Origin of the sequence: Pseudonocardia broussonetiae (genome assembly GCF_013155125.1) — a bacterium.
Classification (GTDB): Bacteria; Actinomycetota; Actinomycetes; order Mycobacteriales; family Pseudonocardiaceae; genus Pseudonocardia; species Pseudonocardia broussonetiae.
The window spans coordinates 1,919,921-1,974,713 of sequence record NZ_CP053564.1 but is presented as its reverse complement, the minus strand read 5'-3'; the positions used below and the strand labels follow the sequence as shown (position 1 = coordinate 1,974,713).

The window sequence follows — 54,793 nt, the reverse complement described above, 5'->3', positions numbered from 1 at the left end:
ATGGCCGCGCGGTCGTCGACGCCGACGCGGTCGACGCCCTCGACGTTGATCGGCTGGTCGCACACCACGGTCGGCACCGGGCGCTCCAGCACCGCCATGAAGTGCGGGTCGTCCTCGCGGACGGAGTAGACGACGAAACCGTCGACGCCGGCCTGGTGCACCGCGGTGACGTCGGCGAGCTCGGGGCTGACCGGCACCAGCAGCAGCCCGGACCCGGCCCGCTCGCAGGCCAGCGCGAGGCCCTCGAGGAAGCCGGTGGCGGCGGGGTCGCGGAACGCGTAGGACAGGGCCTCGGTCAGCAGCAGGCCGACGGCGCCCGCGCGGCGCGTGCGCAGCGAGCGCGCGACGGGGTCGGGCCCCGGGTAGCCGAGCCGCCGCGCCGCCTCCAGGACCCGCGCCCGCAGCGGGGCGGAGAGCTGGTCGGGGCGGTTGTAGGCGTTGGAGACGGTGGTGCGGGACACGCCGAGCTCGGCGGCCAGGGACGCGAGCGTCGCCGGGCGCCGGGCCTCACGTGATCCGCGCATCAGACCAACCGTAACGGTTCAGAACCAGGGTCGAAAGCCCGGCGGTCCGTGCCCCCGTCCACACGTGAGAGCCACACGCTAGAGTGAATCGACAACGGTTATCGCTACAGCACAGGAGATCGTCGATGCGTCTGCGCCCGCTGGTCGGGGCCACCACCGCCCTCGCCGCCCTCGCCCTGGCCGGCTGCGGCTCCGGCGCAGCCGGTCCGGGCGGCGCGAGCCCCGCCGCCGACGACGGCACGCTCACCGTCGTGGCCTCGACGAACGTCTACGGCAGCATCGCGCAGGCCGTCGGCGGCGACACGGTCACCGTGGAGTCCCTGATCGACGACCCGGCCGCCGACCCGCACTCCTACGAGAGCACGCCGGCCGACGCCGCGACGGTCGCGGGCGGCGACGTCGTCGTCTTCAACGGCGGCGGCTACGACGAGTTCATGCCGCAGCTGCTGGAGAACGCCGGCGGCGAGCCCGCCGTGATCGACGTCGCCGCGCTGTCCGGCCTCGTGCCGGCCGACGCCGGGGAGCCCCACGACGAGGGCGAGGCCCACTCCGAGGAGGAGCACGGCGCGTTCAACGAGCACTTCTGGTACAGCCTGCCGACGATGCAGGCGCTGGCCCAGCGGCTGGCCCAGGACCTCGGGGCGGCCGACGCGGCGAACGCCGCCACCTACACGGCCAACGCCGAGGCGTTCAGCGCGTCGATCGACGGCCTGATCGAGCGGACCGAGGCCGTCGGCGCGTCCGTGCCGGGCGGGCGCGTCGCCGTCACCGAGCCGGTGCCGGGCTACCTCGTGGAGACCGCCGGCCTGATCGACGCCACGCCGCCGGAGTTCGCGGAGGCCGTCGAGGAGGACACCGACCCGCCGGCCGCCGTCGTCGCGCAGACGCTGGCGCTGTTCGACCCCACCTCGCTCGACCCGCTGCGCGCCCTGATCCTCAACGCCCAGACCGAGACGCCGACCACCGGCCAGGTGCGCGCGGCGGCCGACGCGGCGGGCGTGCCCGTCGTCGAGGTCACCGAGACCCTGCCCGCGGGCACCGACTACCTCGGCTGGATGACCGCTCAGGTCGAATCACTGGCCAGCGCGCTCAACCCCGTCTGATGGTCGCCACACTGGAGCCCGTGCGTGACGTCGCCCCGGCCGTGGCCCTGCGAGGGGCGAGCGTCCGCTTCGGCGAGCGCACGCTGTGGGACGGGCTCGACCTCGACGTCGCGCCCGGCGAGTTCCTCGCCGTGCTGGGGCCCAACGGATCGGGCAAGACCACGCTGATGCGGGTGCTGCTCGGGCTGCTGCCGCTGACGGCGGGCGAGGTCCGGATCTCCGGTGCGGCCCCGCGCCGCGGCAGCCCGTCGATCGGGTACGTGCCGCAGCAGAAGGCGCTCGACCCCGACCTGCCCCTGCGCGGGCGCGACCTCGTCGGCCTCGGGCTCGACGGGCACCGCCTCGGCATCGGCCTGCGCGGGCGCCGGGCCCGCCGGGCCCGGGTGGACGCCGCGCTCGCCTCCGTCGGCGGCACGGCGTACGCCGACGCGCCGGTCGGGCGGCTGTCGGGCGGCGAGCAGCAGCGCCTGCGCGTCGCCCAGGCCCTCGTCGGCGACCCCGACGTGCTGCTGTGCGACGAGCCACTGCTCTCGCTGGACCTCGCCCACCAGCGCACCGTCACCGACCTCATCGACGCCCGGCGCCGCGACCACGGCACCGCCGTCCTGTTCGTCACCCACGAGATCAACCCGGTGCTGCCGCTGGTCGACCGCGTGCTCTACCTCGTCGACGGCCGGTTCCGGATCGGTCCTCCCGAGCAGGTCATGACGTCCGAGGTGCTCTCCGAGCTCTACGGCACCGACGTCGACGTGCTGCGCGTGCGCGACCGGCTCGTCGTGGTCGGCGCCGACGGCCGCGACCACTGTCACGAGCCGGTGGCCGTCGCCGGGGAGTCGGCCTGATGGACCGGCTCGTGAGCTTCGAGGGCCTGGGCGAGCTGCTCGGGTTCCCGTTCGTGCAGAACGCGCTGCTGGCGTGCGCGGTGCTCGGGATCGTCGCGGGGGCGCTGGCGCCGCTGATCGTCTCGCGCGGCATGTCGTTCGCCGTCCACGGCACCGCGGAGCTGGCCTTCACCGGTGGCGCCGCGGCGCTGCTGATCGGGGTCGGCGTCGGGATCGGGGCCGTCGTGGGCGCCGTCGTCGCGGGGCTGGTGTTCGGGATCCTCGGGCTGCGCCAGCGCGAGCGCGACTCGGTGATCGGGGTGGTCCTCGCGTTCGGCCTCGGCCTGGGCGTGCTGCTGCTCGCGCTCTACAGCGGACGGGCGTCGAACAAGTTCGGGCTGCTCACCGGGTCGATCGTGTCGGTCGACTCCACCAACCTCGTGGTGCTCGCCTGCGTCGCCGTGCTCGTGATCGGCGTGCTCGCGGTGCTCTACCGGCCGCTGCTGTTCGCCAGCACCGACCCCGACGTCGCACTGGCCCGGGGGGTGCCGGTGCGGGCGCTGTCGCTGGTGTTCGCGGTGCTGATCGGGCTGACGACGGCGCTGGCCGTGCCGATCGTCGGCGCGATCCTGGTGCTGTCGGTGATGATCGCACCCGGGGCCGCGGCCGCGCGCGTGACGGCCAGCCCGCTGCTCGCGACCGTGCTCGCCGTGCTGTTCGCCGAGGTGGCGCTCGTCGGCGGGGCGGTGCTGTCGCTCGCGCCCGGGCTGCCCGTGTCCGGCTACGTCGCCACGCTGTCGTTCCTGATCTACGTGGGGTGCCGGGTGGCGGCGCGGCTGCGGGGCCGCGCCGCCGTCGGCTAGCTACCGCGACACGGTCTAGCGGAGCCGCGCCCGGCGCTGCCGCGAGATCTCGGCGAGCACCACGCCGGCGGCGACGGAGGCGTTGAGCGACTCCACCGGCCCGGCCATCGGGATCGACACGGTGACGTCGCAGGTCTGCTTGACCAGCCGGCCCAGGCCCTTGCCCTCCGAGCCGATCACAACGACGACCGGGTCGGTGGCGAGCTCGAACTCGTCGAGCGTGACGTCGCCGTCGGCGGCGAGCCCGGCGATCATCAGCCCGGCCGAGGCGTACTCCTGCAGCGTGCGCGTCAGGTTGGTGGCCCGGGCGACGGGCACGCGCGCGGCGGTGCCGGCCGAGGTCCGCCACGCCACGGCCGTCATGCCGGCCGCGCGGCGCTGCGGGACGACGACGCCGTGGCCGCCGAACGCGCCGACCGAGCGAACGACGGCGCCGAGGTTGCGCGGGTCGGTGACGCCGTCGAGCGCGACGATGAGCGCGGGGTCGCCGCTGTCGCCGGCGATCTCCAGCAGCTCGTCGGGGTGCGCGTAGGCGTACGGCGGCACCTGCAGCGCGAGGCCCTGGTGCAGCGCGCCGCCCGACATCTTGTCGAGGTCGGTCTTCGCGACCTCCAGGATCGAGATGCCCATGTCGGCGGCCAGGCTGACGGCCTCGCGCACGCGCTCGTCGGTGGTGGTGCCGATGGCGACCTGCAGCGCCGTGGCCGGGACGCCCGCACGCAGGCACTCGACGACGGGGTTGCGGCCGAGCACCGTCTCCGGCGTCTCGCCGTCGCCCGCGCGACGGCGGTTGGCGCCGCCGCCGGACCGGCCGCGGTTGGCGGCCGAGCGCTCCGCGAGCTTGGCCCGGCGCGCCGCGGGGTGGTTGGGGCGCTCCTCCTTGGGCGGGGTCGGGCCCTTGCCCTGCAGCTGCTTGCGGCGCTGCCCGCCGGAACCGACGACCATCCCCTTCTTCGTGCCGTCCTTGCGCATCGCTCCGCGACGCTGGGAATTGCCGGCCATCTAGGTCACTTCTCCGTCGGAACTGTGGGATCAGGCATCTTTGAGCGTCCAGGTGGGCCCGTCGGGGCCGTCCTCCACGGACACCCCGGCCGCCGTGAGGCGGGCGCGCACCTCGTCGGCGGTGGCGAAGTCGCGCTCGGCGCGGGCCGCGGTGCGCTGCGCGAGCAGCGCCTCGACCAGCGAGGTGAGCGCGGCGGACGCGGCGTCGTCGGCACCGGAGGCGGCGAGCCAGCGGGGGTCGAGGGGGTCGAGGCCGAGCACGCCGGTCATGGCGCGCACGGTCTCCGCCGCGGCGGTGGCGGCGGCGCGGTCGCCGGCGTCGAGCGCGGTGTTGCCCTCGCGGACCGCGCCGTGGACGGCGGCGAGCGCCCCGGGCGTGCCGAGGTCGTCGTCGAGCGCGGCGGCGAACGCGGCCGACGGCGTGCCGACGCCGGGCAGCCCGGCGCGCTCGCGGACGCGGTGCACGAAGGACTCGATGCGGCGGTAGGCCGCCACGGCCTCGTGCAGCGCGGTGTCGGAGAACTCGATCGCCGACCGGTAGTGCGGGCCGACGAGGTAGTAGCGCAGCTCGACGCCGCGGACCTGGCGCAGCAGGACGTCGATGCCGAGCGTGTTGCCCAGCGACTTCGACATCTTCTCCCCGCCCATCGTCACCCAGGCGTTGTGCAGCCAGTAGCGGGCGAACGGGTCACCGGCCGCGTGGCTCTGCGCGAGCTCGTTCTCGTGGTGGGGGAACACCAGGTCCAGGCCGCCGCCGTGGATGTCGAACTCCGGTCCGAGGTAGGTGGTGGCCATCGCGGAGCACTCGAGGTGCCAGCCGGGGCGGCCCGGGCCCCACGGCGTCGGCCAGCTCGGCTCACCGGGCTTGGCGGCCTTCCACAGGGCGAAGTCGACGGCGTCGCGCTTGCAGCCGGTCTCGGCCTCACCCTGCTCCACCTCGTCGACGCGCTGCCCGGACAGCGCGCCGTACTCGGGGAACGAGCGCACCGAGAAGTAGACGTCGCCGCCCGCGGCGTAGGCGTGCCCGCCGTCGATGAGGCGCTGCATCAGCTCGATCATCTGCGGCACGTGGCCGGTGGCGCGGGGCTCGATCGACGCCGGCAGGCAGCCCAGCGCGTCGTAGGCGGCCTGGAAGGCGCGCTCGTGCGTGGCCGCCCACTCCCACCAGGGGCGGCCGTTGTCGGCGGCCTTGGTGAGGATCTTGTCGTCGATGTCGGTGACGTTGCGGACGAGCGTGACGTCGAGCCCGGAGTGGGCGAGCCAGCGCCGCAGCACGTCGTAGTTGAGGCCGCTGCGCACGTGGCCGATGTGCGGCAGCCCCTGCACCGTGGCCCCGCAGACGTAGATCGACGCAGCCCCGGGACGCACGGGGACGAAGTCCCGCTGCTCTCGTGTGGCGGTGTCGAACAGGCGCAGGGTCACACCGTCCAGAGTACGGACCGCCTGCCGCGCCCCTCCTAGCAGGGGACATCCGCTTTGTCCACGACGGGGCGCGCGCGCTGCGTCACCCTGGCACCCATGACCGATCTCTACCCGCGCCTCGTCGTGGCCGGCGCCGACAAGGCCCTGGCCTTCTACACCGCCGCCTTCGGAGGGGAGGTGACCGAGCGCTTCACCGGGCCCGACGGCAACGTCGTGCACGCCATGGTGGTCGTGGACGGCGTGAAGTTCGCCGTCAAGGACGCCGACGAGTACGACCCCGCACCCACGGCGGGCGCCGTGCCGGTGATCGTCGCGCTGTACGTCGACGACCCCGACGCGGTGGCCGAGCGCATGACCGCGAACGGGGCGACCGTGGTGTTCCCCGTGGCCGACCAGGAGTACGGCGAGCGCGGGGGCCGGTTGGCCGACCCGTTCGGCCACCTGTGGATGGTGGCGCGCCCGATGGACTGACCCCGACACGGTCGCAGCGAGAGCCCGACTCGCGCGAGTCCGGCGCCGTCGGGGGCTAGGGCGTCGGCAGGAGGAGCGCGGTCGCGACGGCCGCGATGCCCTCGCCGCGGCCGGTGAGGCCCAGGCCGTCGGTGGTCGTCCCGGACACCGCGACCGGGCCACCGACGGCGTCGGAGAGGACCTGCTGCGCCTCGGCGCGCCGGGTGCCGATCTTCGGGGCGTTGCCGATCACCTGCACGGCCGCGTTCCCGACGGTCCACCCGGCGTCCTCCACGAGCCGGCGCACCTCGCTCAGCAGCGTCACCCCGCTCGCGCCCGACCACTCCGGGCGGCCGGTGCCGAACACCGCGCCGAGGTCGCCGAGCGCGGCGGCCGAGAGCAGGGCGTCGCAGAGCGCGTGGGCGGCCACGTCGCCGTCGGAGTGGCCGGCGCAGCCGTCGACACCGGGCCAGAGCAGCCCGGCGACCCAGCAGGGGCGCCCGGCCTCGACCGGGTGCACGTCGGTGCCGATGCCGACCCTCACGCCGGGCCCGCCAGCGCGCGCTCGGCGAGACCGCGGTCCCAGTCGTCGTGGACGGCGAACGCGAGCGGGTGTCCGGGCACGGTGTGCACGGTGCCACCCGCCCCGGTCCACGCCAGCACCGGATCGGGCAGCGCGGCGGCGATCACGGACGCCGCCAGGGCGCCGTCGAAGCCCTGGGGGGTCTGGACGACGCGCAGCGCGGCGCGGTCCGGCCCGCCGTGCAGCAGGCCGCGCTCGTCGGCCTCCTTGACGGTGTCGGCCAGCGGCAGCACGGGCACCACGGCCCGGTGCCCGGCCAGCACGGCGTCGACGACGGAGCGTGCCGTCGCCACCGGGACGAGGGGCCGCGCAGCGTCGTGGACGAGCACGCAGGAACCACCGGTGACCGGACCGTCACCATACGTGCCACCCGCTCGTTGACCGCCGTGTGCCCAGAGAGCAGTGACGGAGCCGTGCACGGCGACGGGCAGCCCAGCGCACGCGGCATCCACAGCGGACACCAGCCCGGCGTGCTCCACGGGGGAGAGCAGCGGCGTCGGCGCGACCAGCACGTCGACGTGCAGGATCCCCGGCACGGCCAGCACCGCCCGCACGGAGCGCACCACGAGGGGTGCGCTCCCGAGGGGGGTGAGGACGTCCGGGGACCCGGCGACGATCACGACCGCGTGGACGTGCACGCGGTGCGGGATCAGGCGCTGGCGGTGGCGAGGACCTCGTCGAGGAGGACCTCGGCGCGCTCCTCGTCGGTGCCCTCGGCCAGGGCGAGCTCGCTGACGAGGATCTGCCGGGCCTTGGCCAGCATGCGCTTCTCGCCCGCGGACAGCCCCCGGTCCTTCTCGCGGCGCCACAGGTCGCGGACGACCTCGGCCACCTTGTTGACGTCGCCCGACGCCAGCTTCTCGAGGTTCGCCTTGTACCGGCGCGACCAGTTGGTGGGCTCCTCGGTGTGCGGTGCGCGGAGCACCTCGAACACCTTGTCGAGACCCTCTTGCCCCACCACGTCACGAACGCCGACGACCTCGGCGTTCTCGGCGGGAACACGCACCGTGAGATCCCCCTGGGCCACCTTCAGGACGAGGTACTTGCGCTCCTCGCCCTTGATGGTCCGGGTTTCGATGGCCTCGATGAGAGCGGCACCGTGGTGCGGGTAGACAACGGTCTCTCCGACCTTGAAAACCATGTGTCCATAGCCCCTTTCGCTGCACCCAGGTTAACACGGCCGACCAGCACCCCGCCGCGTGGGCCGCGCTGTCGTCGCAGGTCAGGGGCTTGACAAGGAAGCGCAAACGTGGTGGGCACAGCCGCGTCCAGCGCGTCGTGATCCCGTGACTAGGCTGGAAGCCCTGGTCGCCGGTGCGCCCGGAGCGCGACGAATCCACGCCGGCGCGGAAAGGACGATGCCACCGTGAGCCGCACCGCGCGCACCCACCGCACCGCCGCGCCCCCGAGGTCCGGCCTGCTCGCCGGCGTGCTGGTCGGGGCCCTGGTCCTGACCGGCTGCGGTGCCGGCCAGATCGCCGGCACCGCCGAGCAGGTCGCCGCGGTCAACGGCAGCAACGCCGCGGTCGGCCCGATCGCCGTCCGCGACGCCGTCATCGTCTACGGCGAGCAGGCCGAGGGCGGCGCGGTCTACGCCCGCGGCGCCGACGCGCCGCTCAACCTCTTCGTCATCAACGAGGGTGAGGAGGCCGACAGGCTGGTCTCCGCGAGCAGCCCCTGGGCGAGCTCGGTGACGATCTCCGGCGTCACCGAGATCCCCGCGGGCCGCTCGATCGCCGTCGAGGGCGAGCCCGCCGCCGAGGCGCCGCCGGCCACCGGCACGCGCTCCCCGTCGGCCGCCCCCACGACCACCCCCGCGCCCGCCGGCGCCGGCCCCACCAGCGCCGCCCCCACCAGCGCGCCGTCGGGCGCGCCCGCGCCGCCCGAGTCGGGCGCCGAGGCCGAGGGCACGCAGATCGTGCTCACCGGCCTGCTCGACGACATCCGCGCCGGCGTCTCCTACGACGTCACGCTGGTCTTCGAGCGGGCGGGCGAGGTCACGATCAACGTGCCCGTCGGCGCCACCGAGGAGCCCCGCGAGGACGAGCCCGGCGCGTGACGCCGTGACCGGCCGCACCCGGGCCCCGCGCAGCACCTACCGCTGCTCGGAGTGCGGCCACCAGGCCGCGCAGTGGGTCGGCCGCTGCCCGTCCTGCCAGGCCTGGGGCTCGCTGGAGGCCGCCGCGGCGGCGCCCGCCGCGGCGCGCCCGCGCGTGGTCGCGGCCGGTGCGCCCAGCTCCCCCGCCCGGCGCATCGGCGACGTCGGGCTGGACGTCGCCCGCGCCCGGTCCACCGGCGTGTCCGAGCTCGACCGCGTGCTCGGCGGCGGCATCGTCCCGGGCGCGGTGGTGCTGCTAGCGGGCGAGCCCGGTGTCGGGAAGTCCACACTGCTCCTGGAGGTGGCCGCGAAGGCCACCGGGCGCGTGCTGTACGTCACGGGCGAGGAGTCCGCGGGCCAGGTGCGGCTGCGGGCCGAGCGCACCGGCGCCGTCCACGACGAGCTCTACCTGGCCGCGGAGTCCGACCTCGGCGCGATCGTCGCCCACATCGACGAGCTGCGGCCGGACCTGCTCGTCGTCGACTCCATCCAGACCATGTCGACCGCGGACGTCGACGGCTCGCCGGGCGGGGTCACGCAGACCCGCGCGGTCACCGTCGCCCTCACCGGGCTGGCGAAGGACCGCGGGCTGCCGGTGGTCCTCGTGGGACACGTCACGAAGGACGGCAGCATCGCCGGGCCGCGCGTGCTGGAGCACCTCGTCGACGTCGTCCTGTCGTTCGAGGGCGACAAGCACTCGACGCTGCGCATGGTCCGCGGCGTCAAGAACCGCTTCGGCCCCGCCGACGAGGTGGGCTGCTTCGAACTGCGCGACTCCGGGATCGTCGGCCTGCCCGACCCGTCGGGGCTGTTCCTGGCCCGCTTCGGCGGCCCCCCGGTGCCCGGCACGGCCGTCACGGTCGTCATGGACGGGCGGCGGCCGCTGCCCGCCGAGCTCCAGGCGCTCGTCACCGGCAAGGACATCCCGAGCCCGCGACGGGCGGTCAGCGGGCTCGACAACGCCCGCGTCGCGATGCTGCTCGCCGTGCTGGAGAAGCGCGCCGGGGTGCGGCTGCACGACGCGGAGGTCTACGCCGCGACCGTCGGCGGGATGCGGGTCACCGAGCCCGCCGCCGACCTCGCGATGGCCCTGGCGATCGCGTCGGCCCGCAGCGACGTCGCCCTGCCCGCCGACGTGGTCGTGCTGGGCGAGCTGGGGCTGGCGGGCGAGGTCCGGCGCGTCACCGGGCTCGACCGGCGCCTCGCCGAGGCCGCCCGGCTGGGCTTCACGCACGCGCTGGTGCCGCCGGACCCCGGCCCCGGGCCGCCCGGGATGAAGGTCACCGAGGTGCACGACCTGGCGTCGGTCGCGCGGATGTTCAAGTGACTCAGGGGCTGCGCAGGAACGGCGCGGGCTGGCTGATGACGTCGTCGACGCGGGTCAGCACCCGGTAGGCGCCGGCCGGCACCTCGGTGCGCGCCTGCGCGCAGCCCGGCGTCGACGTCCGCCCGGCCCAGCGCACGGCGAACGCGACCGGCTGACCGGGCACCAGCGTCCGCAGGTCCACCGTGGTCGGGTTGACGCAGTCGTTGCTCGACCACAGCCGGTCCGCGCCGTCGCCGCTCCAGACGACGATCTCCTGGCGGGCGCCGTCGAGGTCGCGCACGCACGGCTGCTCGCTGATGTTGACGACGACCAGCCGCAGCGTCGGGCGCTCCCCGACGCGGTGCTCGGGCTCGTCGATCTCCGCGGCGACCGAGATCATGTCGTTGGTGCACGGCACCGGCCCGGTCGGCGGCACGGGCACCGGGGGCGGCACCGGCACGGGCGCGCGGGGCGTGTCGTCGGGGAGCACGATCTCCGACGTGGTCGCCGAGACCTCGGACGTCGTCGCGTCCGGCGTGGCCCCACCCGGCGTCGGCCCGCCCGTGGCATCCTCCGCGGTGGCGTCCCCGGTGACCGACGGACCCGCCCCCGGCGACGACGCGGGCGCCGGGGACGGGTCGGCCTGCTGGGGAGCGGTCATGGCGGCCCGGCCCGGCTGGGCCGTGGCGGTGGTGGCCGGCGGGGCCAGGAGCGCGGCGACGGTCCAGGCGACGGCGAGGAGCGCGGCGACCGTCGACAGGATCGCCACGAACCGCCGCCTCCAGTAGACCGAGGCGGGAAGCGGACCGACCGGCTCCCACATGTGACGGAGCGTATCCGAATAGTTACCACGAGTTGCGGACGTCCGCGCGTCGGCGCGTCGGAGACGAGCCGGGTCCACCCGTCCGGCGGACCGACTTGCCGCCGGTGGGCCGAGCACGGTTGACTCATGGCGTGATGCGCATGCTGCTCGAGGCCTTCTGGCCCAGCCGGCGCATCATCGAGTTCGACGGGTTCTGTCCTCCGGCCGCGTAGCGCGACCGACACCCGATCCCCCTCCGCCCGGTCGCCGCGTGGCCGCTCCCTGCCCGCACACCCCTTCCGCAGACCACGGAGAACACCCATGTCCGTCACGGACGACCTGCTCGCCCACAACGCCACCTACGCCGAGACCTTCCAGGGCCCGCTGCCGCTGCCCCCGGCCAAGGGCGTCGCCGTCCTCGCCTGCATGGACGCCCGCCTGAACGTCTACGGGATCCTCGGGCTCAACGAGGGCGAGGCGCACGTCATCCGCAACGCGGGCGGCGTCGTCACCGACGACGAGATCCGCTCGCTCGCCATCTCCCAGCGCCTGCTCGGCACCCGGGAGATCATCCTCATCCACCACACGGACTGCGGGATGCTCACCTTCACCGACGACGCCTTCAAGCGCTCCATCCAGGACGAGACGGGCATCAAGCCCGAGTGGGCCGCCGAGGCGTTCCCCGACCTCGACGAGGACGTCCGCCAGTCGGTCCGGCGCATCACGTCCAGCCCGTTCGTCCCGCACACCGACCAGGTGCGCGGGTTCGTCTTCGACGTCGCGACCGGGAAGCTGAACGAGGTGGCCTGACGGCCCTGTGAGCGGGAACCACGGCCAGGGCCGCGGTTCCCGCTCACGACCTCCGTGGCACGATCGAACGGTGCTGGACGGACTGGTGCTCGACTGGTTCCGCGCGCACGCCCGCGACCTCCCGTGGCGCCGCCCCGGCACCACCCCGTGGGGCGTCCTGGTCAGCGAGTTCATGCTCCAGCAGACGCCCGTGGCCCGCGTCGAGCCGATCTGGCTCGACTGGATGACGCGCTGGCCCACACCGTCGGCCTTCGCCGCCGCGTCCCGCGCCGACGTGCTGCGCGCCTGGGGCAAGCTCGGCTACCCCCGGCGCGCGCTGCGCCTGCACGCGGCCGCTGCCGTGATCGCCACCGAGCACGGCGACGCCGTCCCGTCCGATGTGGACGCGCTGGAGGCGCTGCCCGGCGTCGGCTCCTACACCGCGCGCGCCGTGCTCGCCTTCGGCTACGGCCGCCGGGCGCCCGTCGTCGACACCAACGTGCGCCGGGTCGTCGCCCGGGCGGTGCACGGCGCCGGTGACGCCGGGCCCGCCCGCACCCGCGCCGACCTCGCCGACGTCGACGCCCTGCTCCCCGACGACGACGCCACCGCCGCGGTGGTCTCGGCCGGGCTCATGGAGCTCGGCGCCGTCGTCTGCACGGCCCGCGCGCCCCGCTGCGGCGACTGCCCCGTCATCGCGGTGTGCGCGTGGCAGGCGGCCGGCCGCCCCGCCTACGACGGCCCGCGCAAGCCGGCGCAGGGGTTCGCCGGCACCGACCGCCAGGTCCGCGGCCGGCTGCTCGACGTGCTCCGCGCGGCCACCGACCCGGTCGAGCGGGCCGCGCTCGACGCCGCCTGGTCCGACGCCGCCCAGCGCGACCGCTGCCTGCACTCCCTGCTCGTCGACGGCCTCGCCGAGCAGCACGACGACGGCCGGTTCGCCCTCCCGGCGTGAGATAGGTTCCGCCGCGTGCAGCGCGTGCGGTTCCGGCTCGACGACGCCGCGGCGGCCGCGCTGCGGGCCCTGCGCGCCGCCGTCGGGGGGCCCGACGACGAGCCGGCGATCACCGTCGCCGCGGCGTCGGTGGTCCCGCCGCCCGCGCGGGCCGCGCTGGAGACCGAGCTGCGGCTGCTGGTGCTCCCGTCGATCTGGCTCGCCACGCTGGGCACCGTCGCGGGGCGGCCCGACGAGCTCGTGCTCGCCGCCGTCGTCGACGCCGAGCTGCTCGCCGTGCACGCCGCCGTCCACGACGCGCTGGCCGGGCGCGTCAAGGCGCCGGTGGCGGCCTACCTGCCGGGAGCGTGGCTCCCGCACTGCGTGCTCGCCGCGCAGGCGCCGGCGGCGGCGTTCGCCGCGCTGCACCCGGTGGAGCCGGTGCGGGCGCGGGTGGTCGGCGTCGAGGTCAGCTGAGCCGGGCCAGGAACGCCTCGACCGCCGCCCGGTAGGCCTCCGGTGCGGCCCGGTGCACCAGGTGACCCGAGCCGGGCACGCGGACGTGCGTGGCGCCGGGCAGCCGCCGGGCCATCTCCGCCATCTGCCCGGGCGGGGCCACCGACTCCTCCGCCTCGAGCAGCAGCACCGGACAGCGCACGGCGTCGAGCAGCGGCCAGAAAGCGGTGCGCGCCCACTCCCCGGCGATCTCCGCGGCGTCGGCGGCCGAGGTGCGCAGGTGCAGGCCGTCGGCGCGGCGCTCGACGCACTCGGCCATGTAGTCGCCGAACTCCGGGCGCGGCCACCCGAACGCCTCGCGCACCGCCTCGGGGGACGCGAACGGCTGGGGCACCGCGCCGAACCAGGCGCGGGCGGCCTCGGCGTCGCGGCCGACGAAGTCGACCCCCATGTCCTCGACGACGAGCGCGCGCACGAGGTCGGGGCGGGCGGCGGCCAGCGCGAGGCCGTGCAGGCCGCCCATCGAGTGCCCGACGACGACGCCGGGCCCGTCGAGGACCGGTGCGAGGTCGGCGGCCATCGCCTCGACCGTCCACGGCCCGTGCGCGGGCGAGTCCCCGTGGCCGCGCGCGTCGACGGCCAGCACCCGGCCGTGCGCGGTGAGCCAGCGCGCCACCGGCGCCCAGGTCGCGGCGCACCCCATCAGCCCGTGCAGCAGCAGGACCGGCTCCCCGCTGCCGCCGAACTCCGTGACGGCCAGCCCGCTGCCGTCGCCCGTGGTCCGCACGCGGGCCATGATGGCGGTAGCGACGACGGGAGGCACGGTGCCGGACGCGGGGACGCACACGGGGACCATCGACGAGGCGGAGCGCGAGGCACGGCTCGTGGCGGCGGAGGAGCAGGCCGAGGAGCTGTTCGCCGAGGTGGAGCGGCGCGGGCTGATCGCGGCGGGCGAGCGCGAGTCGGTCGTCAGCAACCGGGTCCGCGACCTGGCCGCCGAGCTGTTCGGCGTCGAGAAGCACTGGCACAAGCGGGTGGTGCGCGCCGGCCCGAACACCCTCGAGCCCTACCGGCAGAACCCGCCGGACCGCGTGATCGAGGCCGACGACATCGTGTTCGTCGACCTCGGGCCGGTCTTCGCCGAGTGGGAGGCCGACGTCGGCCGCACGTTCGTGCTGGGCGACGACCCGGTGAAGCTCCGGCTGCAGGCCGACCTGCCGCGCATCTGGGCCGACGCCCGCGCCCACTTCGAGGCCACCCCCGACATCAGCGGCGCCGAGCTGTACGCGCACGTCTGCGGGCTGGCGCAGGCGGCGGGCTGGGACTTCGGCGGGCCGCACGCGGGGCACCTGGTCGGGGAGTTCCCGCACGAGCTCCTCGACGGCGAGCGCATCGAGTCCTACATCGCGCCGGAGAGCACGAAGCCGATGCGCCGCCCCGACGTCGGAGGCAGGCGCAGCCACTGGATCCTGGAGGTGCACCTCGTCGACCGGGAGCGGCGGATCGGCGGGTTCCGGGAGCAGCTGCTCACGCTGCGCTGACGCGGCGCCGGGTCGCCCGCCGCACGCGCACCGCGTACAGCAGCGCCGACCCGGCGAACAGCACGCCGGTGACGCCGAGCCAGCGGCCGAGGTAGACGTCGGTGGTGAACCCCGTCGCGCCGGTGAAGGCGTCCTCGCGCCCGCCCAGGATGAGCGGGAACCACACGAGCAGCAGCAGGCCGGAGAACGCGACCGGCACGCGCAGGTGGTTGATCCACGCGACGCCCGACGCCGCGGGGAGCGGGCGGGCGCGGCGCAGCAGGCGGCCCTGCGCGGCGGAGTCGGCCAGGGCGTAGACGGGCAGGAACGCGACGTCGTGCAGCACCGCGGCGCCGACGAACCAGGTCGCGATCGCGAGCCACGGCGCCCCCTCGGCCAGCACCCGGCTGGCCGCGTACCCGGCCAGGCCGAGCGCGGCCAGGTGCAGCAGCAGGTGCAGCGGGCGCTCGCCGTAGAACCGCCGGAACGCGGTCATGCCGCCACCACCGTCAGGCGGCCGACCCACTTGGTCGCGTGCACGCCCGGCGCCGCCGGGACGATCGTGCGCGCGGGGAAGCCGTGGTCGAGCGAGAGGTCCTCGCCGCCGACCGACAGCGCCAGCAGCGAGCGCTCCGCCTGCGACTGCCCGACGCTCAGGCTCACCCGCCCGAACGCCCCGCCCGCCTGGAACGACTCGACGAGCAGCCGGTCGCGGTCGGTGCCGCCCGCGAGGCGGACGAGGTCGGCCAGCCGCACGCCGGTCCAGGACCGCGAGACCGACCAGCCCTCGACGCAGGCGATGGGCAGCTCGTAGGTGTGCTGCGGCAGGGCGAGCAGGTCGGCGCGGGTGAACCGGCGCGTCCCCGACGGGCCCGCGAGCTCCAGGCGCCAGGCGTCGGCCAGCGCCTGCGTGACGCCCGCCGTCGCCGCGGTCTTGTTCACCGGGAAGGCGTTGGCCCCCTCCCCGAGGTCGCGGTCGTGCGGGGCGAACAGGGCGGTGCGGCGCAGCGGGCCGTCGAGCGTCTGTCCGATGTAGAGCCCGAACAGCGTGGCCGAGGCGGCGCCGACGAACATCGCGGCGCCGCGGCGCGAGACCGTCGGCGGGGCGGGGTCGGCCGACACCAGGCCGCCCGGCTCGTAGGGCTCGGGCCGGGTGTCGGCGGTGCGGGTGCGCGCGATCCCGGCGGGGCGATCGCGCAGCGAGCGCAGCATCGTCGGGAGCTTGAGCACCACGTGCGCGACGAACGCGCCGAGGAACACCCAGGCCCCGTAGAAGTGCGCGGTGTAGAAGGAGAACGGGAAGACGTAGAAGACCTGGATGTTGAGGATCCCGGTCACGAACTCGAACACGATCCCGCCGACGAGCAGCAGCAGCGTCGCGCGCTCCAGGGCGTGGCCGAGCGAGCGCACCGGCGGCAGCTCGAACAGCCTCGGGATCACCGACCACAGCTTGGCCAGCACCACCGGCACCAGCGCGATGCCCAGCGCGACGTGCGCGCCCTGCGTCAGCCGGTAGAGCCAGGGCGGGTCGGTCGGCCAGTCGAACAGGTAGGCGCCCAGCAGCGCGCGGCCCGGCGTGGCGTCGTTGCCCGGCAGGTCCGGCTCGTAGGCGGCGTAGGACAGCAGGCCGGTGACGACCAGCACGGTCACGCCCACCAGCAGCACCAGCCCGAGCGCCGCCGTCAGCCAGGGGCCGCGCAGCGGGCTGCGCCAGTGCGGGAGCGTCCCGGTCCGCACGCGATCGAGGGTCATGGGAGCAGTGATAGCCCTCCGGAGCACCCCGGAACGGCCCGGTCACCGTTCCGTAAGCCGGGACCACCCGGGCGGCTAACCTGGACGGCATGTCCGTCGTGAAGATCAACGCCATCGAGGTCCCCGAGGGCGCAGGCCCCGAGCTGGAGAAGCGCTTCGCCAACCGGCTGCACGCGGTCGACGGCCAGCCGGGCTTCGAGTCCTTCGAGCTGCTGCGCCCCGTCGCGGGCGAGACGCGCTACTTCGTGGTCACGCACTGGGCCGACGAGGAGTCGTTCCAGGCCTGGATGACGGGCTCGGCCATGGAGGCGCACTCGGGCGAGCGGGCGCGGCCGGTCGGCACGGGCTCGTCGGTGCTCGAGTTCGAGGTCGTGCAGCGCTCGGTCGCCTCGTCCTGAGCCCCGTCCTGGCCGCCGACCTCGACCGCGCCGCCGACCTGCTCCGCGGGGCGGGGGCGCTGCTGGTGTGCGCCGGCGCGGGCATGGGGGTCGACTCCGGCCTGCCCGACTTCCGCGGGCCGGAGGGCTTCTGGAGCGCCTACCCGCCCTACCGCGCGCTGGGGCTGCGCTTCGCCGAGATCGCCGACCCCGTGCACTTCGTCGACGACCCGGAGCTGGCGTGGGGCTTCTACGGCCACCGCCTGGGGCTCTACCGCGCCACGGTGCCGCACGCGGGCTTCGCGGTGCTGCGCGCCTGGGCCGCGGAGCGCCCGACGCGCGTGTTCACCTCCAACGTCGACGGCCAGTTCCAGCGCGCCGGGATGACCGGCGTCGCGGAGTGCCACGGGTCGATCCACCACCTGCAGTGCACGCTCGACTGCGGGCAGCCGGTGTGGCCGGCCGACGGCGTCGAGGTGGTCGTCGACCGGGCCACGATGCGCGCGGTGCCGCCGCTGCCGCGCTGCCCGGCGTGCGGGGCGCTCGCCCGGCCCAACATCCTCATGTTCGGCGACGTCGAGTGGGACCCGGCGCGCTCCGGGTCCCAGATGACCGCGCACCGCGCCTGGCTGCGCGAGCACCGGTCCGACCTGGCCGTTGTCGAGCTCGGGGCGGGCACGGGAATCCCGACGGTGCGCCGTGAGGCCGAGCTCGCGTCGGCCGCCACCGGGGCGCTGGTCCGGATCAACCCGCGCGAGCCCGAGGTGCGCCACGGCCGCGGGGTCGGGCTCGCCGCCCCCGCCGCCGCCACCCTCACGGCGCTGGACGCCGTCCTGCACGACCGCTGAGCAGCTCCGCCACCGCGGGGTGCCCGGTGTGGCCGGCCCACTGCTCCGGGGTGGCGTCGAACCGCCCGTCGCGGGCGTCGGGGTCGGCGCCCAGCTCCAGCAGCAGCCGGGCCAGCGCCACGTCGCCGGTCGCGGCGGCGTGGTGCAGCGCGGTCTCCCAGCCGCCCTCGGCCGGTACGTCCGTGCGGGCGCGGGCGGACACGTCCCAGCCCAGCTCGACGGCCAGCCGCAGCGCCGCCGGCCCCGCCACGACGGCCGCCCACGCCACCAGCCCGGGCCGCCGGGCCCGAGCCCGGGCCACGGCGTCCGGTCCGAGCCGCTGCGCCGCGTCGCGGTCGGCGGCGAGGACCGCGGCGAGCACCTGCTCCTCCTCGTCGAGCGGGACCCGCGCGCCGAGCCCGGCCAGCAGCTCGGCCACCGCGGTCCGCCCGCTGGTCAGCGCGACGGCGTAGGGCGGGCGCCGCGGCACGCCGTAGCGGCCGGGCAGCGGTGCGGTCAGGTCGACGCCGTGGCGGGCGAGCAGCGCCACCCGGTGCGCGAACCCGCTCGTCACCGCCCAGGACATCTGCTGGCGCAGCAGGTCGACCGGGCTGTCGAGGGTCGCGCCGAGCCGGCGGCGCCACGGCCCGCCGTCGCCGCGGCCGAGCCCGGCGGCGAGGAGCAGCTCGAGGTGGTCGTCGGCCGGGGTGAACTGGCGGTTGTAGAGCGTCTGGGAGTCGTTGGGGTCGGCACCGGCGTCGAGCAGGACCCGGGCGAGCGCGTGCTGGTGCGGGTGCGGCGGCTGGCCGCCCTCGCCACCCCCGAACGCGCCGGTGAGCAACGTGAACGGCGACGGCAGGCCGTGCCAGAGGTACCCGGTGTCGGGGTCGGCCCCGTGGTCGAGCAGCAGGCGGGCGGTGGCGGTGACGGCGTCCGCGGACGGGGCGGGATCGGGCCGGGCGAAGGCGAGGTAGGCGATCGGGGGCCAGCGGTGCGGGCCGCCCTCGCGCGTCGCCAGTGCCGGGTCGGCGTCGAGCAGGCGCGCCACCTCGTCGGCGTCGGCGCGGGCCGCGGCCACCCACACGTCGCCGCGGGTGATCTCCGGGTGGTCGGCGAGCACGGCGGGCGCCGACCGCTGCAGCGGGCCGTCGTCGCCGCCGAAGGCGAGGCTGACGCGGCGCAGGTACTCCGTGGCCGGGTCGTCGGAGACCGGTGCCCGGTCGGGTGCGCGCAGGTGCTCGCGGACGACGCCGACGTGGCGCGCCAGCGCGGGCCAGCCGCCGAACCCGTACAGCCGGGCCAGCGCGAGCTGGGCGGCGTGCAGGGGCCATCCGGTGCGGTCGGCGGGGACGCCGTCGGGGTGGTGCTCGGCGGCGAGCGCCAGCGCGCGCTCCGTGCCGTCGCGCACGCCGCGCTGCAGGTCGCGGGCCTGCTTGCGGAGCTGATCGAGGTCGGGGTCGTCGGGCAGGGGGACGGTCGGCATCGCGACCTCCTCCACGGGCCCGTCGGGCTCTGCCCTGCCCGCGGACCGGTGGCGCACGGGACGCGCCGGCGCCCACCGTAGCGACCGGCGCGGGTCGGAGGAAGGAGCGCGGGGGGAACCGCTGCCGCGGCCGCGCCGTTGCGCGGGCATGAGGACCTCGTTCGTCGACCGCTTCCCGGCGGTGCTCCTGCTGGCCTGGCGCCCGCACCTGGCGGCGCTGCTGCTGGCGGCGGCGACCGGCGCCGCGGGGGCGGGGCTGGTGCGCCCGTCGCGCCGGCCGGTGCGGGGCCGTGCGGCCGCGGGCGTCCTCGCGCTGGCCGTCGCCCTGCCCGCCGCGCTGCACCGGCGGCCCGCGCCGCGTCGGGCCCCGGCGGCGTCGGACCTGGTGGTGCTGGTCCTCAACGTGTGGCACGGGCGCGCCGATCCCGCGGAGCTCGCCGCGCTCGTGCGGCGCGAGCGCCCCGACCTCGTCGTGCTGCCCGAGGCCGCGCAGCCCTACCGCGACCGGGTGCTGCCGCTCGTCGAGGGGCTGGGCTACCGCGGCACGTCGTCGCTCGGGCCGGGGCGGCGCGACGGGTGGGGCGTCACGGTCCTCGCGGGGCCGCGGGCGGCCGACGTCGTCATGGAGCCGGGGCACGCGCTGCGGCTGGCGCACGTCCGCGTCACCGGGGAGCTCCTCGGCGACCGGGCGTTGTACGCCGTGCACGCCACCGCCCCGGGCCGCCTGGGCGTCGTGCACGACTGGCGCCGGGACCTGCGCGCGGCCGCGGCGTGGACGGCCGCGGGCGCGATCGTCGCGGGCGACCTGAACGCGACGGTGGACCACCGCCTGCTCCGGGCGATCGGGCCCAGTGCGGGCCCGACCGGCGCGGGCACGTGGCCGGCCCGGCTGCCGCGCTGGGCGGGCATCCGGATCGACCACGTGCTGCTGCCGCCGGGCGTGGAGGCGTCGGCGGCGTCGGTGCACGACGTCGCGGGCAGCGACCACCGGGCGGTGCTCGCCCGGCTGCACCTGGGCTAGCCCGACCTAGTCGGGGATCTCCGTCTGCTCCTGCACCACGACGCCGAACAGGTCGGCGACCGCCGCGAGGCTGCTGGCCTGCAGCGCCGCCGCGGGCACCGCCGTGCCGTCGACGCCGGGCAGCGCGCGCGTCGCCGTCGCCGCCGCCACGACCGACGGGCTGTGGCCGAGGCTGAACGCGCCGCGGGCCGTCGAGTTGATGCACATGTGCGTCATGAACCCGGCGAGCACGAGGTTGCTGCCGGGGGCGAGCCGGTCGTTCAGGTCGGTGGCCGTGAACGAGTTCGGGTAGTTCTTGACGATCACGGCCTCGCCCTCGCGGGGCGCCACGCGGTCGATGATCGCGCCGATCTCCGCGCGCACGTCGTAGGGCGATCCCTCGCCGGAGTCGTGCTGGATGTGGATGATCGGGATGCCCGCGGACCGGGCGCGGTCGAGCAGCGCGGCGGCCTCGTCGACGGCGGCCTGCACGCCCTCCAGCTCCATGACGCCGCGGGTGTAGGTGTTCTGCAGGTCGACCATGACGAGCGTCGACCGGGACAGGCTCGCCGGGACCGAGGGCAGCCCGGACAGGGTGCGCAGGGTCGTGGGGTCGGACATCGTCGTCCTCTCGTTCGGGGGTACGACAAGGGCCCGGACCGGACGGCCCGGGCCCTCGTCACATCGTCACACGCCGTCCAGCTCGCGGGACTCCTCGTCGGTGAACAACCGCGAGCGGATCAGGAACCGGACGCCCTCGGGCGCCTCGACCGAGAACCCGCTGCCGCGCCCGGGCACCACGTCGACGGTGAGGTGGGTGTGCTTCCAGTACGCGTACTGCGACTCCGACATGTGGAACCCGATCGGCCGCTCCAGCCCCTCGACGACGAGGTCGCCGAGGTGGACGTCGGATCCGCCCAGCCGGAAGTCGCCGTCCGGATAGCACATCGGGGCGCTCCCGTCGCAGCACCCGCCGGACTGGTGGAACATCAGCGGCCCGTGGACCGCCGTCAGCCGGACCAGCAGCTCGGCCGCCGCCGGGGCCAGGGCCACCCGCTCCATCAGAAGAAGCCCTGGGCGTTCTGCGAGTAGCTGACCAGCAGGTTCTTCGTGTTCTGGTAGTGGTCCAGCATCATCTTGTGGTTCTCGCGACCCACGCCGGACTGCTTGTAGCCGCCGAACGCCGAGTGCGCGGGGTAGGCGTGGTAGTTGTTCACCCAGACCCGGCCGGCCTGGATGTCGCGGCCCGCGCGGTACGCCGTGCTGCCGTCGCGCGACCACACCGCCGCGCCGAGGCCGTACAGCGTGTCGTTCGCGGTCCGGATGGCGTCGTCGTAGTCGGAGAAGCGCGCGACCGACACGACCGGCCCGAAGATCTCCTCCTGGAAGACGCGCATCGAGTTGTCGCCCTCGAAGACCGTCGGCTGGACGTAGTAGCCGCCCGAGAGGTCGCCGCCGAGGTCGGCGCGCTCGCCGCCGGTGAGGAGCTTGGCGCCCTCCTGCCGGCCGATGTCGATGTAGGAGAGGATCTTCTCGAGCTGGTCGTTCGAGGCCTGCGCGCCGATCATCGTGTCGGTGTCGAGCGGGTTCCCCTGCTTGATCTGCTCGGTGCGCTTGACCGCGTCCTGGAGGAAGTCGGTGTAGATGCCGCCCTGGATCAGCGCGCGCGAGGGGCAGGTGCAGACCTCGCCCTGGTTGAGGGCGAACATCGCGAAGCCCTCGAGGCACTTGTCGTAGAAGCCGTCGTTCTGCGACGCGATGTCGTCGAAGAAGACGTTGGGGCTCTTGCCGCCCAGCTCCAGCGTCACCGGGATCAGGTTCTCCGACGCGTACTGCATGATCAGCCGGCCGGTGGTGGTCTCCCCGGTGAAGGCGATCTTGCGGATGCGCCTGTTGGAGGCCAGCGGCTTGCCGGCCTCCACGCCGAAGCCGTTGACGATGTTCAGCACGCCCGCGGGCAGCAGGTCCGCGATCAGCTCGTTGAGCACGTGGATCGACGCCGGGGTCTGCTCGGCGGGCTTGAGGACGACGCAGTTGCCCGCGGCGAGCGCGGGGGCCAGCTTCCAGATCGCCATGAGGATCGGGAAGTTCCACGGGATGATCTGCCCGACGACGCCCAGCGGCTCGTGGAAGTGGTACGCGACGGTGTCCTGGTCGATCTGCGAGATGCCGCCCTCCTGCGCGCGGATCGCACCGGCGAAGTAGCGCAGGTGGTCGATCGCGAGCGGGATGTCGGCGGCCAGGGTCTCGCGGCAGGCCTTGCCGTTCTCCCAGCTCTCCGCGATGGCGATCAGCTCGAGGTTGGCCTCGATGCGGTCGGCCATCGCGTTGAGGATGTTCGCGCGCTCGGTGACCGACGTCCTCCCCCACGCGTCGGCCGCGCCCCAGGCGGCGTCGAGGGCGAGCTCGACGTCCTCGTGGGTGCTGCGGGCGACCTCGGTGAAGACCTGCCCGGTGATCGGCGTCGGGTTCTCGAAGTACTGCCCCTGCACGGGCACGACGTACTCGCCGCCGATGAAGTTCTCGTAGCGGGACTTGAAGCTGACGACACTGCCCTCGGTGCCCGGGGCCGCGTACTGGGTCATCTGGTCCTCCACGTCGTCGTGAGACTGGTGTGGCGGACGCTAGGAAGGCGGGGGTTGCAACCGGGTTGCACGCAGATGCGGGCGTGTGGACCTGACCCAACCGCCAGTGCGATCCTGACCCAGGGTTGCCTTGGTTGGTGGCCCGGCGGACCATGAGGGCCGTGACGGTCGTCGACCACTCCCGGCACGCCCGCGCTCTCGCCCGGGCGCGCGAGGCGGTGCTCGCCGGCGACCGCGCCGCCACACCGCCGCGCGAGCTCGTCTCCGAGTCCTGGCGGCGCTCGCTCGCCGCGCGGATCGACCCCGAGGACGGGGTGCCGCGGCACGTCTACTCGCGCGACGAGGTCGGCGGCATCCGCGGCGGGCACCCGCTGGCGGCGGTGCTCCCCGTGCTGCGCGACACGCTCGTCTCGATCGCCGACGAGGCGATGCACATGATGATCGTGACCGACGCCCAGGGGCACATCCTGTGGCGCGAGGGCCAGCGCGACGTGCTGCACCGCGCCGAGCACGTCGGGCTCGTCGAGGGGACGCGGTGGACCGAGGACAGCGTCGGCACCAACGCCATGGGCACCGCGCTGGCCGCTGACCGCGCGGTGCAGATCCACTCGGCCGAGCACCTGGTGCGGGCGTACCACAGCTGGACCTGCGCGGCCTGCCCCGTGCACGACCCCGACACCGGCGAGGTGATCGGCGCCGTCGACGTCACGGGGCCGGCGCGGACGTTCCACCCGACCACGCTCGCGCTCGTCGTCGCGGCGGCGCGGCTCGCGGAGAGCCACCTGGCCGCGCAGCTCGCCGTGCGCAACGAGCGCCTGCTCGCCCGCAACCTCACCCACCTCGTCGGCCTGCGCGACGAGCCCGGCGCGCTGCTCACCCCGAGCGGCCGCGTCCTGGCCGCGCAGCCCCACGGCTGGCTGCCGTCGCGGGTGGCGCTGCCCGCCGTCGGCGACCGCGTGGCGCTCGGCGAGGCCGGCGAGGGCGTGCTGGAGCAGCTCGCCGAGGGCTGGCTGATGCGGCTGCACCGCAGCGGGTCGACCCCGCGGCCGGTGCTGTCGCTGCCCTTCCTCGGGGCGTCGCGCGCGCTGGCCTGCCTCGACGGCGGGCACGTGCGGCTGACGCTGCGCCACGCGGAGGTGCTGACGCTGCTCGCCCTGCACCCCGACGGCCTCACCGCCGACGAGCTCGCCACCGCGCTGCACGGCGACGCGGGCAAGGCCGTCACCGTGCGCGCGGAGGTGCACCGCCTGCGGGTCGCGCTCGGCGCGGGGATCCTGCGCACCCAGCCCTACCGGCTGCGGGCGCGGGTCGACGCCGACTTCGTCGACGTCCGGTCGGCGCTGGCCGCGGGTGACGTCCGCGGCGCCGCGCGGGCCTACCGCGGCCCCCTGCTCCCCCGCTCGGAGGCGCCGGGCGTGCGGGAGGAGCGGGAGCTGCTGGCCGTGGCCCTGCGGCGGGCGGTGCTCGACAGCCGGGACGTCGACGCGATGTGGGCCCTGTCGGAGACCGTCGACGGCGGCGACGACGCGGAGCTCTCGCAGCGCCTGCTGCGGGCCCTGCCCCCGCGCGACCCCCGCCGCCCCGTCCTCACCGCGCGCCTGACGATCACCGCCCCCTGACCCGCAGCGAGACCCCGACACGGTCGCCACGAGACCCCGACTCGCGGGGTTTCCCGGCCCCAGCCCGCCCCCAGCGCGCGAGTCGGGCTCTCGTTGCGCGCGAGTCGGGCTCTCGTTGCGCGTGAGTCGCGGTCAGTCCGCCAGGTGGGCCAGCGCCCGGGCCCAGAACGGGACCACCACCAGGTGCCCCACCCCCGGCACCACCTCCAGCTCCGCCGACGGCAGCGCCTTCGCCCACCACGTCCCGTGCTCCGGGCCCACCGCGGCGTCGGCCGCGCCGTAGCCCAGCAGCACCGGCGCCCGCACGTCGGCGGGGTCGAAGCCCCAGGGCGCGAGCGTGTAGCCGCCCACCTCGGCCGCGATCCCCGCCGCCCCCGGCCGCAGCGCCTCCTCCACCATCGCCCGCACCCGGTCGGCGACGCCGGGGCCGGCCAGCACGGCCGCGTCCACCTCCGCGTCGACGACGAGCGAGAGCCGCGCGTCACCCGTCACATGTTCGAGCGTCGGTCCGAACGCACCGTCGAGCGCGGCGCGGGCGTCGGCCTCCGGCAGCCCGCGCATCGGGTCGATCAGCGCCGCCTGCTCGCCGTACCAGGGCACCTCCTCGTCGGGCGCCGGCGTGGCCACCACCGCGACCCGCCCCACCAGCTCCGGCCGGTGCGCCGCCACCGCGAGCACCACGCGCCCGCCGGCCGACCATCCCGCGAGCCCGGCCGTGGCGCCGGCAGGCAGCACCTCGTCGAGCACGGCGGCGGCGTCGGCGGCGGCCGCGTCGACGGTCAGCAGCCCGGGCACCGGGTCCGAGCCGCCGTAGCCCGGGCGGTCGGGCGCGATCAGCCGGACGCCCGCGGCGGCGGTCGCGGCCGGGTCGGGGTCGAACGCGCCGGAACCGGGAGCGGCGTGGGAGAGCAGGACGACGGGCGCGCCGGCCGGGGCGTCGGGGGTGAGCTCGTGGACCGCGACGCGGCGGCCGCCGGGACGCTGCAGGTGCCAGATGGTCATGGAACCAGCATGGACGGGGGTCGGTGACACCGTGGTGTCACCGATTCTGGGGCATCCTCGACGACGTGAACCGCACCGAGCGCCTGTACGCGATCGCCGAGGAGCTGCGCGCCGCCGGGCCCGCCGGTCGGACGGGGTCGTGGCTGGCGCAGCGCCTGGAGGTCTCGACGCGGACGATCAAGCGGGACGTCGACGCGCTGCTGCAGGCCGGGCTGCCGCTGTGGACGCAGAGCGGCCCGGGCGGCGGCTACGTCCTCGACGGGGCCACCCTGCCGCCGCTCAACCTCACCGGCGCCGAGGCCGCCGCGATCGCCGTGGCGCTGGCCGCGCTGCCCGCGCTCCCGTTCGCCGCCGACGGGCGCAGCGCGCTCAGCAAGGTGCTCGCCGCGATGCCCGACGCCGAACTGGCCCGGGCGGAGTCGATCGCGGCCCGGTTGTGGCTGCGCGTCCCCGAGCAGGCGCCGCGCCCGGCCGTCGCCCGCGTCCTCGACGAGGCGGTGCGGCGCCGGCTCGTCACCGTCCTGCGCTTCGCCGACCGGAACGGGACCGTCACCGAGCGGGCCGTCGAGCCGGCGGCGCTCGCCGCGACCGGCGGGCACTGGCACCTGCTGGCGTGGTGCCGGCTGCGGCAGGGGCCGCGCTGGTTCCGCACCGACCGCATCCTCGCCGCCCACCTGACGTCCGAGCCCGCGCCGGAGCACGACCCGGCGACGGTCTTCGGCACCCCGCCCGACGACGCGCGCCCGGTGCGGCTGCGGTGATCGGCCGCGCTTCAGCGCACGAGCAGGTCGGCCAGCTCGACGGGCCGGCTGAGCGCGAGCAGGTGCCCGCCGGGAAGCTCCTCCACCGGCACGCCGAGCCGCTCGCCCACCACCCGCTGCTGGAACTCCAGGGGGAAGAACCGGTCGTCGCGGCCCTGGAGGAAGCGGGTGGGCACGTCGGGCCAGGCGTCGAGCGGCCACGGCAGCGCGAACGGCGTGCCCGACTGCTGCGGCGCGCCCCGGCGCAGCGCCTCCGCGGAGACGTCGTCGGGCACGTCGTGGAAGAACGCGTCGAGCAGGTCGGGGTCGTCCTCCAGGCGGCGCCCGTCGCGCTCGGCCTGCGCGATCCGGGCCTGCTCGAAGCCGGTGTTCTCCCACCACTCGTCGGGCGTCTCCCCGGGCCGGGGTGTCATGGCGTTGAGCAGCACGAGCCCGGCGGCGTCGAGGCGCTCGCACGTCAGGGCCGCGGTCAGCGCCCCCATCGACTGCCCGACCACGACCGGCGCCGGGTGCCCGGCGGCCGCGGCCACCACGACGTCGACGTACTCGGCGAGACCGGCCGACTCGTCGGCGGCCGGGAGGTCGACGGCGACCGCGGTGTGCCCGCGCCGCTCCAGCTCGGGCACCAGCCGGTGCCAGTACCACGCCTCGCCGCCCGCCCCGGGGACCAGCACGAAGACCGTCATCGGGACCTCCTTCAGCGCGCCGGCGAGCCGGGGTGCTCGTCGAGCTGGTCGGGGATGCCGTCGTCGTCGCTGTCGAGCAGCAGCGGGTCGGGCACCCCGGCCCGCACGGCCTCCAGCTGCGCGGCCAGCGCCATGCCGGCCAGCAGCGCGATGCCCGTGATGTTGGCCCAGATCAGCAGGGCCATGATCGCCGTCAGGGGACCGTAGGTCTCGCCGAACCCGGCCGCGGCCACGACGTAGAGCGCGAGCAGGCCCGACCCCATCAGCCACGCCAGCACCGTGACCCCGGCGCCGACGGCGAGCCAGGTCAGGCCCGGCTGCTTGCGGCGCGGGGCCTGGCGGAACAGCACGGTGACGGCGACGACGAGCGCGGCCAGCCCGACCGGCCAGCGCACGACGTCCCACACGGTCTCCGCGGCGTCGCCCCAGTGGTAGACCTCCTCGAGCGCCTCCCCGAACGGCTCCCCCGCCACGATCAGCAGCAGCCCGAGGGCCATCGCCACCCCCGCCGTGGCGGTGAGCAGCGCGGCGTGGCCGTACTTGCGCAGGGCGGGGCGGTCGCGCTTCGTGCCGTAGATCCGGTTGGCCCCGCGCTCGAGCTGGGCGAACGCCGACGTGGCCGCGGCGAAGGCGGTGACCAGGCCGAGCGCCACGACGACCTCGCCGCGCTCGCTGCCCTCGTCGCCCCCGCCGCCCTCGACGACCTGGGTCAGCAGGGCGTCGCTGGTGCCCGGGGAGAGCGCGACGACGGTGCGCGCGACGACCTCGGCGATCGACTCCGCGCCCAGTGCCGTGGCCAGGCCCGCGCCGGCGATCACCAGCGGCACGGCGGCCAGCGCGAGCTGCAGCGCGAACGCGCGGGCGTGGCTGAAGCCGTCGCCGTAGCGGAATCGCAGGAAGGCGCCCTGCACGAGGTGCGCCGGCCCGAAGCTCCGGACGGTGTGCCAGGCGTCGTCGGCCGAGAGCTCCTCGCCCGACATCAGCTCCGTCTCGGGGACGGCGCGCACGGAACTCACCGGGCGAATCTAGCGCGACACACCGACCCCCGGACGCCGAACGGCCCGCCGGGACCGGAGTCCTGGCGGGCCGCTCGGGTGTCCTGCGCCGGAGCGCGGGGCTGGGTCTAGACGGTCACTCCTCGCCGGACTTGGCGAGGTCGACCGGCGGGGAGTCGGGGACCATGACGGGCTTGGGCTCACCGCGGAAGGTGAACGTGGCCTTGTCGTCGGCGGCCTTCGAGTCGTCGGCCTCGGGGTCGATGCCCTCGACGTCGACGAGCACGATCTGCCCGGGCGAGATCTCGCCGAACAGGATCTTCTCCGACAGCTGGTCCTCGATCTCGCGCTGGATGGTGCGGCGCAGCGGCCGCGCCCCCAGCACCGGGTCGAAGCCGCGGCGGGCCAGCAGGCCCTTGGCGGCCGGGGTGAGCTCGATGGCCATGTCCTTGTTGGCCAGCGCACCCTCGACGCGGGTGATCATGAGGTCGACCATCGTGATGATCTGCTGCTCGGTGAGCTGGTGGAACACCACGATGTCGTCGATGCGGTTGAGGAACTCCGGGCGGAAGTGCTTCTTCAGCTCGTCGTTGACCTTCGACTTCATCCGCTCGTAGTTGGACTGCTCGTCGTTGGTCTGGGCGAAGCCCAGGCCGACCGCCTTCGAGATGTCCTGCGTGCCGAGGTTCGACGTGAAGATGATGACGGTGTTCTTGAAGTCGACCGTGCGGCCCTGGCCGTCGGTCAGGCGACCGTCCTCCAGCACCTGCAGGAGCGTGTTGTAGATCTCCTGGTGCGCCTTCTCGATCTCGTCGAACAGCACCACCGAGAACGGCTTGCGACGCACCTTCTCCGTCAGCTGGCCGCCCTCCTCGTAGCCCACGTACCCGGGAGGGGCACCGAAGAGCCGCGAGGCGGTGTAGCGGTCGTGGAACTCGCCCATGTCGATCTGGATGAGGGCGTCGTCCTCGCCGAACAGGAAGTTGGCGAGCGCCTTCGACAGCTCCGTCTTACCGACGCCGGACGGGCCGGCGAAGATGAACGAGCCCGAGGGGCGCTTCGGGTCCTTCAGGCCGGCGCGCGTGCGGCGGATCGCCTTCGCGACCGACTTGACGGCCTCCTCCTGCCCGATGATCCGCTTGTGGAGCTCGTCCTCCATCTTCAGCAGCCGGGAGGTCTCCTCCTCGGTGAGCTTGAAGACGGGGATGCCGGTCCAGTTCGCGAGGACCTCGGCGATCTGCTCCTCGTCGACCTCGGCGACGACGTCGAGGTCACCGGACTTCCACTGCTTCTCCCGCTCGCCCTTCTGGGCCAGGAGCTGCTTCTCGGAGTCGCGCAGGTGCGCGGCCCGCTCGAAGTCCTGCGCGTCGATCGCCGACTCCTTGTCGCGACGGACGTTGGCGATCTTCTCGTCGAACTCGCGCAGGTCCGGCGGCGCGGTCATCCGGCGGATGCGCATCCGGGCGCCGGCCTCGTCGATCAGGTCGATCGCCTTGTCCGGCAGGAACCGGTCGGAGATGTAGCGGTCGGCCAGCGTGGCCGCCGACACCAGCGCACCGTCGGTGATGGTGACGCGGTGGTGCGACTCGTACCGGTCGCGCAGACCCTTGAGGATCTCGATGGTGTGCGTGACGGTCGGCTCGCCCACCTGGATCGGCTGGAAGCGGCGCTCCAGCGCGGGGTCCTTCTCGACGTACTTGCGGTACTCGTCGAGCGTGGTGGCACCGATCGTCTGCAGCTCGCCGCGGGCCAGCATCGGCTTGAGGATCGAGGCCGCGTCGATCGCGCCCTCGGCCGCGCCCGCACCGACGAGGGTGTGGATCTCGTCGATGAACAGGATGATGTCGCCGCGCGTGCGGATCTCCTTGAGCACCTTCTTGAGGCGCTCCTCGAAGTCACCGCGGTAGCGGGAACCGGCGACCAGCGAGCCCAGGTCGAGCGTGTAGAGCTGCTTGTCCTTGAGGGTCTCGGGGACCTCGCCCTTGATGATGTTCTGGGCCAGGCCCTCGACGGCGGCGGTCTTGCCCACGCCCGCCTCGCCGATCAGGACCGGGTTGTTCTTGGTCCTCCGGGAGAGGACCTGCATGATGCGCTCGATCTCCTTCTCCCGGCCGATGACCGGGTCCAGCTTGCCCTCGCGGGCCTGCTGGGTGAGGTTGCGACCGAACTGGTCGAGCACCAGCGACGAGCTGGGGGTGCCCTCGCCACGGCCACCGGAGGCGCCCTCGGCGGGCTCCTTGCCCTGGTAGCCGGAGAGCAGCTGCAGGACCTGCTGGCGGACGCGGTTGAGATCCGCCCCCAGCTTGACCAGCACCTGCGCCGCGACGCCCTCGCCCTCGCGGATCAGGCCGAGCAGGATGTGCTCGGTGCCGATGTAGTTGTGGCCGAGCTGGAGCGCCTCGCGCAGCGAGAGCTCCAGGACCTTCTTGGCCCGCGGCGTGAACGGGATGTGCCCGCTCGGTGCCTGCTGGCCCTGGCCGATGATCTCCTCGACCTGCTGCCGGACGCCCTCCAGGGCGATCCCGAGGGACTCCAGGGCCTTGGCGGCCACTCCCTCGCCCTCGTGGATGAGGCCGAGGAGGATGTGCTCGGTGCCGATGTAATTGTGGTTGAGCATCCGGGCCTCTTCTTGGGCCAGGACGACAACACGCCTTGCTCGGTCGGTGAACCTCTCGAACATTTCGTCTCCTCGCCTGCTGCGCCGTGCTTCGCGCCTACGCCACTGTATCGGGCGGGCACGGGTGCGCGCCTCTGTTGCGAGCCCCACGTACGTGGTCGTCGCAACATGCGACGGTCACGCGGCATTCCGCGCCGGTCGACCTCCCCGGTGCGCTCAGTTCTCCCGGTGGTAGGCCTCGAGCACCTCGGACGGGATCCGGCCGCGGTCGGACACCTTCATCTTGCGGGAGCGCGCCCACTCGCGGATGGCCTGGTTCTGCTCCCGGTCGATCACCGGGCGGCGCGGGGCGGCCGCGGCCGGGGCCGACGTGCGCCGCGTCCGGCCGGTGATCCTGCGCGCCGGGCCGACGAATTCCGCGAGCACGTCGCGCAACTGCGCCGCATTCTCCGCGGAGAGGTCGATCTCGTACGCCTTGCCGTCGATCGCGAACTCGACGGTCTCCTCCGCGGGCTTGCCGTCGAGATCGTCGACGAGCCGCACTTCCTTGATCTGTGCCACCTGGTTCCTCGGTCCTGTCGTCACGCCGGCGCAAAGGCCGTTCCCCGACAACATACCCATCGGCGCGCAGATCCCGGAAATCCCTCGACCTATTCGGGGCGCACCAACGGGTAGAGGATGGTCTCGCGAATACCGGCACCGGTGAGCGTCATCAGCAACCGGTCCATCCCCATTCCCATACCGCCGCTGGGCGGCATTCCGTACTCCATCGCGCGCAGGAAGTCCTCGTCGAGCTGCATCGCCTCGGGATCGCCCGCCGCGGCCATCAGCGACTGCGCGGTGAGCCGTTCCCGCTGGACCACGGGATCGACCAGCTCGGAGTACGCCGTGGCCAGCTCGGTGCCGAAGACGATGAGGTCCCAAGCCTCGGCCAGGCGCGGGTCGTCGCGGTGCTGCCGGGTCAGGGGCCGCACCTCGACGGGGTAGTCGCGGACGAACGTCGGCTCCACGAGCGTGTGCTCGACCAGCTTCTCGAACAGTTCCAGGACGATCTCGCCGGCGCCCCAGGAATCCTTGATCTCGACGTCCCGATCCGCCGCGATCTTCTGCAGTTCGGCGACGGAGGTGTCCGGATCCACATCCGTGCCGACGGCCTCGGCGACGGCGTCGTGCAGCGTCACGGAACGCCACTCACCCCCGAGGTCGTGTTCCGACCCGTCCGCGTGACGGACCACGGTGGAACCGAACACGGCGCGTGCGCTCTCGACCACCAACTGCTGCGTGAGGCGCGCCATGTCGTCATAGGTGGCGTACGCCTGGTAGGCCTCCAGCATCGCGAACTCGGGTGAGTGCGTGGAGTCGATCCCCTCGTTCCGGAAGTTGCGATTGATCTCGAAGACGCGCTCGATCCCGCCGACGACGCAGCGCTTCAGGAACAGCTCCGGCGCGATGCGCAGGTACAGATCCGTGTCGAGCGCGTTCGCGTGCGTGACGAACGGCCGCGCGGTCGCCCCGCCGTGCTGCAGCTGCAGCATCGGCGTCTCCACCTCGACGAAGGAGGCGTCGTGCAGCACCGAGCGGACGGTGCGCACGACCTCGGCGCGCGTGCGGACCATCTCGCGGGCCTGCGGGCGCACGATGAGGTCGACGTAGCGCTGGCGGACCCGCGTCTCCTCGGACAGCTCGCGGTGCGCCACCGGCAGCGGCCGCACGGCCTTCGACGCCATCGCCCACCGGTCGGCCATGACGGACAGCTCGCCGCGGCGGGAGGTGGCGACCTCGCCGTGCACGAACACGTGGTCGCCCAGGTCGACGCTGGTCTTCCAGCGCGCCAGCTCCTCGTCGCCGACGAGCGCCAGGCTCAGCATCGCCTGGAGCTCGGTGCCGTCGCCCTCGCGCAGGGTGGCGAAGCAGAGCTTGCCGGTGTTGCGCAGGAAGATCACCCGACCGGTGACGCCCACCCGCTCGCCGGTGGCGGTGTCCGGCGGGAGGTCGGGGTGGGAGTCGCGGACCTGGCGCAGGCTGGCGGTCCGCTCGACCTCGACCGGGTAGGGGTCGACGCCGGCGGCGAGCATGTCGGCGCGCTTGGCCCGGCGCACCCGCATCTGCTCGGGCAGCTCGTCGTCGGGGGTGTCAGGCGCGTCGGTGCTCACCCGCCAAGGCTAATGAGCCGTCGCACCCGGGTTCCCGGCCGCCCCGGATGTCGGGACGTCCGTGTCGCTCTCGTTCGACGGGGGCGTGGACCCACTCCGCCGGCCGGGCCGCCGATCAAGGGCACACGGTTGCCAGTCGATCACCGACCACGACCGTCTGCCCTTGATCACCGGGCGGGCGGGGCGGCACTGGTGGACGGGGCAGCACCGAGTGGGCGGGGCAGCACCGGGGCGGTTCGCGCAGCACCGGGGCGGCCGGGGCAGCACCGGGCGGTTCGGGCAGCACCGAGCGGTTTGGCAGCACCGGCGGACGGGCAGCACGGGGGCCGGGCACCACGGCCGTCGTCCCGCGCGCGTCCCCGGTTGCCGCGCGCGTTCCGAGCTCCCGCGCGCCCCCGGGAGCGCGCGGGAGCATGTTCTGCGCGCGGGAAGCCCGGGAGACGGGCATCGCCGGCCGTGACCCCCCCAATCCGTTGCAGCAAGGCCACCCTGTGGACGCTTCCCGTCAGCAAGGTGGCCTTCCTGCAACGGAGGCCGTCGGTACCGTCCCCCCGTGACCCCCCGCCCCCGGGCCCGCCTCTTCGGCACCGTCGCCGCCGCCTACGCCGAACACCGGCCCGGCTACCCGGACGCCGCCGCGTGGGCGCTGGAGCCCGTCGCCGACCGGCCGGAGCCGCACGTGCTCGACCTGGGCGCCGGCACGGGCAAGCTGGCGGCGGCGCTCCCGCCGGGCGTCCGGGTCACCGCCGTCGACCCCGACACCGCGATGCTGCGCGAGCTGCGCCGGCACGTCCCGCACGCCCTGGCCGTCGCCGGGACCGCCGAGCGGGTGCCGCTGGCCGGCGGGTCGGTGGACGCGGTGGTCGTCGGGCAGGCGTGGCACTGGTTCGACCCGGACCGGGCGCTCGCCGAGATCGCGCGGGTGCTGCGCCCGGGCGGGGTGCTCGCGGTCGTCGGCAGCGACGACGACGGCACGGAGTGGATGCGCGGGTTCGGCGAGGCCGCGGCACGGGGCCGGCCGGTGGCGAACGGCGCGGGGGCTGCGGCACTCGCGCTGCCGCCCCACCCGGCGTTCGCGCCGCCGGAGAGCGCGGCGTTCCCGAACCCCGTCCGCACCACGACCGACGGCCTGCTGGCCACGATGGCCACCCACTCGTGGGCGCTGCTGAGCGAGCCGGCCGACCGCGACGCCGCCTTCGCCCGCATCCGCGACTACGTGGCGACGCGCCCGGAGACCGCGTCGGGGGAGTTCGTGCTGCCGCTGGTGACGACGGTGCTGCGGGCGTTGCGCAGGTAGGTCAGGCGCAGGCCGACCAGCGTCAGGTCGGGCACGTACTCGGTGATCGTGTCGGAGACCCCGGTCATCAGCGGCGCGAGCCCGCCGGTGCCGAGCACCGTCACCGGGCCGGCCTTCGGGCCGAGCTCGGCGAGGATGCGGCGCACCAGTCCGTCGACCTGGCCGGCGAAGCCGTAGAGCACGCCGCTCTGCAGGCACTCGACGGTGTTCTTGCCGATCACCGAGCGGGGCGCCACGAACTCGACGGTGCGCAGCGCGGCCGCGCGGCTGGCGAGGGCGTCCATCGAGATCTCGATGCCGGGCGCGAGCGCCCCGCCGAGGAACTCGCCCTTCGCCGAGACGACGTCGATGTTCGTCGACGTCCCGAAGTCGACGACGACGCACGCCGTGCCGAACATGCGGTGCGCCGCGAGCGTGTTCATGACGCGGTCGGCGCCGACCTCGCGGGGGTTGTCGACCAGCAGCGGCACCCCGGTGCGCACCCCCGGCCCGACGACGACGGCCGGGTCGCCGCGCCGGTTGATCAGCATCCGCAGCTCGCGGAGCAGGCTCGGGACGGTCGAGAGCGCCGCGATGCCGGTGACGTCACCGGAGTGGCGGCCGAGCAGCGCGCCGAACGCGACCTCGAGCTCGTCGCCGGTCATCCGCGGGTCGGTGCGCATCCGCCAGTCGCGCACCAGCGGCGGGCGCACCTCGTCGGGATCGGTCTCGGGGTAGAGGCCGAGCGCGATCTGGGTGTTGCCGACGTCGACGCAGAGCAGCACGTCCTACGCCGCCCCGGACAGCAGCCCGGACCCCTCCGGCGCGTGCGCGGGGTCCGACCCCAGCTCCACCACGCGGTTGTCCCCGTCGACGAACACCACCCGCGGCGCGTACGCGGCCACCTCGGCCTCGTCGAGCTGGCCGTAGGCGATGAGGATGACGAGGTCGCCGGGGTGCACGAGGTGCGCGGCGGCGCCGTTGATGCCGATCACGCCGCTGCCGCGCGCGCCGGGGATCACGTAGGTCTCCAGGCGGGCCCCGTTGGTGATGTCGACGATCGCCACCTGCTCGCCCTCCAGCAGGCCGGCGGCGTCCATCAGGTCGCGGTCGACGGTCACCGAGCCGACGTAGTGCAGGTCGGCCTGCGTCACCGTCGCGCGATGGATCTTGGACGTCATCATCGTGCGGAGCATCGTCGTCCTCCTACAGCTGGATGGTGGTGTTGTCGATCAGGCGGGTGGTGCCGAGCCGGGCCGCGACGAGCAGGCGGGCCTTGCCCTGCTGCACGTCCGGGCGCAGGTCGGGGTCGCGCAGCTCCAGGTAGTCGACGTCGAGCGCGGGCTCGGCGTCGAGCACCTCGCGGGCCGCGTCGAGCACCGCCTGCGGCCCGCGCGCCGACACCGACGCCCCGGCCCGCAGCGCCCGCTGCAGCGCGGCGGCGCGCGGGCGGTCAGCCTCGGAGAGGTAGGCGTTGCGGCTGGACAGGGCGAGGCCGTCGGGCTCGCGGACGGTCGGGACGCCGACGACGTCGAGCGGGAAGTCGAGGTCGCGCGCCATCTTCTTCACCAGCACGAGCTGCTGGTAGTCCTTCTCCCCGAAGTAGGCGACGTCCGGCCCGACGAGGTGGAACAGCTTCGCCACCACCGTCAGCACGCCCGCGAAGTGCCCCGGGCGGACCGCCCCCTCCAGCTCGGAACCGAGCGGGCCGGGGACGACGGTCGTGTCGGCGCCCTCGGGGTACATGTCCTCGACGCCCGGGGTGAGCACGAGCTCGACCCCCTCCTCGCGGCACATCTCCAGGTCGGCCTCGAGCGGGCGCGGGTAGCGCTGCAGGTCCTCGCCCGGCGCGAACTGCAGCGGGTTCACGAAGATCGACACGACGGTGACCGACGCGCCCTTCGCCAGCCGCGCGTGCCGGATGAGCTCGCGGTGCCCCTCGTGCAGGGCGCCCATCGTCGCCACGAAGGCGATGCGGCGCCCGGCGACGCGCAGCGTGCGGGTCACGGCGCGGAGCTCGCCCGGGTCGGCGTGCACGGTGAGCTGGCCGGGGGTGAAGCCCCGCGGCTTCTTCGTCGTCACTGGTCCTCCGTGAGGGTGCGCAGGACCTCCTGCGCGGCGTGGTCGGGGAGCAGCCCGGCCGCCTGCGCGCGGTGCGCGGTGCGGGCGGCGAGGACGCGGTAGGTGCGGGCGAGGTCGGGGTCGACGGCGTCGAGCTCGCGCAGGTGCACCGCGACGGTGCCGGCGTCGCCGCGCGCGACGGGGCCGGTCAGGGCGCGGTCGCCGTGGCGCAGCGCGTTGTCCAGGGCCGCGGACAGCAGGGGCGCGATGAGGCGCTCGGCCGGGCGGACGCCGGCGCGGTCGAGCAGGTCGGCGCAGTCGCGCACGAGCGTGACGAGGTGGTTCGCGCCGTGGGCGAGCGCGGCGTGGTAGAGCGGGCGGACGTCCTCGGGCACCCGGACCGGCTCCGCCCCCATCTCGACGACGAGCGCCTCGCCGACGCTCCAGCCGGCCTCGTCGCCCTCGGTCGCGGTGACCCCGACGCACGCGCCGCCCAGGCGCACGACGTCCTCGGAGCGGCCGGTGAACGTCAGCACCGGGTGCAGCGCGAGCGGCAGGACGCCCTCCTCGGCGGCGGGCGCGAGCACGCCCACGCCGTGCGCCCCGGAGGTGTGGACGACGATCTGGCCGGGGCGGAAGCAGCCGGCGGCGGCGAGCCCGCGGACGAGGCCGGGCAGCACGTCGTCGGGGACGGCGAGCAGCGCGAGGTCGGCCCCCGTGACGACCTGGTCGGGCGCGGCCAGCGGCACGCCGGGCAGCAGGGCGTCGGCCCGCTTCACCGACTCGCGCGACACCCCGGACGTGGCGACGACGTGGTGGCCCGCCGCGGCCAGCGCCGCCCCCAGGACCGCGCCCACCCGCCCGGCGGAGACCACTCCGACGGCGAGCCGCGCAGGACGGCCGGCAGCCATGCCCATCTCCTCGCACCCGTTCCGGTCCCGCGCTGGGCGGGTACCGGTCGTGCCGCCCTCGTCGGCGGCGAGCACAGGCTAGACGGGCGCGGTGGCGGCCGACGAGCGGCGGTGACCGGCTTCACCGCACCGGGGCCCCACCCCGACACGGACGCAGCGAGACCCCGACTCGCGGGCTTCCGCCCCGCGAGTCGGGGTCTCGTCGTGACCGTGTCGGGGTCAGTGTCGGGGTCAGTCGTCCCGGTCGCCCCGGATGAACGCCTCGACCGCGTCACGCGCCACGTCGTCGCCGTACTGCTCCGGCGGGGACTTCATGAAGTAGCTGCTCGCCGAGAGGATCGGCCCGCCGATGCCGCGGTCCATCGCGAGCTTGGCGGCGCGCACGGCGTCGATGATGATGCCGGCGGAGTTGGGCGAGTCCCAGACCTCGAGCTTGTACTCCAGGTTCAGCGGGACGTCGCCGAACGCGCGGCCCTCGAGCCGGACGTAGGCCCACTTGCGGTCGTCGAGCCACGCGACGTAGTCCGACGGGCCGATGTGCACGTTGTCCCGGCCCAGGTCGCGGTCGACCTGGCTGGTGACCGACTGCGTCTTGGAGACCTTCTTGCTCTCCAGCCGCTCGAGCTCCTTCATGTTCAGGAAGTCCATGTTCCCGCCCACGTTGAGCTGCATCGTGCGGTCGAGCTGCACGCCGCGGTCCTCGAACAGCTTCGCCAGCACGCGGTGCGTGATGGTGGCGCCGACCTGGCTCTTGATGTCGTCGCCGACGATCGGGACGCCCGCGGCGCGGAACTTCTCGGCCCACACCGGGTCCGAGGCGATGAAGACCGGGAGCGCGTTGACGAAGCCGACGCCCGCGTCGATCGCGGCCTGCGCGTAGAAGCGGTCGGCCGCCTCGCTGCCCACGGGCAGGTAGGACACCAGCACGTCGGCGCGGACGTCGCGGAGCACCTGCGCGACGTCGACCGGCGACTCGTCGGACTCGGTGATCGTCTCGCGGTAGAACCGGCCCAGGCCGTCGAGGGTGTGGCCGCGCAGCACCGGCACGTCCAGCGGCGGCACGTCGGCGATCTTGATCGTGTTGTTCTCGCTGGCGGAGATGGCCTCGGAGAGGTCGCGGCCGACCTTCTTGGCGTCGACGTCGAACGCGGCGACGAACTCGATGTCGCGGACGTGGTACCCGCCGAAGTCGACGTGCATCAGCCCGGGGACGCGCTGCGTCGGATCGGCGTCCGCGTAGTACTGGACGCCCTGCACGAGCGACGCGGCGCAGTTGCCGACGCCGACGATGGCGACTCGAACCTGACTCATGGTCGGCTCCTTCTCACTGGGTCGAACACTCACTGGGGATCGGTCGGGTCGTGCGTGGCGGGGGCGTCGCGGAGCTCGGCCCGCTCGCTCTCGATCAGTTCGTTGAGCCAGCGGACCTCGCGCTCGGACGAGTCGAGCCCGAGCTGGTGCAGCTCACGGGTGTAGCGGTCGATCTCGGCGCTGGCCCGCGACAGTGCGGAGCGCAGGCCCTCCCGGCGCTCCTCGACGGCCCGGCGCCGGCCCTCGAGGATCCGCATCCGGGCCTCGGCCGGGGTGCGGGAGAAGAAGGCGAGGTGCACGCCGAAGCTCTCGTCGTCCCACGACTGGGGGCCGGACTCGGACAGCATCTCGGCGAAGCGCTCCTTGCCCTCCGCGGTGATGCGGTAGACGCGCCTGCTCCGCCGCGACCACGTGCCGGAATCCGGTTCGGGCGCGGTGTCCTCGACGATCAGCCCGGCCCGGGTGAGCCGGCGCAGCGCCGGGTAGAGCGAGCCGTAGGAGAACAGCCGGAACCCGCCCAGCCGGACGCCGAGCTGCTTGCGCAGCTCGTAGCCGTGCACGGGGGCCTCGTGGAGCAGGCCGAGGATCGCCAGCTCGAGCACGACCGACCTCCTCCCGACGCGCGGCGCAGCGGGCGGCGCCCGGTGCGATGTACCGCCCCACCATATCGCGCCGATACATCTGCGCGACGTGTCGAGACCTCCGTCACCTCGGGACGGGTGATCACCGGGTGCTCCCTCGGCCGGTCACCGGGCGTTCTCCCCGGCCCGTCCGGCACCCCGCGTACCCTGACCGGGTGCGCACCCAGCGACAGGTGGTCGACTACGCGTTGCAGCGCCGGGCGCTGCTCGCCGACGTCCACGCCGGACGCGTCGGGACAGCGTCGGTCTGCGACGCGAGCCCCTACCTGCTGCGGGCCGCCCGGTTCCACGGCGAGCAGACCGACCAGACGTGCCCGGTCTGCCGCAAGGAGAACCTCACGCTGGTGTCGTGGATCTTCGGCGACTCCCTGAAGCACGCGTCGGGATCCGCGCGCAAGCCGGCCGAGCTCGACGAGCTGGCCGAGCGCTACGACGACTTCTCCGTCTACGTCGTCGAGGTCTGCCGGACGTGCAGCTGGAACCACCTGGTCCTGTCCTACGCCCTGGGCACCGGGACCACGACCAAGCGACGCCGGACCGCGGCCGAGTGATCTCCCCACACTCGCGGCGCGGGCACCGGACACCCCCGATCCACAGGAGCCACTGGTGACCGACCAGCGCGACCACCGTCCCGGCGGGGGCCCCCGCCCCGGCGGAGCGGACCTGCCACCCGGTCGCCGGCCGGGCCCGCCCTTCCCCCCGCCTCCCCCGCAGTACCGCGGGGCCGGCCCGCAGCAGGGCCCGCCCGGCTACGGCCCGCCGCCCGGCGCCCGCCCGCGACAGGGCGGCCCGGCCACCCCGCCGCCCGGCCGGGTGCCGCCCCAGCGCATCCAGCCCCGGCCCCCGGCGCCCGAGGAGCGCGCGCCCTACCGCTCGGGCGACATGCCGCTGCTCACTCACGAGGAGACCGCCTCGGCCGCGGTGGCCCGCAACCACGCCGTCGCGCTCGCCGAGCGTCCGGACACCGGGCGTCCCGAGCGCCGGACGCCCGCCCCGCGCCGTCGCAGCGCCTGGGCCCGCGTCCGCCGCGCGGTCTACGTCCTGCTCGGCCTGATGATCCTGGGTCCGGTCCTCGCGTTCGTCATCGGCTGGCTGATCTTCCCGGTGCCGTCGTCCGACGAGCTCGCCGTCGACCAGGTCTCGCAGTTCACCTTCGCCGACGGCACGCCGCTGGCCACCGTCCGGCCCGAGGGCGTCAACCGCCGGGTCGTGCTGCTCGACGAGATCCCCGAGCCCGTCCGCAACGCCGTGCTGGCCGCGGAGAACCGGTCGTTCTACAGCGACCCCGGCTTCGACATCACCGGCATCCTGCGCGCGGTCTACAACCAGCTCACCGGCGGCGTCGGCGGCGGTTCGACGATCACCCAGCAGTACGTCAAGGTGATCACCGGCGACGACGACTTCTCGCTCGTCCGCAAGTACAAGGAGGTCGTGCTCGCGGTCAAGATCACCCGTGAGCAGACCAAGGACGAGATCCTCGAGAACTACCTCAACGTCATCTACATGGGCCGCAGCTCCTACGGCATCCAGGCGGCCAGCCAGTCCTTCTTCGGCAAGGACGTCGGCGACCTGACGGTCTCCGAGGGCGCGATGCTCGCCGGCATGATCCAGGCGCCCTCGCGCTGGGACCCGGCGAAGGACCTGGAGGGCTCGCAGCGGCGCTGGACCTACGTCATGGACCAGATGGTCGACGCGCAGTTCATCACCCCGCAGGAGCGGGCCGCCGACGTGTTCCCGACGAACTGGCTGCCCGAGGCGCCGGCCCTCGAGGGCATCCCGGCCGACGACCGCGGCCACATCTACGCGCGGGCGCGCGACGAGGTGATCGCCCGCGGGATCGTCACCGAGAACGAGTTCAACACCGAGGGCCTGACGGTCACCACCACCGTCGACCCCCGCCGGCAGGCCGAGGCGGTCGAGGCCGTCAAGCGCCAGCTCGAGGGCGAGGACCCCGACCTGCGCACCGCGCTCGTCGCGATCGACCCGCGCACCGGCGCCGTCCAGTCCTACTACGGCGGCAGCGACGGCCAGGGCACCGACTACGCCGGGCAGGGCCTGCGCCCGCCGGGCTCGTCGTTCAAGCCGTTCGTGCTGGCCGCGGCGATGGCCGCCGACCCCTCGATCGGCCTCGGGAGCACCTACGACGGCTCGTCGGGGCAGACGCTCGCCGGCACCGTCGTCGACAACTCCGAGGGCTTCGACTGCGCCCGCTGCACGATCCAGACGGCCATGACGCGGTCGATCAACACGATCTTCTACCAGCTCGGGCTGGACGCGGGCCCGCAGCGCGTCATCGACACCGCGCACGCGCTGGGCATCCCGGAGAACCAGGTCACCGAGGCCCGCGGCGGCGTCTCGCTCGGCGACCAGGACGTCCACCCGATCGACATGGCCTCGGCCTACGCCACGCTCGCCGCGGGCGGGGTCTACCACGAGCCGTTCCTGGTCTCGCGGGTCACGGCGGCCGACGGGCGCGTGCTCTACGAGCGCGCCGAGAGCCAGGGCGAGCAGCGGATCGACCCGCAGATCGCCCGCAACGTCACCGAGTCGATGCTCGACGTCGCCCCGACCTCGCGGATCGGGCTGTCCGGCGGCCGCGTCGTCGCCGGCAAGACCGGCACGCAGCAGCACCCGACGCTCGACCGGCAGAACAAGGACGCCTGGATGGTCGGCTACACGCCGTCCCTGGCCACCGCCGTCTGGGTGGGCACCGACACCAGCAAGCCGATCCAGACCGCGGGCGGCTCGCCGATCTACGGCCGGATGGTCCCCGGCTCGATCTGGCAGAGCTACATGAACGGCGCGCTGCGCGGCACCCCGAACGAGGCGTTCCCGCCGTTCGTGGCGCTGGGCGCCGCGCCCAGGGCGGAGCCGACCGCGAGCCCCGACTCCGACGACGAGAGCTCCCGCGACGAGAGCTCCGACAGCGGCGACGGCGACGAGAACGGCGACGGGGACAACGGCTCCGACTCCGGATCCGGTTCCGACCCCGGCTCCGGCTCCGGGGACAGCGGCAACGGCAACGGCGGCGGCAACGACGGGGACAACGGGAACGGCGGCGACAACGGCGGCGGCAACGACGGGGACAACGGCGCAGACAGCAACGACTCGGGCGACGACCCGTCGTTCGGGGTCTTCCCCGGCAGCGGGTGAGCCGTCCCGACCCCGCGTCCCGGCCCGGCGGGTCCGGCACGCAGTACGCGCCGGAGCCCGGCCGTCCCCCCGTCCGGGTCGTGCCCACGTGGACCGACCCGCTGGCCACCGCGGCCAGCCGGGTCGTCGGGGGGCCACTGGGGCGCCACGCGCTGATCGGGCGCTCCGCGTTCTGGACGCCGCTGCGGGTGGTGCTGCTGGTGGCGGTGGCCGTGCTCGCGCTGGGCTGGCTCGGCAAGTCGCCGTGCCTGCAGCAGTACCGCACCGACGACGGCGCGCTCGCGCTCGACTGGCGGGAGAACCGCCAGTACGTGGCGATGTGCTACTCCGACACGGTCCCGCTGTGGGCCATCGAGAACCTCGACGACCCGGCCGCCCTGCCCTACCGCGACCCGTGGTTCGAGAACGCCGGGCAGCCCGACGAGGTCGTGCGGTACATGGAGTACCCGGTGCTCACCGGCTTCCACCAGTGGGCGGCCGCGCGCGTGGCCGACGGCTGGCGGAGCCTGGCCGACGCGGTCGGCTGGCTCCCGACGGCCCTGCCGGTCGTCGTGTACTTCGACGTGTCGGCGGCCTGGCTCGCGCTGGCCTGGCTGGTCGCGGTGTGGGCCGTGCACGCGCTGCGGCCCTCGCGCCCCTGGGACGCCGTGCTGGTGGCGCTGTCCCCGCTGGTGGCGGTGCACGCGTTCACCAACTTCGACACGCTCGCGGTCGGCGCCGCCACCGCCGCGATGCTCGCGCTGGCGCGCGGACGCCCGCTGCTCGCCGGGGTGCTGCTGGGCATCGGCGGCGGGTTCAAGTTCTACCCGCTGCTGCTGCTCGGGCCGGTGGTCCTGGTCGGGCTGCGCCGCCGGCACGACGGCGGCCTCGGCGTCGCACTGCGCACGGCCGGAGCGGCCGTCGTCGCGGTGGTCGCGGTCAACCTGCCCGTGGCGCTGGCGTGGCCGACGGGGTGGTGGGAGTTCTTCCGCCTCAACCAGACCCGCCCGGCCGACCCCGACTCCCTCTACTTCGCCGTGAGCCACTTCAGCGGCTGGCCCGGGTTCGACGGGGAGCTCGCCGCGGGGCAGGCTCCGACCGTGCTCAACGCCGTCTCGCTCGTGCTCTTCGTGCTGTGCTGCGCGGCCATCGCGGCGCTGGCCTGGTGGGCCCCGCGCACGCCGCGGCTCGCCTCGCTGGCGTTCCTCGTCGTCGCCTCGTTCCTGCTGGTCAACAAGGTGTGGAGCCCGCAGTACTCGCTGTGGCTGGTGCCGCTGGCAGTGCTGGCGCTGCCCCGGGCCCGCATCCTGCTGGCCTGGATGCTCGTCGACGCGCTGGTCTGGGTGCCGCGGATGTACTACTACCTGACGCCCGCGAACATGGGCCTGCCCCCGGACTGGTTCCTCGGCGCGGTGCTGCTGCGCGACGCCGCCGTCGTCGGGCTGTGCGTGCTCGTCGTCCGCTCGGTGCTGGTGCCGGCCACCGACCCGGTGCGGATGGTCGGCGTCGAGGACCCCGACTGGCCCGCGCGCCCGTCCGCGTCCGCGCCCGTCGCCCGTGCGGCGGTGCCGGCGTGACCGCGCGCGAGGACGTCGTGGCCGCGCTGGCGGCGTTCACGCCGCGGCCGATCGAGCGCCGCGACCTCAAGCGCTCGGCGGTGGCCATCACCCTCATCGAGGAGGACGACGGCCCCGCGTTCCTGCTCACCCGCCGCGCGCCGACGCTGCGCGGCCACTCCGGCCAGTGGGCGCTGCCCGGCGGGCGGACCGACCCGGGCGAGGACGCCGGCGAGACCGCGCGCCGCGAGCTGTTCGAGGAGCTGGGCCTGGGGCTCGACGAGTCGACCGAGCTCGGCGTCCTCGACGACTACGCCACCCGCTCCGGCTACGTCATCACCCCCGTCGTGCTGTGGGCGGGCGCCGTCGGCGAGCTGACGCCCAACCCGGACGAGGTCGGCGCGGTGCACCGGGTGCCGCTCACTCTGATCGACGTGGAGCCGCGGTTCCTGACGATCCCCGAGTCGGACGCGCCGGTGATCCAGGTGCCGCTGTTCGACCGGTTCGTGCACGCCCCCACCGGCGCGGTGCTGCACCAGTTCCGGGAGGTGGTCCTCCACGGCAGGCCTACGCGGGTGGCCCACCTGGAACAACCGGTGTTCGCCTGGAAGTGACGCCGTCAGCGTCGGGCGGCCCGCCGTCGAAGGGCTCGGGCAGCCGCAGGAACATCACGAACAGCACGACGAGCAGCACCGCCCGGCCCCACACGCCGACGGCGACGGCCTGCGCCGCCAGCCCGTCGTAGATGCCGCCCGTGCCGGCCTTGAACGCGTAGAACCAGCGGAAGATCCCGATCCCCATCACCGCGTCGGCCACCAGGTAGGCCGCGATCCAGCTCCACGGCACCGCGAGCAGCACCAGGAACGGCAGCAGCCACAGCGTGTACTGCGGCGAGTGGACCTTGTGCAGGAGCATGAACCCGCACAGCATCGCCGCGCTCACGCCGATCCACGGGTAGCGGCCGGCGCGCCGGAACCGCCACCAGCCCACGGCCGCGGCCACCGCGAACGACAGCAGCACCAGCGCCGGCGACAGGACGTCGATCGCGTCCTGGAACTCGACGTTCTCCGGGTTCGACTCCGGCCGGAACCCCCAGTACCAGATCGAGTTGGTCGTGAGGTCGACGTTGCGCAGCTGCTGGAAGGTGAACGACGCCCGCCAGCCCTCGTAGCCGACCAGCGCGAACGGCAGGTTGACCAGCACGACCGTGCCCGCGGCGGCCAGCGCGACCCGCAGCGCGCCGAACCAGTCGAGCGCTCCGGGCCGGTTGTGCGCGAGGACGTGCAGCGCCAGGGGCAGCACGAACGCGCCCGGGTAGAGCTTGAGCGCGAAGCCCAGGCCGAGCAGGACGGCGGCGACGGTGGCGCGGTCGACGAGCGCGCGGTCGGTGCCGCGCCCGTGCACCACGTAGATCGCCCCCACCGCGCAGGCGACGACGGGCAGGTCCCAGTTGTGGAAGGCGTAGAGCACCAGCGGTGGCCCGACGGCCCACAGCAGCGCCCGCCAGCGCGCCATCCGCCCGAGCATCCAGCCCGTGAGCAGCCCGAACGGGGCCATCAGCAGCGCCGAGGCCAGGAGGAACCCGCCGTCGGTCTGCACGAAGTACGCGCCCGCCCAGATCAGCAGGCCGGTGAGCACCGGGTACTCGACGACACCGCCGACGAGCTGCCCGTCGGGGGTGATCGAGCCGGAGACGTAGGGGAAGACGTGCCGGTCGACGTCGCGGCCCAGCCAGAGGTACTGGATGTCGGAGTAGCAGACGTCGCGGTCGACGCGGATCTCGTAGTCGGGCACCGAGCGGCCCGCGGCGTCGTACCCCGGGCCGGTGCAGCGGGCCTTGTTGGCGTAGCCCAGCAGCATCGTGACGCCGGTGAGCAGCACCAGGACCGCCAGGACGAGGCGCGCGGGGACCGCGGGTCGGCCGCCGCCGACCCGCTCGGGCACCCGCGGCGCGTCGAGTGCCGTGCGCGTCACCGCGCCAGCCGCTCGCGCAGGAACGCGATGTCGGCGGGCTGGCCCTCGGCCGGGGTCTCGACCACCACCGGCGCGTCGGCGGCGGCGCACACCGCGGCCAGCACCTCGGGCTCGATCGTGCCGGAGTCGATGTTGGCGTGCCGGTCGCGCGCGGAGTCGAACCCGTCGCGGGAGTTGTTGAGGTGCACCAGGTCGATCCGGCCCGTGACCGCCCGCGCGCGGTCGACCACGCCGACGAGCTCCTCGCCGCCCGCGTGGGCGTGGCAGGTGTCGAGGCAGAAGCCCGCGCCGTACTCGCCGATCGCGTCCCAGAGCCGGGCCAGCGCGTCGAAGCGGCGGGCCATCGCGTTCTCGCCGCCCGCGGTGTTCTCGATGAGGATCGGCACCGCGAAGCCGCCCTCGTCGGCCTGGCGCTCGAAGAACTTGCGCCAGTTGTCGACGCCCTGCGCCGCGTCCTCGCCCTGCGTGACGTGCCCGCCGTGCACGACCAGGCCGATCGCCCCCACACCGGCCGCGGCCTCGGCGTGCTGCACGACGAGCTTGCGCGAGGGGATGCGGATGCGGTTGTTGAGCGAGGCGAGGTTGACGACGTAGGGCGAGTGCACGACGACCGCGACGTCGCTGGCGCGCAGCTCGTCGGCCTGCGGGTGCGGCGGCGGCTTCTTCCAGCCCTGCGGATCGGCCAGGAACACCTGCACGATGTCGGCGCCCCGCTCGGCCGCCGCGGCGACCGGGTCGTCCTCGCGCACGTGGGCCCCGATGAGCATGGGGCGAGGATAGTGTCCGGCACCGACGGTCCCCGGCGGGCGGTGCCGGGCGCGCGTGTTCACGCTGGTAGCCTCGTTGCAGCACCTCGACCGGCGTCCCCCTGGACGCCGTCGTCGCCTCCCCGGATCACGATCTCGGGGCACGGGACTGTCGGGGTGCGGTGAGAACCTCCTGTCGCGGACATCCCGCGACCGTCAGACCGTAGGAGGTGAGTGGTTCTCATGCGTCACTATGAGCTCATGGTCATCCTGGACCCCAGCCTGGACGAGCGCACCGTCACGCCGTCGCTGGAGCAGTTCCTCACCGTCGTGAAGAACGACGGGGGCACTGTCGAGAAGATCGAGGTCTGGGGCAAGCGCCGCCTGTCCTTCGAGATCCTCAAGCACGCCGAGGGCATCTACGCCGTCATCGAGATCACCTGCGAGCCGGCCACCGTCGCCGAGCTCGACCGCCAGCTCGGGCTCAACGAGTCCGTCCTGCGCACCAAGGTGCTGCGCCGCGAGCCGAAGAAGCGGGCCGCCCCGGCGCCCGCCGCCGCGGCGAGCTGAGGCGGTAGCGATGGCCGGCGAGACTGTCATCACCGTGGTCGGCAACCTCACCGCCGACCCGGAGCTGCGGTTCACCCCGTCCGGTGCCGCGGTCGCCAACTTCACCGTCGCGGCCACGCCGCGCACCTTCGACCGCCAGTCCGGCGAGTGGAAGGACGGCGACGCGCTGTTCATGCGCTGCAACGTGTGGCGCCAGGCGGCGGAGAACGTCGCCGAGACGCTCACGCGCGGCATGCGCGTGATGGTGTCCGGCCGGCTGCGGCAGCGCTCCTTCGAGACCCGTGAGGGCGAGAAGCGCACCGTGGTCGAGCTCGAGGTCGACGAGGTCGGCCCCTCGCTCAAGTACGCCACCGCCAAGGTCAACAAGGTCAGCCGCGGCAGCGACGGCGGCGGCGGGGGCTTCGGCGGCAGCGGGAGCGGCTCCGGCGGTTCCGGCGGCTCCGGTGGTGGGTACGGCGGCGGCGGTTCCCGCGGCGGCCAGAACGACGACCCCTGGGGTTCGGCCCCGCCCGCCGGCAGCGGTCCCGCCGCCGACGACGAGCCCCCCTTCTAGATCCACCCCCTCCCGCGCGCCCCGCGCGCGGTGACCGAGCACCAGGAGCACCACCATGGCCAAGCCCGTCCTGCGCAAGCCGAAGAAGAAGGTGTGCGCGTTCTGCAAGGACAAGGCCCAGGACATCGACTACAAGGACACCGGCCTGCTGCGGAAGTTCATCTCCGACCGCGGCAAGATCCGGGCCCGTCGCGTCACCGGCAACTGCCGCCAGCACCAGCGTGACGTCGCGGTCGCGGTCAAGAACTCCCGCGAGGTCGCCCTGCTGCCCTACACCTCGACCGCCCGATAAGCGAGGCATGACCAGATGAAGCTCATCCTCACCGCCGACGTCCCGAACCTGGGCGCGCCCGGCGACATCGTCGAGGTCAAGGACGGCTACGGCCGCAACTACCTGCTCCCCCGCTCGCTGGCCATCACGGCCACCCGCGGCGCGGAGAAGCAGGTGGCGTCCATCAAGCGGTCCCAGCAGGCGCGGCAGATCCGCGACCTCGGGCACGCCAAGGAGGTCGCCGGGCAGCTGGGCGACCTGTCCGTCACCGTCAAGGCGAAGTCGGCCGGCGACTCGGGCCGGCTGTTCGGCTCCGTCACGACCGCCGACATCGTCGACGCCGTGCGCGCCGCGGGCGGTCCCGCCCTCGACCGCCGTGCCGTCGACGTGCCGCAGATCAAGACCACGGGTTCGCACGCGGTCACGGTCCGGCTGCACCCGGAGGTCACCGCCGAGCTGCAGGTGGCCGTCGTCGCGCAGTAGTAGCGGGCATCCGCCGGTCCGCCGGCGGGCATCACGCACCGTCACCGGGGCGGGAGCAGGGCACAGCGCCCCGCTCCCGCCCCGTCGTCGTTCCCGGGAGTGCGCGGAGCGGTCTCGTCGACGTGGCGCGACGCGCCGGGAAGGTGCGCCCGCGTCGGCGAGTGACCGCCCGTATGCGCCGGGTGGGGATCACCGCGACACGCCGGGACGGGCTCCGGACGCGACACGCCCACAATGTTGTCCACAGGCGGTGAACAGGCGCTGAGCTGCGAGTACGCCGCTCAACGGCGAGTTGTCCCCACTTTGTCCACACCGTGCTCCCCCCGCCGTGCAGGACATCCACCGATCCGTCCCCAACCTCTCCCCAGACGTGTGCACAGGCCGGTTAGGTGCGACGCGCCGGAGCGCCTAACGTCGCGCGCAGGTTCGGGACGGGCGCCCGGCGACGTCGACCGTTCACCGCGGGGTCGACGGGACGTCGCCCGTGCGTCTCGAACGCTCGTTCGATATAGTGGGAGTGGGGGTGACGCTGCGTATGGACCGGTTCGGGCAGGCACGGCGACTCGGAGCACGGCGGCACACGGCGCACGACGCACGACCGGCGGTCCGCGCATGGCGCTGACCGACGACCGGCCCCCCGGCGGCCGCCGCCCCGGTGGCGACCGCCCGCTGCGCGCCGCCGACGAGGGCGCGGCGGGCTCCCCGTTCGACCGCCAGCCCCCGCAGGACCTCACCGCCGAGCAGTCGGTGCTGGGCGGGATGCTGCTGAGCAAGGACGCCATCGCCGACGTCGTCGAGGTGCTGCGGCCCGACGACTTCTACAAGCCCGCGCACCAGACGGTCTACGACACGATCCTCGACCTCTACGGCCGCGGCGAGCCCGCCGACGCCGTCACGGTCTCGGCCGAGCTCCAGCGCAAGGGCGACCTCATCCGCCTCGGCGGCGCGCCGTACCTGCACACGCTGATCGCCACGGTGCCCACCGCGGCCAACGCCGCCTACTACGCCGAGATCGTCGCCGAGAAGGCGATCCTGCGCCGCCTGGTCTCCGCGGGCACGCGGATCGTGCAGCTGGGCTACCACGGCGCCGAGGGCGCCGACGTGGCCGACGTCGTCGACCGCGCGCAGGCCACGCTCTACGACGTCAGCGACCGCTCCACGAGCGAGGACTACGTCGCGCTGGAGGAGCTGCTCCAGCCCACGATGGACGAGATCGACGCCATCGGCTCGCGCGGCGGGGCGTCGGTCGGCGTCCCCACCGGGTTCACCGACCTCGACCAGGTCACCAACGGCATGCACCCTGGCCAGATGATCGTCGTGGCCGCGCGCCCCGGTCTGGGCAAGAGCACGCTGGGGCTCGACTTCGCGCGCTCCTGCTCCATCAAGCACGGCATGACCAGCGCGGTGTTCTCCCTGGAGATGAGCAAGTCCGAGATCGTCATGCGCCTGCTCTCGGCCGAGGCGCAGATCAAGCTGGCCGACATGCGCGCCGGCCGGATGAGCGACGAGGACTGGACGCGGATGGCCCGGCGGATGAGCGAGATCAGCGAGGCCCCGCTGTTCATCGACGACTCGCCGAACCTCACGCTCATGGAGATCCGGGCCAAGGCGCGGCGGCTCAAGCAGCGCCACGACCTGAAGCTGATCATCCTCGACTACCTGCAGCTGATGACGTCGGGCCGCAAGGTCGAGTCGCGGCAGCAGGAGGTCTCGGAGTTCTCCCGGCAGATCAAGCTGCTGGCCAAGGAGCTCGAGGTGCCGGTGGTGGCGATGAGCCAGCTGAACCGCGGTCCCGAGCAGCGCACCGACAAGCGGCCGATGCTGTCGGACCTGCGCGAGTCGGGCTCGATCGAGCAGGACGCCGACATGGTGATCCTGCTGCACCGCCCCGACGCCTTCGAGCGCGACGACCCGCGGGCCGGTGAGGCCGACCTGATCCTGGCGAAGCACCGCAACGGGCCCACGACGACGATCGTGGTGGCCCACCAGCTGCACTACAGCCGGTTCGCCGACCTCGCCCACGGCTGAGCGGGCCGGCGGGCGGCTACGCGGGACTGAAGCCCGCGGTGCCGTTCTGCCGGTAGGCGACCACCAGCGCGCTCGCCGCGACGCCCATGCCGAGCAGGGCCACCGGCACGGCCATCACGGCCGACCCGAGCACCATCAGCGCCATGCCGAGCACCAGCAGCAGCACGGGGTTGACCGCGGTCCGGCGCGGCGTCGCCGCGCGGAACAGCTGCGTGAACTCGGGATCGGTGATCGCGAGGTGGTGCTCGATGCGGGCCAGGACCTGTCTCTCGCGGTCGTTCAGCACGTGCGATCGCCTCCGATGAGCTCGCCACGATCCCGAGCTCCTCGTCGACCCCGGCACCTCCGTCCCGGTCAGGGTAGGCCGGAAGGGACCTGTCGAAACGGAGGGGTTGGTCACGCCTGCGAGTTGGCGACGATCAGCGCAGTGGCCTGCTCCGAACGCTCGATCGTCGCGAGGTGCGCGGCGTCGAGGACCTCGAGACGGGCGCCGGGGATGCCCTCGGCGAGCGTGCGCGCGTGCGGCTCGACGGGCGTCGACGGGTCGGCGGAGCCGGCGATCACCAGCGTGGGGGCGGCGATCGCCCCGAGGCGCGGCCGGTGGTCGAAGTCGCGCAGCGCGGCGCAGCAGGCCGCGTAGCCGTCGTCGGGCGTCATCGCGACCTGCCCGATGGCGTCGGCGACGACGTCGGGGTGCTCGGCCGCCCAGCCGGGGGTGAACCAGCGCGACACGATCGTCTCCGCGAGCGGGGCGGTGCCGCCCGACTCGACGGCGGCGATCCGGTCGACCCACACGCTGGGGTCGGGCCAGTACGACGACGTGCAGCACAGCGTCAGCGCGCTGATCCGCTCCGGCGCCTCCGACGCGAGGACCATGCCGACGCAGCCGCCCATCGACAGGCCGCAGTAGGCGACGCGGTCGAGCCCGAGCGCGTCGAGCAGTGCGAGGACGTCACCCGCCATGTCGGCGACGGTGTACGGCCCGGGCGGCACCGGCGACCCGCCGTGGCCGCGGTGGTCGACGCGGATGACGCGGAACCGCTCGGTCAGCGGCTCGACCTGCGGGCTCCACATCTCGACCGTCGAGCCGAGCGACCCGCTCAGGACGATCGCGGGAGCGTCGCGGGGACCCTCGTCGACGTGGTGCAGCGCGACGGTCACGACGACGACCCCACCGTGCGCAGCCCGCGCAGCGTCGTGAGCTCCTGCTCGGTGGGAGGTGCGGTGATCCGCAGGTCGGGCGAGACCTCGAGCTCCCAGCCGGTCTCCGCGTGCACCTGCTCGATCGTGACGCCGGTGTGCAGCGCGGTGAGCACGAGCTCGGCCGAGTCGGGGTCGGGTTCGAGCACGCCCAGGTCGGTGATGACCCGCACCGGGCCCGCGCCGCGCAGCCCGAGGCGGGCGCGGTCGCCGGGGCCGCTGCCGTGCCCGACCGACGTCACGAAGTCGACCTGCGAGACGAACGCCCGCAGCCGCTGGCGCATCACCACGATCACCTCGCGGCACGACGCCGCGATCTCCGGTGCGCCGCCGGACCCGGGCAGCCGCACGGCCGGCTCGTCGTACTCGCCGATGACGGTGGTGTTGATGTTGCCGAAGCGGTCGATCTGGGCGCCGGAGAGGAACCCGACGTCGATCCGGCCGGGCTGGAGCCAGTAGTTGAAGATCTCGGGCACCGACACGACCGACAGCGCGGAGTCGACGAGGATGCCGTCGCCGATCGAGAGCGGCAGCTCGTCGGGCTCGGTGCCGATCGTGCCGGACTCGTAGATGAGGACCAGCGCGGGCGCGTGCAGCCGGCGCGCGAGGTTCGCCGCCGTCGACGGCAGCCCGATGCCGACGAAGCACGACTGCCCGTCGCGCAGCGAGCGCGACGCGGCGACGCTCATCATCTCGTCGGCGGTCCAGGTGGTGGTACCGGTGCCGGTGCTCGTCGGGGTGCTCACGACGCGTCCTCCTGCAGGGTCTTGAGCCACGTCGTGAACGACTCGCGGTCGCGGCTGGTGGCGTCCCACGCCTTGTACGCGGCGTTGTCGCGCTCGTAGTAGCCGTGGGCGTAGGACGGGGCGGCGCCGCGCGGGGCGACCGCGACGGCGTCGAGCACCCAGGCCGGCAGCACGATCGCCCCCGGTACCGGCGTCAGCTCGTCGACGACCTCCTCGACGGTGGCCAGCGCGCGCGTCGCCGACAGCACCGCCTCCTTCTGCACCCCGAGGATGCCCCAGAGCTGGACGTTGCCGTCGCGGTCGGCGCGCTGGGCGTGCACGACGGCGACGTCGGGGTTGATGGCCTTCACCGCGGCGAGCTCCTCGCCGGTGAACGGGCAGGTGACCGTGGAGATGGTGTCGGTGTGCTCGGGCAGCTCGGTGCCGGCGTAGCCGCGCAGCACCGCGAACGGCAGCCCGGACGCGCCGGCGACGTAGCGGTTGGCCATGCCCGCGTGGCTGTGCTCCTCGATCGTCAGCGGCGCCGGCCAGCCGGTGCTCAGGGCGTCGCGCATGCGGTGCAGCGATCCGACGCCGGGGTTGCCGCCCCAGGAGAACACGAGCTTGGACGCACAACCGGCGCCGATGAGCTGGTCGTAGACGAGGTCGGGCGTCATCCGGACGAGCGTCAGGTCGCGGCGGCCCTGCCGGATGATCTCGTGCCCGGCGGCGAACGGGATGAGGTGGGTGAACCCCTCCAGCGCGACGACGTCGCCGTCGTGCACGAGCTCCGACACCGCGTGCGGCAGGGACTGGATCTTCGGCGACGCGATCTTTGCCACGGCGGAACGCTAGCCCCCGCACGGGACCCGGGCAATCGCGGCGTGACGCCGCCGACGCGGCGACGCCGGTCACGATCGGCGGCGGGACGGTCGCGCACGGTGCGAACGTGGAGCGATGACCTCCACCTTCCGCATCGGTGACGGGCCCGCCGTGAACCGGCTCGGCTTCGGCACCATGCAGCTCACCGGCCCCGGCGTCTGGGGCCCGCCCGCCGACCCCGACACCGCGATCGCGGTGCTCCGCCGGGCCGCCGAGCTCGGCACCGACCTGTTCGACACCGCCGACTCCTACGGACCCGAGGTCGCCGAGGACCTGCTGCGGCGCGCACTCCACCCGTACGAGGGGCTGACGGTCGCCACCAAGGCCGGGCTGCTGCGCACCGGGCCGGGCGAGTGGCACCCGTGCGGGCGCCCGGAGTACCTGCGCCAGCAGTGCGAGATGTCGCTGCGCCGCCTGGGCGTCGAGCGCATCGACCTGTTCCAGCTCCACCGGATCGACCCGCAGGTCCCCGCGGACGAGCAGTTCGGCGTGCTCGCCGCGCTGCAGGCCGAGGGCAAGGTGGCGGCCGTCGGGCTGTCCGAGGTCGGCGTCGAGGAGATCGAGCGGGCGAACCGGGTCGTCGACGTCGTCACGGTGCAGAACCGCTACAACCTCGTCGACCGCGCGAGCGACGACGTCCTGCGCTGGTGCACCGAGCACGGCGTCGGGTTCCTGCCGTGGTTCCCGATCGCGTCGGGCCGGCTCGCGGAGCCGGGCGGGCCGGTCGCCGAGATCGCCGAGCGGATCGGCGCCACGGCGTCGCAGGTGGCGCTGGCGTGGCTGCTGCGGCGCTCGTCGGTGATGCTGCCGATCCCCGGGACGTCGTCGCTCGCGCACGTCGAGGAGAACGCGGCCGCGGCCGGGATCGAGCTGGACGCGGATTCGGTGGAGAAGCTCGACGCGGCGGCCTGAGCGGGATCGCGCTGGGCCGTTCGGCACGCGATCACCGGAGATCGCACACGCACCGTCGACGGGAACCCGGTCAGCGGACGGGCGAAAGCGGTCCCACTGCCCCGGACGGGTGGCCGGTCGCTACCGTCCGGCGTTCCCGCCCCTGCGGCACTCCCGCCGGCGGCGGACACCCGCGGGGTGCGCAGGCCGCTTCACGCTGGTCGGACGCCTGCCCCGCCCGGGCGCGGCGGCAGCTCCCGTTCGTGGCGCCCGACCCCCCGCGACCGACCGCGGCGCCCCGGATCGCCCGCCCCGCCCGCGGGGGCCTCCACGATCCGGGGGTGCGGGATGCGGAAAAGCGGCGTTCTCGCCTACTCAGAAGAGTGGCTCTCGGGGCCCGGGCCACCCGAACGAGCGTAATCGGCCCGCAGCCCTGTAACCGTGGCCCGGAATCCGTTTCCCCGAGCGAGTGTCCCCCGTTGTGGTGTCTGAGTGCGCTGAACGGACCAGACGTCATGGGCCGGCAGCAGGATGGACTGCGGCGCACGCAGGAGCAGCGGAGGTGGCGTGTGTCGGACTGGATCAGGGGTTACGGCGAGCGGCGGGCGGCCGCGCGCGGAGGCGGGGCCGCGGGGCGGCACGCCGTCGACGAGGACGCGGTGCTGACGCCGATCTTCCACGCGCTCAACCGCGTCGACTGGCGCGGCCGCCAGGTCGAGCCGTCGGCGCACGAGCGCGAGGCGCGGGGCCGCGAGGTCCCCGGCCGGCGCCACGCGCTCCGGGGCACCGACGCCGTCGACGAGTTCCGGCGCGACCCGCTCACCGCGCCCATCCCGGTGCAGGCCTTCGCGGCCGCCGCGGCGCCGTCGCCGGTCCTGCCGACGCGCCCGCCCCGGCGGCGCCGGTCGGCGACGACCGACTCCGGCGCCCACGCGCTCGTCGAGCCGCGCGAGGGCGGGCGGCACCACTACCGGCTGGAGACGGCCGGCAGCCGCTGAGACGACCGCCGCCCGGGGTTCGTGCCGGGCGGGGGCAGTGCGGTCGGCTGGGGA

At 74.4% G+C, this 54,793-nt stretch carries 59 protein-coding genes (1 of these 59 only partly in view); 27 read left to right on the top strand and 32 right to left on the bottom strand.

Annotation, left to right across the window (positions count from 1 at the left end; genetic code table 11):
- On the bottom strand, positions 1-524 hold the beginning of the coding sequence (locus tag HOP40_RS09750; protein WP_172156870.1) for a LacI family DNA-binding transcriptional regulator. It extends 580 nt beyond the left edge of the window; only the first 524 of its 1,104 coding nucleotides appear in the window; it begins with the start codon at positions 522-524; its stop codon lies off the left edge, out of view.
- Between the two features lie 125 nt (positions 525-649).
- On the opposite strand from HOP40_RS09750, the gene HOP40_RS09745 reads away from it, so the two are divergent.
- Genes HOP40_RS09745 through HOP40_RS09735 form a run of 3 tightly spaced genes read left to right on the top strand, consistent with a single transcriptional unit; the run spans position 650 to position 3,311 of the window.
- Positions 650-1,627 carry a metal ABC transporter solute-binding protein, Zn/Mn family gene (locus tag HOP40_RS09745; protein ID WP_172156868.1) on the top strand — a complete coding sequence of 326 codons (978 nt, stop codon included), beginning with the start codon at positions 650-652 and terminating at the stop codon, positions 1,625-1,627.
- Positions 1,627-2,469 carry a metal ABC transporter ATP-binding protein gene (locus HOP40_RS09740; RefSeq protein ID WP_172156866.1) on the top strand — a complete coding sequence of 281 codons (843 nt, stop codon included), beginning with the start codon at positions 1,627-1,629 and terminating at the stop codon, positions 2,467-2,469. Before HOP40_RS09745 ends, HOP40_RS09740 begins: the two co-directional genes overlap by 1 nt.
- Positions 2,469-3,311, top strand: a complete 843-nt coding sequence (locus HOP40_RS09735; protein WP_172156864.1) for a metal ABC transporter permease — start codon at positions 2,469-2,471, stop codon at positions 3,309-3,311. The genes HOP40_RS09740 and HOP40_RS09735 overlap by 1 nt, the downstream gene beginning before the upstream one ends.
- 15 nt (positions 3,312-3,326) lie before the next feature.
- Here the strand turns inward: HOP40_RS09735 and rlmB are convergent, their stop codons facing one another.
- Together rlmB and cysS are read right to left on the bottom strand one after the other, a co-directional pair.
- Complete coding sequence (gene rlmB, locus HOP40_RS09730) at positions 3,327-4,313, bottom strand: 23S rRNA (guanosine(2251)-2'-O)-methyltransferase RlmB (RefSeq protein WP_172156862.1); 987 nt, start codon at positions 4,311-4,313, stop codon at positions 3,327-3,329.
- 30 nt (positions 4,314-4,343) lie between these two features.
- Positions 4,344-5,735: a cysteine--tRNA ligase gene (cysS, locus tag HOP40_RS09725; RefSeq protein WP_172156860.1), complete on the bottom strand. Its 1,392-nt coding sequence runs from the start codon at positions 5,733-5,735 to the stop codon at positions 4,344-4,346.
- Positions 5,736-5,831: 96 nt separating this feature from the next.
- Here cysS and HOP40_RS09720 point away from each other — a divergent pair, with 96 nt between their 5' ends.
- Positions 5,832-6,206: a VOC family protein gene (locus tag HOP40_RS09720; protein WP_172156858.1), complete on the top strand. Its 375-nt coding sequence runs from the start codon at positions 5,832-5,834 to the stop codon at positions 6,204-6,206.
- A gap of 55 nt (positions 6,207-6,261) precedes the next feature.
- Here HOP40_RS09720 and ispF read toward each other — a convergent pair whose 3' ends face one another.
- The 3 genes from ispF to HOP40_RS09705 are packed head-to-tail and all read right to left on the bottom strand — an operon-like array spanning position 6,262 to position 7,909.
- Positions 6,262-6,729: a 2-C-methyl-D-erythritol 2,4-cyclodiphosphate synthase gene (ispF, locus tag HOP40_RS09715; protein ID WP_172156856.1), complete on the bottom strand. Its 468-nt coding sequence runs from the start codon at positions 6,727-6,729 to the stop codon at positions 6,262-6,264.
- Positions 6,726-7,406: an IspD/TarI family cytidylyltransferase gene (locus tag HOP40_RS09710; protein ID WP_240157603.1), complete on the bottom strand. Its 681-nt coding sequence runs from the start codon at positions 7,404-7,406 to the stop codon at positions 6,726-6,728. Before HOP40_RS09710 ends, ispF begins: the two co-directional genes overlap by 4 nt.
- Positions 7,407-7,417: 11 nt before the next feature.
- Positions 7,418-7,909 (bottom strand): CarD family transcriptional regulator, encoded by a 492-nt coding sequence (locus HOP40_RS09705; protein ID WP_172156854.1) that lies wholly within the window; start codon positions 7,907-7,909, stop codon positions 7,418-7,420.
- 225 nt (positions 7,910-8,134) lie between these two features.
- Between HOP40_RS09705 and HOP40_RS09700 the strand changes: the two genes are divergently transcribed.
- The gene (locus HOP40_RS09700) at positions 8,135-8,827 is read left to right on the top strand and encodes a copper chaperone PCu(A)C domain-containing protein (RefSeq protein ID WP_172156852.1); all 693 of its coding nucleotides are present in this window, start codon (positions 8,135-8,137) and stop codon (positions 8,825-8,827) included.
- A gap of 4 nt (positions 8,828-8,831) precedes the next feature.
- Positions 8,832-10,193 carry a DNA repair protein RadA gene (gene radA / locus HOP40_RS09695; RefSeq protein ID WP_172156850.1) on the top strand — a complete coding sequence of 454 codons (1,362 nt, stop codon included), beginning with the start codon at positions 8,832-8,834 and terminating at the stop codon, positions 10,191-10,193.
- 1 nt (position 10,194) lies between these two features.
- Here the strand turns inward: radA and HOP40_RS09690 are convergent, their stop codons facing one another.
- A complete protein-coding gene (locus tag HOP40_RS09690) occupies positions 10,195-10,995 on the bottom strand; it encodes a hypothetical protein (protein WP_172156848.1) in 801 nt (266 codons plus the stop codon).
- A gap of 300 nt (positions 10,996-11,295) precedes the next feature.
- On the opposite strand from HOP40_RS09690, the gene HOP40_RS09685 reads away from it, so the two are divergent.
- From HOP40_RS09685 to HOP40_RS09675, 3 genes are all read left to right on the top strand, one after another.
- Positions 11,296-11,784: a beta-class carbonic anhydrase gene (locus HOP40_RS09685; protein ID WP_172156842.1), complete on the top strand. Its 489-nt coding sequence runs from the start codon at positions 11,296-11,298 to the stop codon at positions 11,782-11,784.
- 70 nt (positions 11,785-11,854) lie between these two features.
- Entirely contained in the window at positions 11,855-12,718 is an 864-nt protein-coding gene (locus HOP40_RS09680; protein ID WP_240157602.1) for an HhH-GPD family protein, read from the top strand.
- A gap of 15 nt (positions 12,719-12,733) precedes the next feature.
- On the top strand, positions 12,734-13,174 hold the full coding sequence (locus HOP40_RS09675; protein WP_172156840.1) for a 2'-5' RNA ligase family protein: 441 nt from the start codon (positions 12,734-12,736) through the stop codon (positions 13,172-13,174).
- Here the strand turns inward: HOP40_RS09675 and HOP40_RS09670 are convergent.
- On the bottom strand, positions 13,167-13,940 hold the full coding sequence (locus HOP40_RS09670) for an alpha/beta fold hydrolase (protein ID WP_275691344.1): 774 nt from the start codon (positions 13,938-13,940) through the stop codon (positions 13,167-13,169). The two genes, HOP40_RS09675 and HOP40_RS09670, sit on opposite strands and share 8 nt — an antisense overlap.
- Before the next feature lie 37 nt (positions 13,941-13,977).
- Here HOP40_RS09670 and HOP40_RS09665 point away from each other — a divergent pair, with 37 nt between their 5' ends.
- The gene (locus HOP40_RS09665) at positions 13,978-14,694 is read left to right on the top strand and encodes a M24 family metallopeptidase (protein ID WP_240157601.1); all 717 of its coding nucleotides are present in this window, start codon (positions 13,978-13,980) and stop codon (positions 14,692-14,694) included.
- Here the strand turns inward: HOP40_RS09665 and HOP40_RS09660 are convergent.
- Both HOP40_RS09660 and HOP40_RS09655 read right to left on the bottom strand, forming a co-directional pair.
- Positions 14,681-15,169 carry a hypothetical protein gene (locus HOP40_RS09660; RefSeq protein ID WP_172156834.1) on the bottom strand — a complete coding sequence of 163 codons (489 nt, stop codon included), beginning with the start codon at positions 15,167-15,169 and terminating at the stop codon, positions 14,681-14,683. The two genes, HOP40_RS09665 and HOP40_RS09660, sit on opposite strands and share 14 nt — an antisense overlap.
- Entirely contained in the window at positions 15,166-16,425 is a 1,260-nt protein-coding gene (locus HOP40_RS09655) for a molybdopterin-dependent oxidoreductase (protein ID WP_172156832.1), read from the bottom strand. Before HOP40_RS09655 ends, HOP40_RS09660 begins: the two co-directional genes overlap by 4 nt.
- Before the next feature lie 89 nt (positions 16,426-16,514).
- Between HOP40_RS09655 and HOP40_RS09650 the strand changes: the two genes are divergently transcribed.
- The gene (locus tag HOP40_RS09650; protein ID WP_172156830.1) at positions 16,515-16,823 is read left to right on the top strand and encodes an antibiotic biosynthesis monooxygenase family protein; all 309 of its coding nucleotides are present in this window, start codon (positions 16,515-16,517) and stop codon (positions 16,821-16,823) included.
- Between the two features lie 83 nt (positions 16,824-16,906).
- Positions 16,907-17,650: an SIR2 family NAD-dependent protein deacylase gene (locus HOP40_RS09645; protein WP_172156828.1), complete on the top strand. Its 744-nt coding sequence runs from the start codon at positions 16,907-16,909 to the stop codon at positions 17,648-17,650.
- Here HOP40_RS09645 and HOP40_RS09640 read toward each other — a convergent pair.
- On the bottom strand, positions 17,616-19,112 hold the full coding sequence (locus HOP40_RS09640; RefSeq protein WP_172156826.1) for an ankyrin repeat domain-containing protein: 1,497 nt from the start codon (positions 19,110-19,112) through the stop codon (positions 17,616-17,618). The genes HOP40_RS09645 and HOP40_RS09640 overlap by 35 nt on opposite strands.
- Before the next feature lie 148 nt (positions 19,113-19,260).
- On the opposite strand from HOP40_RS09640, the gene HOP40_RS09635 reads away from it, so the two are divergent.
- Positions 19,261-20,133: an endonuclease/exonuclease/phosphatase family protein gene (locus HOP40_RS09635; RefSeq protein ID WP_172156824.1), complete on the top strand. Its 873-nt coding sequence runs from the start codon at positions 19,261-19,263 to the stop codon at positions 20,131-20,133.
- Between the two features lie 6 nt (positions 20,134-20,139).
- On the opposite strand, the gene HOP40_RS09630 is transcribed toward HOP40_RS09635, so the two are convergent.
- The 3 genes from HOP40_RS09630 to exaC form a co-directional block, all read right to left on the bottom strand.
- Complete coding sequence (locus tag HOP40_RS09630) at positions 20,140-20,733, bottom strand: cysteine hydrolase family protein (protein WP_172156822.1); 594 nt, start codon at positions 20,731-20,733, stop codon at positions 20,140-20,142.
- Between the two features lie 66 nt (positions 20,734-20,799).
- Positions 20,800-21,174 carry a DUF779 domain-containing protein gene (locus HOP40_RS09625; RefSeq protein ID WP_172156821.1) on the bottom strand — a complete coding sequence of 125 codons (375 nt, stop codon included), beginning with the start codon at positions 21,172-21,174 and terminating at the stop codon, positions 20,800-20,802.
- Entirely contained in the window at positions 21,174-22,697 is a 1,524-nt protein-coding gene (gene exaC, locus HOP40_RS09620) for an acetaldehyde dehydrogenase ExaC (protein ID WP_172156820.1), read from the bottom strand. The genes HOP40_RS09625 and exaC overlap by 1 nt, the downstream gene beginning before the upstream one ends.
- Positions 22,698-22,849: 152 nt before the next feature.
- Between exaC and HOP40_RS09615 the strand changes: the two genes are divergently transcribed.
- On the top strand, positions 22,850-24,316 hold the full coding sequence (locus HOP40_RS09615; RefSeq protein WP_172156819.1) for a GAF domain-containing protein: 1,467 nt from the start codon (positions 22,850-22,852) through the stop codon (positions 24,314-24,316).
- Positions 24,317-24,448: 132 nt separating this feature from the next.
- Here the strand turns inward: HOP40_RS09615 and HOP40_RS09610 are convergent, their stop codons facing one another.
- Positions 24,449-25,318 carry an alpha/beta fold hydrolase gene (locus HOP40_RS09610; protein ID WP_172156811.1) on the bottom strand — a complete coding sequence of 290 codons (870 nt, stop codon included), beginning with the start codon at positions 25,316-25,318 and terminating at the stop codon, positions 24,449-24,451.
- A 65-nt stretch (positions 25,319-25,383) separates the two neighbouring features.
- Here HOP40_RS09610 and HOP40_RS09605 point away from each other — a divergent pair, with 65 nt between their 5' ends.
- Positions 25,384-26,079, top strand: a complete 696-nt coding sequence (locus HOP40_RS09605) for a helix-turn-helix transcriptional regulator (RefSeq protein ID WP_172156809.1) — start codon at positions 25,384-25,386, stop codon at positions 26,077-26,079.
- Between the two features lie 11 nt (positions 26,080-26,090).
- Here HOP40_RS09605 and HOP40_RS09600 read toward each other — a convergent pair whose 3' ends face one another.
- From HOP40_RS09600 to lysS, 5 genes are all read right to left on the bottom strand, one after another.
- Positions 26,091-26,765: an alpha/beta fold hydrolase gene (locus tag HOP40_RS09600; protein WP_172156807.1), complete on the bottom strand. Its 675-nt coding sequence runs from the start codon at positions 26,763-26,765 to the stop codon at positions 26,091-26,093.
- Between the two features lie 11 nt (positions 26,766-26,776).
- Positions 26,777-27,781, bottom strand: a complete 1,005-nt coding sequence (locus HOP40_RS09595) for a YihY/virulence factor BrkB family protein (RefSeq protein WP_205347139.1) — start codon at positions 27,779-27,781, stop codon at positions 26,777-26,779.
- 115 nt (positions 27,782-27,896) lie between these two features.
- Positions 27,897-30,440 carry an ATP-dependent Clp protease ATP-binding subunit gene (locus HOP40_RS09590; RefSeq protein WP_172156805.1) on the bottom strand — a complete coding sequence of 848 codons (2,544 nt, stop codon included), beginning with the start codon at positions 30,438-30,440 and terminating at the stop codon, positions 27,897-27,899.
- 153 nt (positions 30,441-30,593) lie between these two features.
- The gene (locus HOP40_RS09585; RefSeq protein ID WP_172156803.1) at positions 30,594-30,938 is read right to left on the bottom strand and encodes a histone-like nucleoid-structuring protein Lsr2; all 345 of its coding nucleotides are present in this window, start codon (positions 30,936-30,938) and stop codon (positions 30,594-30,596) included.
- Positions 30,939-31,027: 89 nt separating this feature from the next.
- On the bottom strand, positions 31,028-32,482 hold the full coding sequence (gene lysS, locus HOP40_RS09580; protein WP_172168128.1) for a lysine--tRNA ligase: 1,455 nt from the start codon (positions 32,480-32,482) through the stop codon (positions 31,028-31,030).
- A gap of 601 nt (positions 32,483-33,083) precedes the next feature.
- On the opposite strand from lysS, the gene HOP40_RS09575 reads away from it, so the two are divergent.
- Positions 33,084-33,827, top strand: a complete 744-nt coding sequence (locus HOP40_RS09575; protein WP_172156801.1) for a class I SAM-dependent methyltransferase — start codon at positions 33,084-33,086, stop codon at positions 33,825-33,827.
- Here HOP40_RS09575 and HOP40_RS09570 read toward each other — a convergent pair.
- From HOP40_RS09570 to HOP40_RS09545, 6 genes are all read right to left on the bottom strand, one after another.
- Entirely contained in the window at positions 33,743-34,591 is an 849-nt protein-coding gene (locus HOP40_RS09570) for a type III pantothenate kinase (RefSeq protein WP_172156799.1), read from the bottom strand. The two genes, HOP40_RS09575 and HOP40_RS09570, sit on opposite strands and share 85 nt — an antisense overlap.
- A 3-nt stretch (positions 34,592-34,594) precedes the next feature.
- On the bottom strand, positions 34,595-35,002 hold the full coding sequence (gene panD, locus HOP40_RS09565) for an aspartate 1-decarboxylase (RefSeq protein WP_172156797.1): 408 nt from the start codon (positions 35,000-35,002) through the stop codon (positions 34,595-34,597).
- A gap of 10 nt (positions 35,003-35,012) precedes the next feature.
- Complete coding sequence (gene panC / locus HOP40_RS09560; protein WP_172156795.1) at positions 35,013-35,888, bottom strand: pantoate--beta-alanine ligase; 876 nt, start codon at positions 35,886-35,888, stop codon at positions 35,013-35,015.
- Positions 35,885-36,784, bottom strand: a complete 900-nt coding sequence (locus HOP40_RS09555; protein ID WP_172156793.1) for a Rossmann-like and DUF2520 domain-containing protein — start codon at positions 36,782-36,784, stop codon at positions 35,885-35,887. The genes panC and HOP40_RS09555 overlap by 4 nt, the downstream gene beginning before the upstream one ends.
- Before the next feature lie 225 nt (positions 36,785-37,009).
- On the bottom strand, positions 37,010-38,089 hold the full coding sequence (locus tag HOP40_RS09550) for an inositol-3-phosphate synthase (RefSeq protein ID WP_172156791.1): 1,080 nt from the start codon (positions 38,087-38,089) through the stop codon (positions 37,010-37,012).
- A 29-nt stretch (positions 38,090-38,118) separates the two neighbouring features.
- Complete coding sequence (locus HOP40_RS09545; RefSeq protein WP_172156789.1) at positions 38,119-38,691, bottom strand: PadR family transcriptional regulator; 573 nt, start codon at positions 38,689-38,691, stop codon at positions 38,119-38,121.
- A gap of 194 nt (positions 38,692-38,885) precedes the next feature.
- On the opposite strand from HOP40_RS09545, the gene HOP40_RS09540 reads away from it, so the two are divergent.
- The 4 genes from HOP40_RS09540 (at position 38,886) to HOP40_RS09525 (ending at position 44,032) form a co-directional block, all read left to right on the top strand.
- Positions 38,886-39,281 (top strand): DUF5318 domain-containing protein, encoded by a 396-nt coding sequence (locus HOP40_RS09540; protein WP_205347138.1) that lies wholly within the window; start codon positions 38,886-38,888, stop codon positions 39,279-39,281.
- Between the two features lie 55 nt (positions 39,282-39,336).
- Positions 39,337-41,883 (top strand): transglycosylase domain-containing protein, encoded by a 2,547-nt coding sequence (locus HOP40_RS09535; RefSeq protein ID WP_172156785.1) that lies wholly within the window; start codon positions 39,337-39,339, stop codon positions 41,881-41,883.
- A gap of 80 nt (positions 41,884-41,963) precedes the next feature.
- Positions 41,964-43,439, top strand: coding sequence for a glycosyltransferase family 87 protein (locus tag HOP40_RS09530; protein ID WP_338053053.1), 1,476 nt, complete (start codon positions 41,964-41,966; stop codon positions 43,437-43,439).
- Complete coding sequence (locus HOP40_RS09525; protein ID WP_172156781.1) at positions 43,436-44,032, top strand: NUDIX hydrolase; 597 nt, start codon at positions 43,436-43,438, stop codon at positions 44,030-44,032. Before HOP40_RS09530 ends, HOP40_RS09525 begins: the two co-directional genes overlap by 4 nt.
- Here HOP40_RS09525 and HOP40_RS09520 read toward each other — a convergent pair.
- Complete coding sequence (locus HOP40_RS09520; protein WP_420821796.1) at positions 43,986-45,392, bottom strand: glycosyltransferase family 87 protein; 1,407 nt, start codon at positions 45,390-45,392, stop codon at positions 43,986-43,988. The two genes, HOP40_RS09525 and HOP40_RS09520, sit on opposite strands and share 47 nt — an antisense overlap.
- Positions 45,389-46,159, bottom strand: coding sequence for a deoxyribonuclease IV (locus HOP40_RS09515; protein WP_172156779.1), 771 nt, complete (start codon positions 46,157-46,159; stop codon positions 45,389-45,391). Before HOP40_RS09515 ends, HOP40_RS09520 begins: the two co-directional genes overlap by 4 nt.
- Positions 46,160-46,381: 222 nt before the next feature.
- Between HOP40_RS09515 and rpsF the strand changes: the two genes are divergently transcribed.
- The 5 genes from rpsF to dnaB all read left to right on the top strand — a co-directional run bounded on the left by rpsF (position 46,382) and on the right by dnaB (position 50,043).
- The gene (gene rpsF, locus HOP40_RS09510) at positions 46,382-46,708 is read left to right on the top strand and encodes a 30S ribosomal protein S6 (RefSeq protein WP_172168124.1); all 327 of its coding nucleotides are present in this window, start codon (positions 46,382-46,384) and stop codon (positions 46,706-46,708) included.
- A 10-nt stretch (positions 46,709-46,718) separates the two neighbouring features.
- Positions 46,719-47,261, top strand: coding sequence for a single-stranded DNA-binding protein (locus tag HOP40_RS09505; RefSeq protein ID WP_172156776.1), 543 nt, complete (start codon positions 46,719-46,721; stop codon positions 47,259-47,261).
- Positions 47,262-47,316: 55 nt separating this feature from the next.
- Positions 47,317-47,553: a 30S ribosomal protein S18 gene (gene rpsR, locus HOP40_RS09500; RefSeq protein ID WP_094923024.1), complete on the top strand. Its 237-nt coding sequence runs from the start codon at positions 47,317-47,319 to the stop codon at positions 47,551-47,553.
- A 15-nt stretch (positions 47,554-47,568) separates the two neighbouring features.
- Positions 47,569-48,015: a 50S ribosomal protein L9 gene (rplI, locus tag HOP40_RS09495; protein WP_172156774.1), complete on the top strand. Its 447-nt coding sequence runs from the start codon at positions 47,569-47,571 to the stop codon at positions 48,013-48,015.
- A 612-nt stretch (positions 48,016-48,627) separates the two neighbouring features.
- Positions 48,628-50,043, top strand: a complete 1,416-nt coding sequence (gene dnaB / locus HOP40_RS09490) for a replicative DNA helicase (protein ID WP_172156772.1) — start codon at positions 48,628-48,630, stop codon at positions 50,041-50,043.
- A 16-nt stretch (positions 50,044-50,059) separates the two neighbouring features.
- On the opposite strand, the gene HOP40_RS09485 is transcribed toward dnaB, so the two are convergent.
- From HOP40_RS09485 to HOP40_RS09470, 4 genes are all read right to left on the bottom strand, one after another.
- Positions 50,060-50,329 carry a DUF3040 domain-containing protein gene (locus HOP40_RS09485; protein WP_172156771.1) on the bottom strand — a complete coding sequence of 90 codons (270 nt, stop codon included), beginning with the start codon at positions 50,327-50,329 and terminating at the stop codon, positions 50,060-50,062.
- Between the two features lie 110 nt (positions 50,330-50,439).
- Complete coding sequence (pcaD, locus tag HOP40_RS09480; protein WP_172156769.1) at positions 50,440-51,204, bottom strand: 3-oxoadipate enol-lactonase; 765 nt, start codon at positions 51,202-51,204, stop codon at positions 50,440-50,442.
- On the bottom strand, positions 51,201-51,935 hold the full coding sequence (locus HOP40_RS09475) for a CoA-transferase subunit beta (RefSeq protein ID WP_172168122.1): 735 nt from the start codon (positions 51,933-51,935) through the stop codon (positions 51,201-51,203). The genes pcaD and HOP40_RS09475 overlap by 4 nt, the downstream gene beginning before the upstream one ends.
- Before the next feature lie 50 nt (positions 51,936-51,985).
- The gene (locus HOP40_RS09470; RefSeq protein WP_205347273.1) at positions 51,986-52,801 is read right to left on the bottom strand and encodes a CoA transferase subunit A; all 816 of its coding nucleotides are present in this window, start codon (positions 52,799-52,801) and stop codon (positions 51,986-51,988) included.
- A gap of 124 nt (positions 52,802-52,925) precedes the next feature.
- On the opposite strand from HOP40_RS09470, the gene HOP40_RS09465 reads away from it, so the two are divergent.
- On the top strand, positions 52,926-53,762 hold the full coding sequence (locus HOP40_RS09465) for an aldo/keto reductase (protein WP_172156768.1): 837 nt from the start codon (positions 52,926-52,928) through the stop codon (positions 53,760-53,762).
- Positions 53,763-54,310: 548 nt separating this feature from the next.
- Positions 54,311-54,739: a hypothetical protein gene (locus tag HOP40_RS09460; RefSeq protein WP_172156767.1), complete on the top strand. Its 429-nt coding sequence runs from the start codon at positions 54,311-54,313 to the stop codon at positions 54,737-54,739.
- The last annotated feature ends 54 nt before the right edge of the window (positions 54,740-54,793 follow it).

Bases quoted from the DNA above. Each gene is read 5' to 3' on its own strand.
- HOP40_RS09745 (WP_172156868.1), top strand. From the start codon at position 650: ATGCGTCTGCGCCCGCTGGTCGGGGCCACCACCGCCCTCGCCGCCCTC.
- HOP40_RS09740 (WP_172156866.1), top strand. From the start codon at position 1,627: ATGGTCGCCACACTGGAGCCCGTGCGTGACGTCGCCCCGGCCGTGGCC.
- HOP40_RS09735 (WP_172156864.1), top strand. From the start codon at position 2,469: ATGGACCGGCTCGTGAGCTTCGAGGGCCTGGGCGAGCTGCTCGGGTTC.
- rlmB (WP_172156862.1), bottom strand. From the start codon at position 4,313: ATGGCCGGCAATTCCCAGCGTCGCGGAGCGATGCGCAAGGACGGCACG.
- HOP40_RS09720 (WP_172156858.1), top strand. From the start codon at position 5,832: ATGACCGATCTCTACCCGCGCCTCGTCGTGGCCGGCGCCGACAAGGCC.
- HOP40_RS09705 (WP_172156854.1), bottom strand. From the start codon at position 7,909: ATGGTTTTCAAGGTCGGAGAGACCGTTGTCTACCCGCACCACGGTGCC.
- HOP40_RS09690 (WP_172156848.1), bottom strand. From the start codon at position 10,995: ATGTGGGAGCCGGTCGGTCCGCTTCCCGCCTCGGTCTACTGGAGGCGG.
- HOP40_RS09685 (WP_172156842.1), top strand. From the start codon at position 11,296: ATGTCCGTCACGGACGACCTGCTCGCCCACAACGCCACCTACGCCGAG.
- HOP40_RS09660 (WP_172156834.1), bottom strand. From the start codon at position 15,169: ATGACCGCGTTCCGGCGGTTCTACGGCGAGCGCCCGCTGCACCTGCTG.
- HOP40_RS09655 (WP_172156832.1), bottom strand. From the start codon at position 16,425: ATGACCCTCGATCGCGTGCGGACCGGGACGCTCCCGCACTGGCGCAGC.
- HOP40_RS09650 (WP_172156830.1), top strand. From the start codon at position 16,515: ATGTCCGTCGTGAAGATCAACGCCATCGAGGTCCCCGAGGGCGCAGGC.
- HOP40_RS09645 (WP_172156828.1), top strand. From the start codon at position 16,907: ATGGGGGTCGACTCCGGCCTGCCCGACTTCCGCGGGCCGGAGGGCTTC.
- HOP40_RS09640 (WP_172156826.1), bottom strand. From the start codon at position 19,112: ATGCCGACCGTCCCCCTGCCCGACGACCCCGACCTCGATCAGCTCCGC.
- HOP40_RS09635 (WP_172156824.1), top strand. From the start codon at position 19,261: ATGAGGACCTCGTTCGTCGACCGCTTCCCGGCGGTGCTCCTGCTGGCC.
- HOP40_RS09630 (WP_172156822.1), bottom strand. From the start codon at position 20,733: ATGTCCGACCCCACGACCCTGCGCACCCTGTCCGGGCTGCCCTCGGTC.
- HOP40_RS09625 (WP_172156821.1), bottom strand. From the start codon at position 21,174: ATGGAGCGGGTGGCCCTGGCCCCGGCGGCGGCCGAGCTGCTGGTCCGG.
- exaC (WP_172156820.1), bottom strand. From the start codon at position 22,697: ATGACCCAGTACGCGGCCCCGGGCACCGAGGGCAGTGTCGTCAGCTTC.
- HOP40_RS09615 (WP_172156819.1), top strand. From the start codon at position 22,850: ATGAGGGCCGTGACGGTCGTCGACCACTCCCGGCACGCCCGCGCTCTC.
- HOP40_RS09610 (WP_172156811.1), bottom strand. From the start codon at position 25,318: ATGACCATCTGGCACCTGCAGCGTCCCGGCGGCCGCCGCGTCGCGGTC.
- HOP40_RS09600 (WP_172156807.1), bottom strand. From the start codon at position 26,765: ATGACGGTCTTCGTGCTGGTCCCCGGGGCGGGCGGCGAGGCGTGGTAC.
- HOP40_RS09590 (WP_172156805.1), bottom strand. From the start codon at position 30,440: ATGTTCGAGAGGTTCACCGACCGAGCAAGGCGTGTTGTCGTCCTGGCC.
- lysS (WP_172168128.1), bottom strand. From the start codon at position 32,482: ATGCGGGTGCGCCGGGCCAAGCGCGCCGACATGCTCGCCGCCGGCGTC.
- panD (WP_172156797.1), bottom strand. From the start codon at position 35,002: ATGCTCCGCACGATGATGACGTCCAAGATCCATCGCGCGACGGTGACG.
- HOP40_RS09555 (WP_172156793.1), bottom strand. From the start codon at position 36,784: ATGGGCATGGCTGCCGGCCGTCCTGCGCGGCTCGCCGTCGGAGTGGTC.
- HOP40_RS09550 (WP_172156791.1), bottom strand. From the start codon at position 38,089: ATGAGTCAGGTTCGAGTCGCCATCGTCGGCGTCGGCAACTGCGCCGCG.
- HOP40_RS09515 (WP_172156779.1), bottom strand. From the start codon at position 46,159: ATGCTCATCGGGGCCCACGTGCGCGAGGACGACCCGGTCGCCGCGGCG.
- rpsF (WP_172168124.1), top strand. From the start codon at position 46,382: ATGCGTCACTATGAGCTCATGGTCATCCTGGACCCCAGCCTGGACGAG.
- HOP40_RS09505 (WP_172156776.1), top strand. From the start codon at position 46,719: ATGGCCGGCGAGACTGTCATCACCGTGGTCGGCAACCTCACCGCCGAC.
- rpsR (WP_094923024.1), top strand. From the start codon at position 47,317: ATGGCCAAGCCCGTCCTGCGCAAGCCGAAGAAGAAGGTGTGCGCGTTC.
- rplI (WP_172156774.1), top strand. From the start codon at position 47,569: ATGAAGCTCATCCTCACCGCCGACGTCCCGAACCTGGGCGCGCCCGGC.
- dnaB (WP_172156772.1), top strand. From the start codon at position 48,628: ATGGCGCTGACCGACGACCGGCCCCCCGGCGGCCGCCGCCCCGGTGGC.
- HOP40_RS09475 (WP_172168122.1), bottom strand. From the start codon at position 51,935: ATGATGAGCGTCGCCGCGTCGCGCTCGCTGCGCGACGGGCAGTCGTGC.
- HOP40_RS09465 (WP_172156768.1), top strand. From the start codon at position 52,926: ATGACCTCCACCTTCCGCATCGGTGACGGGCCCGCCGTGAACCGGCTC.